Annotated in this window: 34 protein-coding genes, 2 tRNA genes, 2 rRNA genes and 2 pseudogenes (2 of these 40 only partly in view); 17 read left to right on the top strand and 23 right to left on the bottom strand. The window is 39.1% G+C overall.

Annotated elements, in window-relative coordinates; translation table 11 throughout:
* From skp to bamD, 9 genes are all read right to left on the bottom strand, one after another.
* Positions 1-81, bottom strand: the start of a protein-coding gene (gene skp, locus GFK82_RS03250) for a molecular chaperone Skp (RefSeq protein WP_226810595.1). 417 nt of this gene lie to the left of the window's left edge; only the first 81 of its 498 coding nucleotides appear in the window; it begins with the start codon at positions 79-81; its stop codon lies off the left edge, out of view.
* Positions 82-192: 111 nt separating this feature from the next.
* The gene (gene bamA, locus GFK82_RS03245; protein ID WP_226810592.1) at positions 193-2619 is read right to left on the bottom strand and encodes an outer membrane protein assembly factor BamA; all 2427 of its coding nucleotides are present in this window, start codon (positions 2617-2619) and stop codon (positions 193-195) included.
* 37 nt (positions 2620-2656) lie between these two features.
* Positions 2657-4006 (bottom strand): sigma E protease regulator RseP, encoded by a 1350-nt coding sequence (gene rseP, locus GFK82_RS03240; protein ID WP_226810590.1) that lies wholly within the window; start codon positions 4004-4006, stop codon positions 2657-2659.
* 19 nt (positions 4007-4025) lie between these two features.
* Positions 4026-4907 carry a phosphatidate cytidylyltransferase gene (cdsA, locus tag GFK82_RS03235; protein ID WP_226811299.1) on the bottom strand — a complete coding sequence of 294 codons (882 nt, stop codon included), beginning with the start codon at positions 4905-4907 and terminating at the stop codon, positions 4026-4028.
* Entirely contained in the window at positions 4891-5583 is a 693-nt protein-coding gene (uppS, locus tag GFK82_RS03230; protein ID WP_239025645.1) for a polyprenyl diphosphate synthase, read from the bottom strand. The genes cdsA and uppS overlap by 17 nt, the downstream gene beginning before the upstream one ends.
* Positions 5584-5833: 250 nt before the next feature.
* Positions 5834-7030, bottom strand: a complete 1197-nt coding sequence (gene ispC, locus GFK82_RS03225; protein WP_226810588.1) for a 1-deoxy-D-xylulose-5-phosphate reductoisomerase — start codon at positions 7028-7030, stop codon at positions 5834-5836.
* Positions 7031-7917: 887 nt separating this feature from the next.
* Positions 7918-9324 carry an NADP-dependent phosphogluconate dehydrogenase gene (gndA, locus tag GFK82_RS03220; protein ID WP_226810583.1) on the bottom strand — a complete coding sequence of 469 codons (1407 nt, stop codon included), beginning with the start codon at positions 9322-9324 and terminating at the stop codon, positions 7918-7920.
* Positions 9325-10047: 723 nt separating this feature from the next.
* Positions 10048-11214 carry a bifunctional chorismate mutase/prephenate dehydratase gene (pheA, locus tag GFK82_RS03215; RefSeq protein WP_226810581.1) on the bottom strand — a complete coding sequence of 389 codons (1167 nt, stop codon included), beginning with the start codon at positions 11212-11214 and terminating at the stop codon, positions 10048-10050.
* Between the two features lie 139 nt (positions 11215-11353).
* Positions 11354-12085, bottom strand: a complete 732-nt coding sequence (gene bamD, locus GFK82_RS03210) for an outer membrane protein assembly factor BamD (RefSeq protein ID WP_226810575.1) — start codon at positions 12083-12085, stop codon at positions 11354-11356.
* Positions 12086-12215: 130 nt separating this feature from the next.
* Between bamD and rluD the strand changes: the two genes are divergently transcribed.
* The 7 genes and pseudogenes from rluD to fumC all read left to right on the top strand — a co-directional run bounded on the left by rluD (position 12216) and on the right by fumC (position 21076).
* Positions 12216-13196, top strand: a complete 981-nt coding sequence (gene rluD / locus GFK82_RS03205; protein WP_226811297.1) for a 23S rRNA pseudouridine(1911/1915/1917) synthase RluD — start codon at positions 12216-12218, stop codon at positions 13194-13196.
* Positions 13193-13345 carry a hypothetical protein gene (locus tag GFK82_RS03200; protein WP_226810573.1) on the top strand — a complete coding sequence of 51 codons (153 nt, stop codon included), beginning with the start codon at positions 13193-13195 and terminating at the stop codon, positions 13343-13345. The genes rluD and GFK82_RS03200 overlap by 4 nt, the downstream gene beginning before the upstream one ends.
* Positions 13346-13372: 27 nt before the next feature.
* Positions 13373-13687 carry a hypothetical protein gene (locus tag GFK82_RS03195; protein ID WP_226810571.1) on the top strand — a complete coding sequence of 105 codons (315 nt, stop codon included), beginning with the start codon at positions 13373-13375 and terminating at the stop codon, positions 13685-13687.
* 433 nt (positions 13688-14120) lie between these two features.
* Positions 14121-16308, top strand: a pseudogene (locus GFK82_RS03190) (AAA family ATPase).
* A 1469-nt stretch (positions 16309-17777) separates the two neighbouring features.
* Positions 17778-19319 (top strand): 16S ribosomal RNA (locus GFK82_RS03185).
* A 54-nt stretch (positions 19320-19373) separates the two neighbouring features.
* Positions 19374-19449: transfer RNA gene (locus tag GFK82_RS03180), tRNA-Glu, on the top strand.
* A gap of 238 nt (positions 19450-19687) precedes the next feature.
* Positions 19688-21076 (top strand): class II fumarate hydratase, encoded by a 1389-nt coding sequence (gene fumC / locus GFK82_RS03175; protein ID WP_226810570.1) that lies wholly within the window; start codon positions 19688-19690, stop codon positions 21074-21076.
* A gap of 42 nt (positions 21077-21118) precedes the next feature.
* Here fumC and folD read toward each other — a convergent pair whose 3' ends face one another.
* Positions 21119-21976 (bottom strand): bifunctional methylenetetrahydrofolate dehydrogenase/methenyltetrahydrofolate cyclohydrolase FolD, encoded by an 858-nt coding sequence (folD, locus tag GFK82_RS03170; RefSeq protein WP_226810567.1) that lies wholly within the window; start codon positions 21974-21976, stop codon positions 21119-21121.
* Between the two features lie 197 nt (positions 21977-22173).
* On the opposite strand from folD, the gene GFK82_RS03165 reads away from it, so the two are divergent.
* Positions 22174-22250: transfer RNA gene (locus GFK82_RS03165), tRNA-Arg, on the top strand.
* Between the two features lie 317 nt (positions 22251-22567).
* Here GFK82_RS03165 and yfbR read toward each other — a convergent pair.
* Positions 22568-23152, bottom strand: coding sequence for a 5'-deoxynucleotidase (gene yfbR / locus GFK82_RS03160; RefSeq protein WP_226810566.1), 585 nt, complete (start codon positions 23150-23152; stop codon positions 22568-22570).
* Between the two features lie 1463 nt (positions 23153-24615).
* Here yfbR and GFK82_RS03155 point away from each other — a divergent pair.
* Both GFK82_RS03155 and GFK82_RS03150 read left to right on the top strand, forming a co-directional pair.
* On the top strand, positions 24616-25512 hold the full coding sequence (locus GFK82_RS03155; RefSeq protein ID WP_226810564.1) for a sugar glycosyltransferase: 897 nt from the start codon (positions 24616-24618) through the stop codon (positions 25510-25512).
* Positions 25496-26698 carry an O-antigen ligase family protein gene (locus GFK82_RS03150; protein WP_226811296.1) on the top strand — a complete coding sequence of 401 codons (1203 nt, stop codon included), beginning with the start codon at positions 25496-25498 and terminating at the stop codon, positions 26696-26698. The genes GFK82_RS03155 and GFK82_RS03150 overlap by 17 nt, the downstream gene beginning before the upstream one ends.
* Here GFK82_RS03150 and GFK82_RS03145 read toward each other — a convergent pair.
* Positions 26652-27614 carry a polysaccharide deacetylase family protein gene (locus tag GFK82_RS03145; RefSeq protein WP_226810563.1) on the bottom strand — a complete coding sequence of 321 codons (963 nt, stop codon included), beginning with the start codon at positions 27612-27614 and terminating at the stop codon, positions 26652-26654. The genes GFK82_RS03150 and GFK82_RS03145 overlap by 47 nt on opposite strands.
* An 834-nt stretch (positions 27615-28448) precedes the next feature.
* Between GFK82_RS03145 and GFK82_RS03140 the strand changes: the two genes are divergently transcribed.
* Positions 28449-29552, top strand: coding sequence for a glycosyltransferase (locus GFK82_RS03140; protein WP_226810561.1), 1104 nt, complete (start codon positions 28449-28451; stop codon positions 29550-29552).
* Between the two features lie 649 nt (positions 29553-30201).
* Here GFK82_RS03140 and ilvD read toward each other — a convergent pair.
* The 7 genes from ilvD to murB all read right to left on the bottom strand — a co-directional run bounded on the left by ilvD (position 30202) and on the right by murB (position 38161).
* Positions 30202-32052: a dihydroxy-acid dehydratase gene (gene ilvD, locus GFK82_RS03135; RefSeq protein WP_226810560.1), complete on the bottom strand. Its 1851-nt coding sequence runs from the start codon at positions 32050-32052 to the stop codon at positions 30202-30204.
* Between the two features lie 57 nt (positions 32053-32109).
* Positions 32110-33042 carry a branched-chain amino acid transaminase gene (locus GFK82_RS03130; RefSeq protein WP_226810555.1) on the bottom strand — a complete coding sequence of 311 codons (933 nt, stop codon included), beginning with the start codon at positions 33040-33042 and terminating at the stop codon, positions 32110-32112.
* 45 nt (positions 33043-33087) lie between these two features.
* Positions 33088-33321, bottom strand: coding sequence for an acetolactate synthase 2 small subunit (gene ilvM, locus GFK82_RS03125; RefSeq protein ID WP_226811295.1), 234 nt, complete (start codon positions 33319-33321; stop codon positions 33088-33090).
* Positions 33318-34964 carry an acetolactate synthase 2 catalytic subunit gene (ilvG, locus tag GFK82_RS03120; RefSeq protein WP_226811294.1) on the bottom strand — a complete coding sequence of 549 codons (1647 nt, stop codon included), beginning with the start codon at positions 34962-34964 and terminating at the stop codon, positions 33318-33320. Before ilvG ends, ilvM begins: the two co-directional genes overlap by 4 nt.
* Positions 34965-35104: 140 nt before the next feature.
* Positions 35105-35206 carry an IlvGEDA operon leader peptide gene (locus GFK82_RS03115; RefSeq protein ID WP_226810553.1) on the bottom strand — a complete coding sequence of 34 codons (102 nt, stop codon included), beginning with the start codon at positions 35204-35206 and terminating at the stop codon, positions 35105-35107.
* A gap of 958 nt (positions 35207-36164) precedes the next feature.
* Positions 36165-37124, bottom strand: coding sequence for a bifunctional biotin--[acetyl-CoA-carboxylase] ligase/biotin operon repressor BirA (birA, locus tag GFK82_RS03110; protein ID WP_226810552.1), 960 nt, complete (start codon positions 37122-37124; stop codon positions 36165-36167).
* The gene (gene murB / locus GFK82_RS03105) at positions 37121-38161 is read right to left on the bottom strand and encodes a UDP-N-acetylmuramate dehydrogenase (protein WP_226810550.1); all 1041 of its coding nucleotides are present in this window, start codon (positions 38159-38161) and stop codon (positions 37121-37123) included. Before murB ends, birA begins: the two co-directional genes overlap by 4 nt.
* A gap of 588 nt (positions 38162-38749) precedes the next feature.
* On the opposite strand from murB, the gene tadA reads away from it, so the two are divergent.
* Positions 38750-39229: a tRNA adenosine(34) deaminase TadA gene (tadA, locus tag GFK82_RS03100; RefSeq protein WP_226810539.1), complete on the top strand. Its 480-nt coding sequence runs from the start codon at positions 38750-38752 to the stop codon at positions 39227-39229.
* A 693-nt stretch (positions 39230-39922) separates the two neighbouring features.
* Here the strand turns inward: tadA and pyrB are convergent.
* A complete protein-coding gene (gene pyrB, locus GFK82_RS03095; protein ID WP_226810537.1) occupies positions 39923-40867 on the bottom strand; it encodes an aspartate carbamoyltransferase in 945 nt (314 codons plus the stop codon).
* A 1250-nt stretch (positions 40868-42117) separates the two neighbouring features.
* Positions 42118-43482: a lysine-sensitive aspartokinase 3 gene (gene lysC / locus GFK82_RS03090; protein ID WP_226810535.1), complete on the bottom strand. Its 1365-nt coding sequence runs from the start codon at positions 43480-43482 to the stop codon at positions 42118-42120.
* On the opposite strand from lysC, the gene GFK82_RS04135 reads away from it, so the two are divergent.
* From GFK82_RS04135 to GFK82_RS03070, 4 genes and pseudogenes are all read left to right on the top strand, one after another.
* Positions 43481-43666, top strand: coding sequence for a hypothetical protein (locus GFK82_RS04135; RefSeq protein ID WP_226810528.1), 186 nt, complete (start codon positions 43481-43483; stop codon positions 43664-43666). The genes lysC and GFK82_RS04135 overlap by 2 nt on opposite strands.
* A gap of 108 nt (positions 43667-43774) precedes the next feature.
* Positions 43775-43912, top strand: a complete 138-nt coding sequence (locus GFK82_RS03080; protein WP_226810527.1) for a hypothetical protein — start codon at positions 43775-43777, stop codon at positions 43910-43912.
* A gap of 168 nt (positions 43913-44080) precedes the next feature.
* Positions 44081-45730: a glucose-6-phosphate isomerase gene (gene pgi, locus GFK82_RS03075; protein WP_226810526.1), complete on the top strand. Its 1650-nt coding sequence runs from the start codon at positions 44081-44083 to the stop codon at positions 45728-45730.
* 3164 nt (positions 45731-48894) lie between these two features.
* Positions 48895-50542, top strand: a pseudogene (locus tag GFK82_RS03070) (AarF/UbiB family protein).
* Positions 50543-52812: 2270 nt separating this feature from the next.
* On the opposite strand, the gene trkH reads toward GFK82_RS03070, so the two are convergent.
* Both trkH and fre read right to left on the bottom strand, forming a co-directional pair.
* Positions 52813-54264 (bottom strand): Trk system potassium transporter TrkH, encoded by a 1452-nt coding sequence (gene trkH, locus GFK82_RS03065; protein ID WP_226810524.1) that lies wholly within the window; start codon positions 54262-54264, stop codon positions 52813-52815.
* 1326 nt (positions 54265-55590) lie between these two features.
* Positions 55591-56292 carry an NAD(P)H-flavin reductase gene (fre, locus tag GFK82_RS03060; protein ID WP_226810522.1) on the bottom strand — a complete coding sequence of 234 codons (702 nt, stop codon included), beginning with the start codon at positions 56290-56292 and terminating at the stop codon, positions 55591-55593.
* A 950-nt stretch (positions 56293-57242) separates the two neighbouring features.
* Between fre and GFK82_RS03055 the strand changes: the two genes are divergently transcribed.
* A 23S ribosomal RNA gene (locus tag GFK82_RS03055) occupies positions 57243-57671 on the top strand (it continues 2480 nt past the right edge of the window).

Genomic DNA, 57671 nt, shown 5'->3' with positions numbered 1-57671 from the left:
AGCGATTTTATCGCTAGCCTGCGAGGTAGCAGAGATGGTGAGTGATAAACCCAGGCCAGCGGCATACAACCAGTTGTTCACTATAAACTCCTTAACCACTATTAATATTTTATTAGAAAGAAAAACAACAGTAAAACGTTTTTAACGTATCTATCTCCCTGCTCCTTTCTTTGCACATCATCCCGTGTGATACTACCATGTTTTACCGATATTAAACTGGAACTGCTCAGACTTATCTCGTTTGTATTTCTTGAAGGGGTGTGCATAGGAAAATACCAAAGGCCCCATTGGCGACATCCATTGCAAAGCGATTCCACTGGAAACACGAAAATGTGCTAGATCATTATAGTTTGAGATATTTTTTGGGATGTTCATGCTGGGATACGGTCGGTTATGGTCCCATACGGTACCGGCATCTATAAAAAAGGAAGTACGCACTGAGTTTACATACTGCTCGTTCAGAAATGGCATTGGTATAATAAGCTCTGCGCTCGCAGTGGCCATCATATTTCCTCCAACAGCATCGCTGGATTGTTCCACTAAACAATCACTATAGCTAGTATTACTGTTATTACATTTATAATACGCAGCTTTTGGACCAATTGTATTAGCACGGAAACCACGCACGGTGTTAACTCCGCCGGCATAGAAGTTATCATAGAACGGGACCTCTTTACCTCCTAAACCAACGCCGTATCCAGTGCGCGTATGTGTCATAAGGACCCATTGTCCGGTCTTGCTGAGCGGAATGTAGTGAATAGCATCGAAGGTGATTTTATAATATTCGTTATCGGAACCAAGCATCGTTATCTTACCGGTTAAACCGACTCGTGAACCAGCAGTAGGAAAGTAACCGCGATCTAGGTTATTATAGCTCCATCCCATTGAGAAGAAGCAGTCATCGGCGCTAAAATCAGCATCGACATTTGCTTTGGTAGTGGTGACAACCTTGGGATTAATACCAATGCTCTTCAAATAGCGCCACATCGCCACCTGTGGTTCCATATTACTAAGATCGCCATGGACATAGTCCAGGCTAAAATTTAGTGAATGGTTTTCAGCAATCGGGAATCCTAGCGTGGTGCCCATACCATAGCTTCGCAGATTAAAATCTGAAAGGTCTGCATTATCGGCGTTAAAATCGTTATAGAAGATCTTGCCGCCTAAACTCACTCCATCTATCCCAAAGTATGGATCGGTTATCGATAGTTCGGTGTAGTTTTGGTAGTGGTTCTTAGTGCCGACTAAGTTGACAGAATTACCGGTTCCTAGCCAGTTATCCTGCTGGATACGAAATTGAAAGTTAATACCGCTCTCCGTTCCGAGGCCAACGCCGAGATTAATACTACCAGTATTTCGCTCTTTTACATTGTATACTACATCAACTTCATCTGATGAGTCGGGTACTGTCTGTATTTTAGTATCTACAGTTTCAAAGTATCCGAGACGGTTAAGGTGCTCTTTACCTTGTTCAACAAGATCACTACTAAGCGAGGTACCTTCTATTTGTCGCATTTCACGTCGTAGGACGGAATCCTTAGTGATATTATTTCCATCAAAGCGCAGGTGGCGAACATAGAATCGATTTCCTGCGTCTACGTTTATGTGAAGCGTGATCGTTTTATTTGTATCATTAATTTCTGCTTGAGTTTCGATACGTCGATAGGGATAACCATAACGATCTAACAATTTCTTAATATCATTTTCTATCTTGGTGATTTGAGCACCATTGTAAAGTTCTCCTAATCGCAGCTTGGACAGCTGCTCTATTTCGTTGGAGTGGCCTGCCATATTCCCGTTAATGACTATGTTGGATAGTGTATATTGATCACCTTCAGTGATGTTGAGGGTGATATAGATGTTGTTTTTATCAGGGGTCAGGTTAATTTGTGTAGAATTAATATGGAAACAGGCATATCCGTGATTAAGGTAAAAATTACGTAGGGTTTCTAGATCTTGAATAAGCTTTGTTTTTTGATACATGCGATTGGTGATCCGGTTCCACCACGACATCGAATCACGTAGCTGAAAGTGTGAAATCAGTTCATCGGTAGTAAAGAAATTGTTTCCGATAATATTGATTTTTTGAATCTTAGCGGAGATACCTTCGGTAAAGATTAACTTTAAAGAAACGCGGTGACCTGGGAGAGGTGTAATTACGCTTTTAACTATAGCACCGTATTTACCTATATTATAGTAGAAGTTCTGCAGTTCCTGTACGAGATTAGAAATTATCGCACGGTCGAGTGCCTCTCCGATCTGGATACCTTGACTCTCTAAGTTTTTCTTGAGTAGCTCCGTTTTTATTGATTTATTGCCGAAGAAGGTGATACTAGCAATAGTCGGGCGTTCTTTAACTTGGATGAGAAGTGAATCTCCGTCACGAAGTATTCGGACATTTTCAAAGTTATGGGTGGCAAAGAGTTTTCGGATAGTATTGCTAATGTCTTTATCAGTTGCTATGTTGCCGATATGGATAGGGACGCTGAGTAGCGCTGTATTGACAGCGATCCGTTGTAGTCCTTTAAAATGAATATCCTTCACTAGGAACCCGTTTGCACCGTATACGGTGGCGCTACTAAGCAGTAGCGACGATATAAGTAATGTTTTTATCGCCATCGTTGTGATTCGTTCTTCCTAACATAATAAAAGGCCTTTATAGCCTACAGAAATCGTTGAAAAGAGCCATACCCATTAGTAATACCAGTAAAATCGAGCCGATACGGTAACTAAAATCTTCTACTCGTTGGGATACCGGAGTTCCTTTAAGCTTTTCTATGGATAGAAAGAGTAAATGGCCACCATCTAGTACGGGTAGGGGAAACAGATTTATAATCCCTAAATTGATGCTGATAAGCGCTAAAAACATCAGATAATAAATCAGACCGTATTCTGCTGATAGTCCTGCACCTTGGGCAATTGAAAGCGGCCCACTTAAATTATTTAGTTTCACCTCTCCGGTCAGTAATTTCCCTAACATCCTGACTGTTAGGTGCATTATCTGCCAGGTTTTTTCGCTAGCCTGGATTGGAAGCAGACCGTATCGCCGCATAATTTTATACTTTTCGGGTAGCGGGATGATTTTCGGCATAACTCCAGCGAATCCTTCTCTTTCTCCGTTTCCCAATACTTTGCTATCAGGCTGTAGAGTAATATCTATCGCGATACCTCTTCGTTCAATATTGACACAGATTGCCTGCCCGGGATTGTCGCGTATCTGGGTAACAAATAACCGCCATTCGGTGACTGGCTGGCCATTAACTGTAAGGATTTTATCACCGGCTTGTAAACCGGCTCTCATTGCAGCAGAACCCAGTTGCACTTTGCTAAGTACCGGCTCGATACGTGGACCGAGGGGAATTATACCTAGTGAGATGATAGCATCGTCCTTATTTGGCTCGAACTTCCAATGACGCAAATCAAGAGTTTTTTTTGTACTCTTGACGGTGCCGAAGGGTGTCAAAGTTACTGTTGTATGACCATGTCCAATCTTATCGAGGAGCTGCAAGCGCACTGAATCCCAATCAGGTGTGTCAATGCCATCCACTAACTTCACTTCCATTCCGGGAGAAATTTCAGCCTTTGCGGCAATGGAATTAGGGGCTACTTCGCCGATAATTGGTCGATAGCTTGGCACGCCAATTAGAAATACTAACCAGTAGGCAAAAATAGCGAATAGGAAGTTAAATATTGGCCCAGCAACAATAATTACCGTACGTATCCAGATACTCTTACGATTAAAAGCTTCATTTCGACGATGGGGTTCGACAGTATCTACTCGATCATCCAGCATTTTGACATAGCCGCCTAGGGGAATGGTAGCGATAATATATTCAGTACCTCGCTTATCACATCGTCGCCACAATGTTCGACCGAAACCGATTGAAAAACGTTCTACTCTTACACCACAGCATCGCGCGATCCAAAAATGACCAAATTCGTGCACTGTGATTAAAATTCCCAGCGCAACAATAAACGCAGTAAGATTCCATAAAAAGTGTAGCATAAGTTCTTCCAGTTACGACTCAGATGGCATGAAAGGTTAAAAACATTAGACAGATGAACACCGGCACTGCCGCGGTTAGACTATCGATACGATCTAAGATGCCGCCATGGCCAGGGATGACATACCCGCTATCTTTAATACCTGCCTCCCGTTTAAACATACTTTCAGTTAAATCACCCAGCATTCCTGCTATTATTGAGATAATAGAGGAAAGAAATAATGCATGTAGTTCGGCATGAATAGGAGAATATTTTTTGAAAAAACAAGTGATTACAACAGAAGTAATCAATCCACCTATCACGCCTTCCCAGGTTTTTCTGGGGGAGATTGTTTGTGCTAACTTGTGACGGCCAAACATGCGTCCAAATATATAGGCGCCGGAATCAGCACTCCATACTAGTACCATGACATACAATACCCACCAGGCACCACTGAAATGGTTAATGTCATAATGATATTGGCGTAGTGCCAGCATGCCCCAGAAAAAAGGCAGAATAGTTAAGAGACCAAATATTAGGCGCAGTAGGCGCGATTTTCTCCAGAATCTAGCAGAGCAGGGATAGCATAATAGCAGTATTAGTGCCGATATCCACCAGCCAAGTGCTGTCCATAGGGTGTATTTAGCCTGCCAGAGACTCAAGAATGGCCGGGATGGCGATATCCTGAGGCTTATAAAAGCAAGAAAAAAACCGAAAATAATGGCAAGCCATATGCGCTGACTTAGAGAGGTGAGTCCCGCTAACCGACCCCATTCCCAGGCGCTTAACATACATACCAAGAGGATGAGACAGACAAATCCCATGAGTGGTAATAAAAACAGTGCGGCGGTCACTATGGGTATAAGGATAACGGCAGTAATCAGGCGATACTTTAGTAACCTGTGTTTAAGATGTATTCGCATCATGAGGTGTAATTCTACCAAATCGCCGCTCACGTTGAGCAAAAGCATTTAGCGCAGTTTCAAAAACAGCGTCATTAAAATCTGGCCATAACACGTCAGTAAAAAATAACTCGGCATAGGCAATCTGCCACAGCAAAAAGTTACTGATGCGATATTCCCCTCCCGTGCGGATGACCAAATCTACAGGGGCCAGTTCACTCATACAAACTACCTGGCATAAATCGTCTTCATTTATTTCTTCGGGATGTAGTCTCCCCTCTTTTACTCGGGTAGCAAGTTTCCTGACTCCCTGAATTATATCCCAACGTCCACTATAATTTGCAGCAATATTTAGAGTTAATCCTTTATTCTTAGAGGTTAGGGACTCGGAGCGACGAATAAGTTCTTGCAGACGTATCCCGAATCGAGAAGTATCACCGATAATCCGTAGTCGAATCTTATGGTGGTGCAAGCTTTTAATTTCGTTGTCTAGAGATCGCACAAACAGCTCCATCAGTGCAGATACTTCCTGGTTGGAACGGTTCCAGTTTTCGCTGCTGAAAGCGTACAGTGTTAGTGCCTTAAAACGATGGATAACAGCAAAACTTACAGCGCTTCGGACTGCTTTAACGCCGGCTTGGTGACCGAAAATACGTAACTTTTGTTGGTTTTTTGCCCATCGACCGTTTCCGTCCATAATAATAGCTACATGGTGTGGTTGTGACGTTTGTTGACTTTTAGATGATATCACGCTTAGGTATTACCTCACTAAGAATACCGTCGTATGACGGGAATGGCGTGAAGCGAACTTGTAAGAAACTGTTTTTGTACCACACTTATGACTAATTTTATCCGAAAAGCTAATTATTACTGGGATAAGTAGCGCTGACTATATCATTTTTCTGGTCGTTAAACAAATTACCTGTTAAGGAATTGTATACGACGGGTTACCATCTATAATAATTGATGTTATGGTGAGCAATTTTTCTCGCTTGGCTATCGATATACAATACTTCTTCTACGCTATCTGGTTCGGGCAAGTCACCGTGATCTAGCACTCGTCGGTTAATAGAAGCAATATCAGTGAAACGGATATCCCCGCGCAAAAATGCTGTCACTGCAATTTCATTGGCGGCATTAAGTGTAATAGTTGCCGATTGCCCCCGTTGACTGGCATCGATAGCTAGCTGGAGACAGGGATAACGATTTATATCCGGTTGCTCGAAGCTTAACGCGCTAAGACTTAAGAAATCTAGAGGCGGTACACCTGATGGGATCCGTTCAGGATAGGATAGGGCATGAGCGATCGATGTGCGCATATCTGGTGAGCCTAATTGTGCTAGGATACTACCGTCAGTATAGCGTACCATTGAGTGGATGATGGATTGAGGATGCAGCAGTACTTCTATTTGCTCAGCGGCAGCATTAAACAACCAGCGTGCCTCGATATATTCCAGTCCTTTATTCATCATGGTGGCGGAATCTACTGAGACTTTAGGCCCCATTGACCAATTTGGATGCGCACAAGCTTGTTTAGGAGTCATCATAGCTAGGTCAGTTAGCGATGTTTGGCGGAATGGGCCGCCTGAACCGGTTAAAATGAGGCGCCACACGCCATATTCAGATAAAGAAGCGTAACCTAATCTTTTCTGTAGTGGTTCTGGTAAACTCTGAAAAATTGCGTTGTGTTCACTGTCTACTGGCAGTAATATGGCCTGATGACGATGTGCTTCTTTCATAAGAAGTTGCCCGCAGATAACGAGGGATTCTTTATTAGCTAGTAATACTCGTTTACCACTACGTAATGCCGCTAGTGTTGTTTCTAATCCGGCTGCTCCGGCAATACCAGCCATTACAGTATCTACCTCATCTAGCGCCGCTAGCTCGCATGCAGCCTGAGATCCGGACAATACTGTAGTCGCGGATCTGGCCGCGGTCAAGTTGTTCTTCAGTGTTTGCGCTGAAGCCGCGTCCGTCATACAGGCGTAGCTGGGTCGGAAAGCTAAGCATTGTTCAGTCATGAGGGTGTCGCTATTTCTGGCCACAAGGGCGCATACTCTGAATTTTTCTGGATTGCACTTAACCACCGATAATGTATTAATCCCAATAGAACCAGTACTTCCGAGAATTGTCAAATTTTTCATGAATTTACTTTGCATCTTGTGCTAGGATATAAAAAGGAGGTTTAATCTGAGTCGTTGTTGCCATTTTGTTTATGTTGGCTCAGATTTTTACTCAAATTTATGGATTGGATATATTGTACATTTTTAAAAACACACTGATAGATAATATTAATGTTATCTGTCAGTGTTTTGGCGATACAGATAGGATAAATATGATAAGTATATAATCTCAAAAAGTTAGTGGTTTTATATAAAACAAATAGAAAAGTAATCTTATTTCTTCTACATACTTAACGTGGTTCACTATATATCAAACCATTATTCACATGATAATAAGTAATTTAAAGTACAAAAAAGAATGCTCTGTCAGCCTTAAAATTAGGTGTGATGTTGTTCTCTCCTTGAGAAAGATTATAGTAAAGTATATGGTTCACTCCTTGAACCCCCTTCTATCTTCTGAAGATAGAAGAAAAATAGCCTTGATTATGCCGTTCGCATTGTGTTCCATTCGACATGGAATCATAGTTCATCGCACAGACTTATTTAAAATAAAGTATATTACGTGCTAGGTTTAATGCGATCTCATTAAACCCCCCTATTCTTTTTGATATGAAAGAGATATCAGCGGCGCACATGAGATTGTAGCGGGTGTCGGAAGATGTGCGCCTCAATCTTATTTAGATTGCATCCTAATTATAAAATTCCTGTAGTTTTGATTACTTTAAGCTACAGTAGTAAAACTAAAATACTATGGTTTTATCTTGATGCTTCTTTAAAAGAAGCATTTTACGCACAGAAAAAATCGGGCGATATTTTTTGTCTAAGTGTTCAGGGGATCAATCAGTATTATTTATATCCTAAATTTTTCCAATTAGGTATTGACCATGCCCTAGCGTTTCCAGGTATATTTATTCCTGCCATTCTGTATGAAAAACTCCTTCTTTATCAATGCGTTTATAAGTATGAGCGCCAAAATAGTCACGTTGGGCCTGAATTAAGTTGGCTGGTAAAACAGCAGATCGATAGCTGTCGTAGTAAGCTATAGCCGCGGAAAAGGTTGGTGTTGGGATACCGTTTTTTACTGCATATATCACTATATCTCGCAGGGCGTTCTGATAGAGAAAGCTGATCTCTTTAAAATACGGTGCAAGCAATAGGTTGGTGAGTTCTGGTTCCTGAGTATAGGCATCGGTGATTTTTTGAAGAAACTGGGCTCGGATAATGCAGCCTGCACGAAAGATTTTCGCAATTTCGCTGTAATTTAGATCCCAATGGTTTTCTTCTGAGGCGGCTCTTAGCTGCGAGAACCCTTGCGTATAGGAAATAATTTTACCTAAATAAAGTGCGCGTCGTACTTTTTCGATAAAACTCTTCTTATCGCCGTTGAAGACTTTCGGCTTGGGGCCGGTGAGCACTTTTGATGCCGCTATTCGCTGTTGTTTCAGGGACGACAGGTAACGGGAAAACACTGCTTCAGTGATAAGACTCAGTGGTTCACCTAAGTCTAAAGCGCTCTGGCTAGTCCATTTACCAGTTCCCTTATTAACCGCTTCATCGAGGATGAGATCCACTAGAAAATGGCCTTTCTCATCTTGCTTGGTGAGTATAAATTTAGTAATGTCAATTAAGTAACTATTTAGTTCACCTTGATTCCATATGCGAAAAATGCTAGCTAGTTGCTCATTATTTAAGTTTAATGTGTTTTTTAGTAACGCATAAGCTTCAGCAATGAGCTGCATATCGCCATATTCAATACCGTTATGAACCATCTTAACGTAATGTCCCGCGCCATTGGGCCCGATATATGTCACACAGGCTTCGCCATTGGCACGTGCGGCAATTTTTTCTAGAATCGGAGCGGCAAGCTCGTAAGCTCTTTTCTGTCCACCAGGCATAATCGATGGTCCTTTCAGTGCCCCCTCTTCCCCACCGGATATACCGGTACCTATAAAGTTGATCCCTGTTTTTGACAATTCATGGTTACGGCGAATGGTGTCTTTATAATAAGTATTACCGCCGTCAATGAGGATGTCGTCTTTCTCTAAAAAAGGTTTCATTGATTCAATGATATGATCAGTGGCTTTTCCGGCCTTAACCATTAACAGAATTTGACGAGGTTTCTTGAGTGAATTGACAAATTCCTGCATGGTATAATGGGGTGTTAAATTTTTTTCTGGATTTTCAGCGATTACTAAATCTGTTTTTTCACGGGACCGGTTAAAAATAGATACGCTATAACCGTGGCTTTCAATGTTAAGTGCCAGGTTTCGTCCCATTACCGCCATACCGACAACGCCTATCTCTTGTTTTGACATAAAGTTACTCCGAATTGTAAAAACAGTTTCCCTCCACTACCGTGAGGTGCGTGGATTGAGATATAGATTATATCTCAACCTATACCGGTGTCTATGTGGTAGTGATGGGTGCGATAGAAATGTTAAGTTTTCTTCTTAACTCTATTTTCACTGAAAAAAAGAAACCCTTTTAAGAGGCTGGACTGTATCAAGCGACTTTAACAACATCGAATTCATATCTCTTACTAGACCTCTTGTTGGGGGAAGGGAAAGAGGCTATATAAATGTCTTGTATGAGTAATGGTCTATTAATTTTTTAGAGTTCATCTATTAATGTTTTAAAATATACATTTATAAAACTATTAGACAATGAAACTTTATTCAAGCTTTTTCCCTATAAAATAAATAGCAATTCTTTTCTCGAGATAAGAAGTTTTGACTTGTTTTATTTAAGATAAGAAGAATTAAAAAATTTTTAAAAAAGTTGTGTACAGTGTAAAAATTTTCTGACGTGATCAATAGAAAATTACTTTATGATATTTTGCTGTATTCGATTAATCATGTGGTAAATAAGAAAGAGAGCCGGTAAATAAAACCATTTGATTTCAATCCATTACATGTTGTTTTTACCACAGACTTTTTAAAAGAATAAAAAAATGCCCGATGAGATAATCGATACTATATAGATATCTGTAATTTTATGCAATCTAACATTATTTAATGTTACCCCCCGTAAGTAAAACGTTAAAATACTGGGGGCACTAGATCTATCGGTTTCGCATTCTCGATCGGGTAACAACCTAATACTTTTAGAGAACTTGTAATTGCCTGTAGTTCAAGAAGCGCTTTTTGCATTTTTACACTACGTAAATTAGCTTGTACATCGATATAAAACATTTCTTCATGCGTATTACCATGTATCGGTCTAGATTCGAGTCGTATCATCACAATACCATGAGTCCGCAGTATTAAAAGTGTTTCGAGCAGGATGCCAGACTGTTGACTGGTTATCATAAGCAGTGTGGTTTTTGCTGGAATTTGCTCAAGTACATTAATGGCTTTACGTGCTAGCACGATAAAACGTGTTTGATTATGCTGTTGATTAGCTAGATTATTTTCGAGCACTAATAGATTATATAAGGTTGCACCTTGACTACTACCTAATGCGGCGACGTTAGGGCGATTTAATTGTGCTACTTTTTCCATGGCGTCTGCAGTGCTTTCGCAGTATTCAAATTTCCAATGTTGAAAACGATCTAGAAACTGGCTACATTGCTGAAAAGGTTGTTGATGACTGTAGATGATTTCGATATGATCGAGGGTTGTATTGCCGCTGACGAGTATGCAGTGATCAATGGGGATTGTGATTTCGCCAACTAAAGATAACTGGGTATACTGCAGCAGATCATGCACTTCATTAATCGAGCCCGAACTGCTATTTGTAATGGGGAGAATACCATATTCTGCTTTACCAGTTTCTACTGATTTTATGATATCGGAGAAGTTTCGACAATCATATTCTACCACCTGTTTAAAATGGCGCGCACTATATTGTAGTGTCGCCAGGTGAGAATAAGAATATTTCGGTCCAAGAAAAGCGATTTTTACTGAACGCGGTTGCTGATTGAGAGTGGACTGCAGCAAAGCCTGCTGTATTAATACCGAATCTTCAATAATAATTTGAAAGAGTTGGGTAATGTAGAATCTGTCTAGATCAAGTTTGTCACCTTCTATGAATAAGCGTTTTAGCAATTCGCGTTCTCGCTCTATATCGCGGATAGGCTGCTGAGTGGTTATTTTGCTGCGTGCGATGTCTAGTGTTAGACCACGTCTTTCCTTTAGTAATAATAGTAATTGAAGATCTAGTGCGTTAATCTGATCGCGCAACGTGAATAACGTATTATTATACATAATGTAAGTTACCTCTTATTCGATATAATCGCTTTTTATTTTAGTAGGTTACTCTGTTTTTCTGTGACCGTCTCTTATCGAGAAACGCCAACCCTCAACTAAAAGAAGCGAGTAATGAAGCCTCATCATTTGCAGCCGATTAAATTGGATTCACTGCAATAATTTTTGTAACTTTATCTTTTTGAATATTAAGCTGCAATTCCTGGTAGGCATGTTCCATGTAAGGTAGTGCTAGGCGTGTTTCCTGTGTATCAGGAAAATCACGTAGCATTTCCTCAACGCGCTTATTGACTGCGAAATAGGCGCCACGTTTGAAGTAGTACTCTACTATAGCCAGTTTATGTCTGGCTAGCCGGTGTTTGAGATAAACCAGACGTTTAATGGCATCGGGGGCATACTGGCTCTTTGGATACCCACGAATTAACTGGATAAAATCACGAAATGCAAGGCGGGCATACTCCGGGTTGCGATCGGCACGGTTTACACCAAAGAATTCTTGCAATGGGTTTTCATCTAGTGCCATATGAGTTAAGCCTTGCATGTAGAGTACATAGTCAATATTGGGGTGGATAGGATTCAGCCGAAGAAAACGATCGATAGACGATTGCATGAGTAGTAGATTACTGGATTTATAGCTGGCATAAATCAAGTCAAGTTGAACCTGTTGTGTGTAGGGACCGAACGGATAGCAATTATTCAGCACCTCAAGCTCCTTGATGGCGGCATTATAATTACCGTCATGTAGTTTTTGCTGAGCAGATGCATACATCTGGAATGCTGAAAGATCAGGAACAGTATTTTTTTTATTAGAGCAACCCGCCAATAGTAGGCTGAGTGTGATGGCTGACAAAAGATATTTCATCTGCAACATGACGTTGTGATTATCCTTAAAGTATCTCTCCTAGAGATTATTTATTTGATTCCCGGATGGGACGGCTATGGTAAAATACTATTTTAAACGGAATTGTCGTGAAAACCTAATATTACCGAACATATATTATATGGAAAAGTATCAACATTTCACCGGAACGGTGAATACACTACGAGTTAGACAACGATTAGATCAAGTGTTAGTGCAATTATTGCATGATTGTTCACGAACGCAGATTAAAGCCTGGATACTTGACGGTTTAGTAAAGGTGAATGGACGGATTATAACATTACCAAAAGAAAAAATATTTGGTGGTGAAACCGTTGAGGTATGTGTAATTGTCAAAAAAGTACTACGGTGGGAACCACAAGCCATCCGATTAAATATTATTTATGAAGACGATCATATTCTTGTGATCAATAAAGCAAGTGATTTTGTAGTACATCCCGGTGCAGGTCACGAGAATGGTACTGTATTAAACGCTTTGCTGGATTATTTCCCTCCCATTGCGGAGGTTCCTCGGGTAGGGATCGTGCATCGTCTAGATAAAGACACAACAGGTTTAATGGTAGTAGCCAAAACAGTGCTAGCTCAAAATCGCCTCAGTAGATCACTACAAGCGCGGGAAATTACCCGAGAATATGAAGCGGTTGCTATTGGCCACATGATTTCTGGGGGCACTGTGGATAAGCCGATCGCTCGTCACCCCATTCAGCGAACTCACATGATGATACATCCGACAGGTAAGCCGTCAGTAACGCATTATCGCGTTATGGAGCACTTTCGCGCTCATACTCGCCTACGCCTTCGACTTCAAAGTGGCCGAACCCATCAGATTCGCGTGCATATGGCGCATATTAATCACCCACTAGTGGGTGATCCAATTTATAAAAAGCGTCCAAGACTGATTAAGGGGGCTTCTGCATCTTTTAACGAAGCGCTGTATCATTTCAATCGTCAGGCATTACATGCCACTCTCTTAAAACTTTGCCATCCTATTACGACAATTAATATGGAATGGCGTGTCCCTCTTCCACAAGATATGGTGGCACTAATCGCTGCATTGAAAGCGGATACAGAAATGTTGAAAATTCACATGAATTGCCTATGAGTCGGCTTATTCAGCCCAATTGGCATGCGCCAGCCCTGGTTCGTGCTTGTTGCAGTACGAGTTGTATGGGTGGTATAAGCAAGCAGGCAGCGCCTGGGGCTTCACGTAATCTGAGCAACCATGTTAAAGACGCTCCTTGTACCGATTAAGAAAATTGTTTATAATTAAAGGTAAAAGTGAATTTCCCTATGTATCCTGACTCGATAAGTCAGGTGCATCGTACTGATGTGGTGGTGTTAAATAGCGCATCTCTTCCCTCACCTCTCGGAGGTGCGCTCCATACCCCAACATGCAGTCAGATCTACGCTGTCCTGACTACAGATGGTTACCGGTGCTGTTTTATAAGCATAGAAGGCGAGAAGTTGCGGCAGCGCATGCTGGATAATGAGCGTTATGCGCTGGCGTATTATATCTACATTCAATACCTTTCAGGCATTGAATGTAGATATTGTATTCTGACTAGAATTTGGTATTGGATAAAAGGTATTTGAAGTGGACCGTAAAGTGAAAGACGTGTGTACTCGCCATGATGTTAAATCCATAAGTACATTTTTCTCCAGGATGGGGAAAATCTAGCGAATCTTTATCCACGGTATATTTTCGGCTAAGACTAGCTAGAATCCGCAGTATATATAATGGGAAATATTGTACTATACAGGAAAGTAACTCTTGTTGCTCCTCTAGTTGAGAGGGCATTACCGAACGTATGGTGATTTTAGTCTGGCTAGCAGCATGGGTCTTTGTAAGATTCATTAAAATAAATAGGAATGTTTTTCTAGTTTATTGAAGATAATATCTTTACAGTATCAAAATACGATCTTGTTTGCTCATCCAGAGTGATAATTTCCATTAAGAATTGGAAGAATGATGTGTTTAGACCGTCTTATCAACACATTCCAGGTTGCTCTCGCTGATGTTTAGTCCATGGCTCTTCGATTCAATCATCAATTTGTTGAACCAGTACATGTGATGAGAGCCCTACTTAACCAAGCGAGTGGGACTGTGCGTCCGCTACTGCAATCCGGCAAAGTTAATATAACGCTGATTACCCAGGCAGTTCAGGAAACCTGCAAGCAGATGACGAAAGTAGAAGATAGCAAAAAAAATATGTATAGCGTTCTCAAGATTTTCTGTGTGTTTTAAATTTATGTGACAAATTACCACAAAAAAGTGCTACGACAGCGACGATTAAGTAGGTCATTAAGAAAATGCGCGCGAATGAAAAATTTAAGCATGTTGGAGAAGACAATCAACGCCAAGTCCTGAAAAAGTTCACTATTGATCTAACTACCCTCGTTAAACAGGGTACACTCAGTCTTGTTATTGGTCGCGATAAAGAGATTCGCCGTACTATTCAAATTCTTTAGCGCTGCACTAAAAATAATCCAGTCCTCGTTCGTGAACCCGGGGACTGGGGGGGGAACGTTTTTTAAGGGGTTAGCGTACGTATTGTTCCCAGAAAAGTTCCCAAAAGCTTAAAAATAAGCGGGTATTATCGCTAGATATGGGATTAATGGTAGCGGGTGCGACATATCGTGGTGAATTCGAAGAGAGACTGAAAAGTGTATTAACTGATATTTTGCAGCAGCATAGGAATGCGATTTTATTTATCGATGAATTGCATACCAGTATAGGCTCTGAAAAGGCCAATGGTAATATACTTTAACCTGCTTTTTCGCATGGTTAACTAGACTGTGTAGGCGCACACTTAATAAGTATCGTGGATTTATTGAGCAAGATTGGGTATTGGAACGGCGTTGTTACAAGGTCTTGGTCGCCGAACCAAATGTAGAGGATATAATTACTATTCTGGACGGATTAAAAGAACGTTATGAGTTGCATTACTATGTACGGATTTTAAATTTAGCCATCGTTATATTCCTGGTCGGCAATTGCTAGACTAGGCGATCGATCTTATCGATAAAGTTGCGTCTAGTATTCGTATGGAAACAATTCCAAGCCAGAAGAGGTCAATCGGTTAGAACGCCGAATAATGCAGTTGAAGCTGGAAGAATGGGCGATAAAGAAAGAAACGGATGATGCGAGTATTACAAGATTCATTACATTTCATGAGGAAGTCAGACAAAAAGGGTGTGATTGTGCGAAACTTGAAAAGGAATATAAATCAGAGAAATCCGCGTTATTAAGAAACCGGAATTGGGAAAACGGCGTGCGGCAACTCAATCTGAAGGAACAATCCTACGTCTACTGTGTAATCGCGTAACTGATATTAAGATTGAGGAAGTGCTAGCTCATTGGACTGGGATCCCTATTGCGCGGTGTTTGAAAACGAGCAAGTAAAATTAATGCGTATAGAGCCAGATTTACATAAGCAAGTGATGGGGGAGAACGAGGCGTTAGAAGTGGTTTCTAATGCTATGCGAAGTAGTCGTGCCGGTGTCTTTCAGATCTTAATTGCCTAATCGGTTTCTTTATCTTTCTGAAGCCGACTGGGGTAGGGAAAACAGAGTAATGCAAAGCGCTAGGCACGTTCTTGTTTGATAGGCGATAATGCTATGATCGTATCGATATATTAGAATTTATGGAAACATATTCGATATCACAGTTGATAGGTGCTCCTTCTTGGTATGTTGGTTATGAAGAAGAGGGTATTTAACAGAGGCGATACGCCGTCGTCCTTATTCTGTATGTATTTAATCTTTTATAATAAATATTAGATGACGGTTGTCTCGCAGACGGTCAGGGACATACGGTGAATTTTCGTCATACCGTAATAATAATCATCATAACCTAAAATTCTGCCTCAGACCTTATCCAGCAGCGCTTTGATCCAATAAACGAAGAAATAAAGGATATAGTGCTGGATGTGGTAAGATATCATCTTCAATTAGAGTTGATTAATCGTGTAGATGAAGTTATAGATTTTTTATTTGCTGAACTATAAACATCTCGTTGAGATTATGCAGATTCAGTTAAAGAGTCTATACCGCGTTTTTCCGATCAAGGTGATAGTATCACGCTCAGTAACTCAGTGCTACTTGGGCTAAGTAAAGTTAGCTTTGATGCTGACTATGGCGCTCGTCCATTGAAACGTTCAATTCAGCAAAAGATCACAAATCCGTTATCGCAGTAGATCTTATCCGAAGAGTGATTACCAGATAGGTCTATCAGACTGGATGTACGAGACGATCATATTGTGTGGTTGGTCAGTAAATTTTCTACGCCTGAATCGAGAAGGGGTAATATGGTTGCGCGCTCTGAGCGAGATAGGTTTGACTTCGTATCAAGTCTTCATAGGCTAAAATAGCGATTTAGTGTATAGTATTCGCCATTGGACTACTTAATCTTCATTAGGGAAGATGGTATGTTTTCATCACCTCGTGATCTCTATCAGTTGATGGAAGCACGGATTTTTAGAAGAGATAGAAAATTTAATAAGGCATCATGAATCCTGGATATCTTTAATAAGATATTATTAAGATCAGTTTTACACTACATGAGAGATGTATGACCACATGAGTACCTTATTAGAAGGTTACTGGTAAGCTATAAGAAAGTAATTATCTGTATATCAGTCTTGTTAAAATATCTGAGATTGTTTTCCTTGTTTTTAATAACTCAACGAAAAGGTTAAGATATTAAGTAAATATAATTTGCTACTATTATGGATATGATGACAGACGGGAAAAGGCGAATAGAGTCATGAGTCTTCCTCCTGCAGTAAAAGGTTTGTAAGAACTGGAATTCCAATTCAATCATTAAGATGCACTGCGCTACATTTTTAGGATATGTATAGAAACCACATACAGTCGTTTTTTCTCGCATGTATTTCTGAAAAACGAAGGTAAATCACAATCAAATAAGCAAAGAGCGCGATCAACATAAAATGTTGTTGCGTAATGTAAATCAAGTGCTCCTCCATGCTGATCCCAAAAAATACTGCTCTAGTCTAAGGAATTACAATATCTAAAAAACGGGATGCGTAGTTTTAAGAGTTAATGATTTTGTAAAATTCATCTGGTAAAACTATTCTTTTATATGTTGATGAAACGTTGGAGGTTAAACCACTGTAAGGATGCCTTTAATCAAGATTAACTACTATACTACTAGTAGTTGACTACTAGTAGTATAGTAATTGACTCTTTTTTAGAGTCATTAGGATTTATACAAGAATCACGGGGGAGGAAAGTTGCTGCAAAAATCAATATGTGATTATCCATTAGTATTTTTTAGGATTGCCATTGTGTGTTTTATTGCGGTTGCTTTATATTTAGATGGTTAGAATTTTTATATGTAGGTCTCTTGCTACCTGAAGAAAAAATCCATATACTATGAAACCAGTACTTTTTGTACTGATTCACTCGATTAAATCAGTTAAGTAATGAAATGAGAGTTGATGTGATTAAATAAAAGCTTGACTTGTATACCAGGAAGATTTAAACTTATATAAAGTTTGGGAGTGTGAAAGACAACATTTTCAATCTTGCTCTTTAAAAATTTATCAGACAATCTGTGTGGGCACTCACGAAATAGTATCAATAAGTAACACTTAAAGTCTTGAAGAATACTAAATCGGTATATGTACACATACCGATTTTATCTCTTTGAGCATCAAGCTTTCAATTGAAGAGTTTGATCATGGCTCAGATTGAACGCTGGCGGCAGGCCTAACACATGCAAGTCGGGCGGCATCGGAAAGGAGTTTACTTCTTTGCCGGCGAGCGGCGAACGGGTGAGTAATATCTGGGGATCTACCCAATGGAGGGGGATAACTACTGGAAACGGTAGCTAATACCACATAATATCGAAAGATCAAAGTGGGGGACTTTCGGGCCTCATGCCATCGGATGAACCCAGATGGGATTAGCTTGTAGGTGAGGTAATTGCTCACCTAGGCGACGATCCCTAGCTGGTCTGAGAGGATGGCCAGCCACACTGGAACTGAGACACGGTCCAGACTCCTACGGGAGGCAGCAGTGGGGAATATTGCACAATGGGGGAAACCCTGATGCAGCCATGCCGCGTGTGTGAAGAAGGCCTTCGGGTTGTAAAGCACTTTCAGTGGGGAAGAAGGCGATAGTCTTAATAAGACTGTCGATTGACGTTACCCGCAAAAGAAGCACCGGCTAACTCCGTGCCAGCAGCCGCGGTAATACGGAGGGTGCTAGCGTTAATCGGAATTACTGGGCGTAAAGCGTACGCAGGTGGTTTGTTAAGTCAGATGTGAAATCCCCGGGCTTAACCTGGGAACTGCATTTGAAACTGGCAGGCTAGAGTCTCGTAGAGGGGAGTAGAATTCCAGGTGTAGCGGTGAAATGCGTAGAGATCTGGAGGAATACCAGTGGCGAAGGCGGCTCCCTGGACGAAGACTGACACTCAGGTACGAAAGCATGGGGAGCAAACAGGATTAGATACCCTGGTAGTCCATGCTGTAAACGATGTCGATTTAAAGGTTGTGGCCTTGAGCCATGGCTTTTGAAGCTAACGCGTTAAATCGACCGCCTGGGGAGTACGACCGCAAGGTTAAAACTCAAATGAATTGACGGGGGTCCGCACAAGCGGTGGAGCATGTGGTTTAATTCGATGCAACGCGAAGAACCTTACCTACTCTTGACATCCAGAGAACTTAGCAGAAATGCTTTGGTACCTTAGGGGACTCTGTGACAGGTGCTGCATGGCTGTCGTCAGCTCGTGTTGTGAAATGTTGGGTTAAGTCCCGCAACGAGCGCAACCCTTATCCTTTGTTGCCAGCGATAAAGTCGGGAACTCAAAGGAGACTGCCGGTGATAAACCGGAGGAAGGTGGGGATGACGTCAAGTCATCATGGCCCTTACGAGTAGGGCTACACACGTGCTACAATGGTGCATACAAAGAGAAGCGATCTCGTGAGAGTCAGCGGACCTCATAAAGTGCATCGTAGTTCGGATTGGAGTCTGCAACTCGACTCCATGAAGTCGGAATCGCTAGTAATCGTGGATCAGAATGCCACGGTGAATACGTTCCCGGGCCTTGTACACACCGCCCGTCACACCATGGGAGTGGGTTGCAAAAGAAGTACGTAGCTTAACCTTCGGGAGGGCGCTTACCACTTTGTGGTTCATAACTGGGGTGAAGTCGTAACAAGGTAACCGTAGGGGAACCTGCGGTTGGATCACCTCCTTAACCTAAGTGATACGTTAAGTGATGTGTCCACACAAATTGTCTGATGCCTTTAGTGTCCCCTTCGTCTAGTGGTCTAGGACACTGCCCTTTCACGGCAGTAACAGGGGTTCGAACCCCCTAGGGGACACCATATCTATCCAGTCAAGTTTCAATACAAATTAAAATCCTAAGCCATGATAATAACTTCAACGCCATCTCAATCGCTTCTTATGAAGAGCTTGAGATGGCGTTGTCATATAGTTAAAAAATGAAGATTTGATACATATCTAATAGATGTTGTATTTGAGGTATGTGGAAAATAGCGCAGCAGAATTTCATTCTGTAATGGATATGCTTATTAAGCAGAAAATAAATATTAAGAGGTGATAATGGAAATCACTCGTGTTGAAAAAGATTCAATGGGGATAATTAGTGTCTCAGAAGATCATCTTTGGGGTGCCCAAACACAGCGCTCTCTCAAGCATTTTCGGATTTCCAGCGAAAAGATGCCTCCTGAATTTATTAGGGCCCTGGCACAAATTAAGCGTGTCGCAGCAGCAGTTAATCAGGATCTGGGTCTGCTTGACGCTAGGTATGCTCAAGCTATTATCTGTGCTGCGGATGAAGTTCTCAGTGGTAAATATCAGAGTGAATTTCCATTGTCTATTTGGCAGACCGGATCAGGCACTCAAACAAATATGAACATGAACGAAGTGTTAGCCAACCGCGCCAACGCGCTGTTAGGTGGGAATGGGCGCTTGGTACATCCTAATGATGATGTAAATAAAAGCCAAAGTTCTAACGATGTTTTTCCAACGGCTATGCATATTGCTTCAGTTATTGCTTTGCAGGAACATTTGCTACCAAATATAGCACTATTAAAGAATACCTTAACCATTAAAGCTAAAGACTTTTGTGATATCATAAAAATTGGTCGAACCCATCTTCAGGATGCTACGCCTCTAACACTGGGTCAGGAAATATCGGGTTGGGTGGCAATGCTTGAACACAGCGAGTGCCATATTAAGCAAACTATTCCGCATTTGTGCGAGTTAGCTCTGGGTGGCACTGCGGTAGGAACTGGTCTTAATACTCATCCAGAGTATGCGGTTCGCGTAGCAAACGCATTAGCAGAACTAATTGGACAGCCATTTATCAGCGCGCCAAACAAATTTGAATCTCTAGCGACCTGCGATGCCTTGGTGTACGGGCATGGAACATTGAAAGGACTAGCAGCATCGATGATGAAAATAGCCAACGATATTCGTTGGCTTGCTTCCGGGCCACGTTGTGGTATAGGTGAGATAAGGATTCCAGAAAACGAACCAGGTAGTTCTATCATGCCAGGTAAAGTGAATCCGACCCAGTGTGAAGCGATAACGATGCTCTGTTGTCAGGTTATGGGTAATGATACGGCGGTGAATATCGGGGGGGCGTCCGGTAATTTTCAGTTAAATGTTTACCGCCCCATGATCATCTATAATTTTTTACAATCAGTACGCCTCTTAGCAGATGGTATCAATAGTTTTAATCATTACTGCGCGATAGGGATTGAACCAAATCGTGACCGTATAGATTATTTACTGCATGAATCACTTATGCTAGTAACGGCGTTAAATGCTAAGATTGGTTATGATAAAGCCGCTGAAATTGCAAAAAAATCTCATAAAGAGGGGCTGACATTAAAGGTAGCAGCTCTACAGTTAGGTTATGTAACAGAAGAAGAGTTTAATGAATGGGTCAGGCCAGAAGAGATGCTGGGAAGCATGAAAAGGTAATCTCTTCCAAGGTTAGCTTTCAGAAAAATATTTTGATGAATATCATATATCGTGATAATTCTCACAAGCTTGTAGGGTATTGTGAAGCAGCATGGCTACCGTCATCGGACCTACACCGCCGGGTACTGGAGTGATATAAGCAGCGCGATCGGAGGCACTTTCATAGTCTATGTCACCGACAACTTTACCGTTTTTTAGACGATTGATGCCTATATCAATAACCACTGCGCCGGGTTTAATCCATTCTCCAGGAATAAATCCCGCTTTACCTACCGCTACTGCGAGTAGATCGGCATTTTCGATATGGCGCCGCAAGTCTCGGGTAAAACGGTGGGTAATAGTTACAGTACAGCCTGCCAACAATAGTTCAAGACTCATGGGACGACCAACGATATTAGAGGCACCAACTACAACAGCGTTTAAACCGATTATATCGATTCGATAATATTCGAGCAGCGTTAGGATACCCCGTGGGGTGCAGGGACGAAGAAGCGGTGCACGCTGACACAGTCGACCGACATTATAAGGATGAAAACCATCGACATCTTTATCCGGTACAATACGCTCCAGTATGCTAAGATTATCAATTCCTGCTGGTAAGGGAAGTTGCACTAAAATACCATCTATGCGATGGTCGGCGTTTAAACGGTCAATGAGCGCCAGTAATTCCGTTTGCGTAACCATACTGGAAAGATCATAGGAAAGCGAGAAGAAAGAGAGCTCCGAACAGGCTTTTCGCTTGCTGGAAACATAAATTTTTGAGGCGGGATCGCTTCCGACAAGCACTACTGCTAATCCCGGTGCGCGCTTACCTAATTTTAAACGTTCTTGAATGCGCTTGGCTATTTCATTGTTAATCTGTTGAGCAATGGTTTTACCATCAATTATTTTTGCTACCATCTGAATTGAAAATCCGTCAATGTAATTTAAATTTTATTAAGCTGAGGGCGATATTTTGGCAGAAGAATACCTGGCTGTCAGGTATAGAATGCATTCTAATACTGCACTAAATATCCATGAAAAGAAAAGTTATTGACTGAATCGTTTGCCTCCGTATAATCCACACTTCATTAACGAACGTAAATGAAAATGTTATTGCGTCCTTAGCTCAGTTGGATAGAGCAACGGCCTTCTAAGCCGTAGGTTACTGGTTCGAGTCCAGTAGGACGCACCATTACACTTCATGCATTGATCCATAAGATCCGATACTAATTTTATGTTATCAGTTAAGTTAAAATGTCATCTTGTTTAATAATTTTTAAAGAAAATTTGAATGACACTATCTTTTCGTTTCTTTCGATAGACTGAAATTTTTTATATTTCCCTAAAAATAACCTTGTATTGCATTTGTAAACTTGCTTGTCTGCTCTGTACCGATTGTTTTTATGCTTATCTATTAAGCATGAAAGAATAATAAGAAATTTGTAGTTTATCTTCGATCTGAAAAAGTGTTCCATGTAAGAAGATTGTAACATAAATCACTATCTAATTTTAGCTCATGTCATCTAGCGAAAGACTAAAGCTTAGAATAAACACATTCCTAAAATAGTCCATTGCTGGGGTACGTCGTTCTTTTAAGGTCTGTTTAAGACGTGATATCGCCGGGGTGAATTCAGTATTACCGGCGGAAATCTCTTCCAGACACTTCAGGTATGCACATAAGGCGTCAGCCTGCTTAATGATAGATTTTTCTTCCGGTAGATAATATCGATCATCGATAAGAAAGCGGAAATCTTCTCGTAGAACTTCAGGCATCATATCGATTAGTTTTTGTTGCGCGATTTTCTCAATATTTTTATATACATGAGTAATTTGGGTATTATAATATTTAATAGGTGTCGGCATATCCCCAGTGAACACTTCACTAGCGTCATGATACATCCCTAGTATCGCGATGCGCTCAGCATTCAGGTTCCCACCGAACAAACGATTGTTAATCAGCGCTAAAACATGTGCTACAAATGCTACCTGAAGACTATGCTCCGAGACATTTTCGATATGTATATTACGCATTAGCGGCCAGCGGTTAATAAGTTTTAATCGTGACAGATGGGCAAAAAAATGGCTTTGGGTCATAAGCGTTTCCAGAAAGACACAAAAATGAAAATACCATTTTGCGTACCCAGCGATGGTTATGCAAATTTCCTTTAGTCCTAAGAGATTAAAGTCGGAGTATAGGAGTGTGTTGCAATAAACGTTAAGTGATGTTGATTTAGTATCGCATCATATGCGAAGTATATTCTATAGGTTCAGTACAGAATCTTATGATTACAACAGATATCTTTTTTTTATTTTCGACTTATGTCTATTACTGCGTAAGTTTAATCCATGAGTCATAGGCGACTTTGCTAGGTACTTAGAATCAATGTTATGAGATTTTTTATCATGTTTCTGTCGTTGTTAGGGAGATAGTCCAGAATCGTTTATCTTCTATAAATTGTAGTTATAAAAAATCAATATGCTATACAGTTAACCATCATTTTATCCATCTTCATTGTTCAGCCTGATGTATGACTTATAGTGATAAAGGAAAATCCCTGAGAATGAACTATGATTATGAGCTATCTATAGAGAGAAGCACAGTTCTCTGCTGTAATTCATATAAAAGTAATGTGTTATTTATAAAAATTAATAAGTTTGATTTATTTGCATGGATACAATCAAATAATGTGATATTAAAGATGATATCCATAGTATATTTTATTTATAGACACTATTCTTACCGATTCGACATAATCGTGATTATTGCCTGGCATACAATACTTTTCACTCTCTAAATGATTTTCTAGAAGTTATATACGGTTTTCATATTCTTTAAATATAAAAGCACTATATATTGCTTTTGTGTTGTCGTGAAACAAGCGTTTAAAACATTAAATATAACCTTACAATGTTGCCTTTTCATCCACATGAATCACGTAACCTGATGATTTTTTTGTTTCTTTCTGTAAAATCCACCTTTAGCCAAATTCACTATATTTCTTTTGCGATCTAAATTAAGTATTTCTCATCACTATCTATTTTTTATCGAGAAGTGACTGAATAGGGGAAATTATTATTCATAATTCATTTTGGAGTTTATGAAAACTTTATGAAAAAAGAAAGCATAAATTCGATCTCTTGTATTCGGAGTTCAGTATGTCATTAATAAATATTAATGCGAATATAATTGTATGAAAATTGTTAGATGTAGTGATTTGATCAGTGTATCAAGATGCTTTATAAGATGACTACTTATTGATGAATAGTATGCGAAGATTAAATATTACTAATATTTTAAAATATACAATCAAGCATGGTCTCGATCAAGATTTATTAGTAATGGGATTACTTATCCTATAATATATTTATACACCATTATTCTTTATTGAATCTAAAGAAGTATTTTTTGATAAAATTGGTTGAAATTTATAATTTCATGGAGAGAGGTAACTCTGTTGAGAGAATAACGAACCGTCAAGTAATGTGAGGGGGGGGTCCATTTTCTGGATCTCTTACTGCCTTGGAAAGGTTAAATTCTATGGCATGGATACTGAAAAATGAGTGCGTTTTTTAAGCAAATTTATCGCTATACGCGACCGCGTACCTATCGGCATAATGAGAATCTTTGGCCATTTTGCCAAATTACTCGTGCTTCAAAAGGTGAGATTATTCAACTATGCTATAAGGGGAAGTTGGTTCCATTACTTAATTGGAATAATCATTTTAGTGGCGATGTACTTGTTACCGCAACTGGTCCCTCAATTAAGTCCATGGATTTTACTGCTATGCCTGCGATGACTGTGTTGGGAGTTAATGGGGCCTATACGCTGAAAGAGCGCCTAAATTTTCAACTATATATTATCGTAGATATGAGTTTTATGGATAAACGTGCTGATATTTTAAAAGAAATTATCGCTGATTCAGAATTGATTTTATTTACGACTTTGCATGGTATTGTTCGGATTATCGACCGTTTTACACTGGAAGCAGTACGCTGTCAGTTAGCGTTAATTGAAGACGCCTGTTATCGCATTTATCAACCTAGAGTATCTCTGAATGATATTAGATATCTCTTTTCCAAAGAGCCACACATCTACTTAAGTTCAGAAAACCCCAATATTGCTTTCACCACTGATATACGTAGTGGTGTATTTGATGCAGGCACGGTGGTGTTCTGGGCATTACAGATTTTACTGTTTTTAGGATTCACACGTTTTTATCTTGCTGGCCTGGATATGACAAATTTTCATCAGCCACGTTTTTATGAAAGCGATTCCAATAAGATGCCGTCATCTCTGGAAAAAAAATTTAAATCACTCATCGTTCCCGCTTTTACGCTGGCTGGAGAAGTATTAAAAGAGAAAGGGATAAGGGTAAAAAACCTTTCATTATATAGTGCATTAAGTAATGATATTTTTGAAAAGGTGAGTATTCGTGATGCTTTTCAGGATTAGCTACTATGCTACTAAAGGATTCCAGGTTTCCTTTCTTTTTTTTATTTTTTTCAACGCTATTTTTTGTGGTTTTACACGTGTTAATAATCTATTTCATTTTTCTTCTCTGTGCTTGCTAATCATGCTAGTGGCAAATCCAGTCCTGCGAAGTCGACTTTTTGAGGACTGGCGGTTTAATAGAGGGCTATCAATAATTGCTTTGATGTTAGGCTACTTTTCCCTTACTACGCTATATCCCTTCAATTTTCAGTTATTCCTTTCTGAAATCATTCATGCTCTCTATTTACTATTGTTTATACTTATGTTTCGGATAATGACCCTTTATGGCCGTCGATTGAGTGTACTATGGGCCATGGCTTCAGGGATGCTGACGTTAGTGGGATTAACTTTTTTTTCAATCAATTTAAATACAATACTAAGTAATCGTATGCAGGATGGTTTCTTCGGCGCTCCATCTAATGTTATTGATTTGGCAGGTTATTTCTCTTTAGGTATTTTTGTTTTTTTGATAATTATACGTGAGACTGGCATCAGATGGCTCTATTTTCCTATCTCTCTGCTATTGTTAGCACTCCTTCTGACGCAAAGTCGGGGTCCCTTACTCGCTTTTGTCGCTTCTATGGTTGTTCTGGTGTTCTTACAATTAATAAAGCGAGAGTTTCATCTCTTAAAATTTACTTTACTGGGAGGTGGGGTGGTGATGTTGTTCTATATAACCCGTTGGGGTGATATAGTTTTTCAACGTATTGCAAACAGCTATCAGCAAAGTTTTATTCGTTTTGGAATCTGGCGCTATACGCTAGAGATGACGTCGCAAAAACCTTTTTTTGGTTGGGGTCTAGAGAAACAGCTTTCGTTTACCAATCTAATTGGCGATAAGATCACTACTACTCATAGTCTATATTTTTCAGCCTTGTTAAAAGGTGGTTTATTCGGTCTGCTTCTGCTTATGCTAGTAATGATATATGGATTTTTTATGGTTAGAAAGCACATTTCTTTTAACCAGGAGCTAGAAGGAGCGATATTTCTTTTTACGACAGGTTTTTACATTACCCAGGGCATGTTTATTATCAGCAATCCCGGTGTTTCCTGGAATATATTTTGGTTTCCGGTATCAGTATTACTAACGTTGCCGTCGATTACATCAACTGATGTAATCGCTGCTGATAATATTGCGCTAGAGTGATACCAATTGCCCGTTGTTGAACCCAATCGAATAGGTGTTCTAGATCACGATACAATTTTTCAATGTCGGCAGTATTTTTTGCAACCGGACTGCCGCCTGGCATCAATTCAAATGAATGTAACATAAATTCAATATAATCACTCCCAGAGGCTAGGCTTTTTTCTGCAATTTGGCACATTTTTATAGCATTATCACCAGTAGGCCTGAGCCATTGAACCGAGGGGCCTCGTTTTTTTCCACGTAGGCGATCGTAACTTTGACTGATTGCATTCATCCATGGGGAATGTTTGTCACGGGTAGTCATCGGAACTTCTAGAAGTTTTGAATTTCCTGGACGTACAATATTGTTAAGATCGATAAAATAGGCATGATCTGGGAAATGACGATAATTACTTCCACCTGACCCTGTAGGTGAGCCGGGAGAGTGACGCCAATCTACTCGAGGGGTAACGGAACAATCTACTTGATAGCCTAACGCAAGTAGCATATGAGCATAGCATTCGTTAAATGCCCATCGGCCAGCGCGATGACTCAGCATTTTTTTCTGAAAAGTGTCTTCTAGATGTTTCGTCATAAATAAAATTTTTTCTTGCATAATGGCTTGAGGATATTCAATTAGGTACGGTTTATATCGTCCATCGTTTCCAGTAAGATCATAACTTGGAGGGCTATTCCAAGCATGAAGATGCATTCCGATTTCTGCGCTATCGCGCGCTATAAGATCTCGAGCAAAATCGATAAATGCATCATCTATTGTCATTTCGTAATTAGTGAGATAAACCGGCTTGAAGCAATACTTTTCACATAAACGCTGGAAGCGTGGAAGAAAACGAGCATTCTTAGTGGTGATATGATGGTTTTGAAAGAGGGTATCTCCTTCTGTATCTATAGTAATAATAAAAGCAGGAGTGGTCATATCGAAGTTAGTTTCAAGAGAGAATAATCTCTATGTTACTCACTCACTATTAACCGCACAAACTGAATTTTTCGCGATCAGTCACTTATTCCGTACTTTTTATAAAATAGTGGTAATGAGGGAGATACTGGATGATAAAAAATCATGAGGTTCTATCTCAATACTTTAATTGAGAATAATACCCAAGATCAAGATATCTTGGTGTTTAAACATAGATATCCTTCTTGTTTTTATGAGCGCTACTATGTCTGTTCAAAAAGAGATTAAGGCATCTTTATGAGTTATATTATGCATCTTATTAGATAATCGGGCGTATTAATAAGCGTATTTTTATATGTTATAGTATCTCAGTTAGATTTGGATTTTTTACGTATGCATGAAGTGAAGATAGCAAAAAGGTTTTATATTAGATGTAGATCTGCAGTCTCGTGCAGAAATTCTAACGAAGACTTTACAAGTTTATTTTTATTGATATGTAACCTGTGACCATATTAATTTTGATGTACTCTTGAAATTAAGTGTGTTATCGATACCGTGCTGTTTTCTAATCTGAGATGATATTTTCTGTGACTTGATTATGTATCAAGGACTGATGTCAAATGATAAGGTAATTGGTAGAGCGTTTTTAACATTTTAAACGTATTTATATAAAGATACATGAATTCAACTCCCTCTTTATAGAGGGTAAACTCATGTTATTATCGATTTATTTATATCAATAATAAGGAAATATTTTCATCTATGGAAAGAGTTTAGAAAACTGTCATAGAGATATGAGGTAGGGGAAACGAAAGAATAAACAATACCCTATATTAATATATAGTGAAAAATTTTATGCGTATATTAATGATTATTGATGGTTTGCCCGGTGGTGGAGCAGAAAAAGTATTGCTAACCCTTGCGCAGGGATTAGCACAGCAAGGGCATCAGGTATCAATATTTTCACTGAGAGCTGTGTGTGATTATGTATTACCAGCAGGTATTGAATATCAAATTATTCCTCATGATCCTCATAGCACCTGGAAAAAATTGAGGGAGCTCTCGTATCGAGCGCGGGCGTTAGATATGGCAATACTGACCGCGCAACAGAGTAACGGTGTGTTTGACGTGGTTTTTTCTCATCTGCATAAAACTGATCGTATTGTATTGCGAAGTCGTGTTATTTCACCAGAGCGTATCTGGGTGTGTCTGCATACAATATTTTCCTCAGGTTATTTAAGCCATCGAAAGGGTTTTTTTCATTGGCTGAAGCGAAAGAAAATTCATGCGCTCTATCAAAACCGAAATATCATTGCTGTTTCGCATGGGGTTTTAGATGATATGCTCCATACTTTTAAAGTAAAACCGCGTCATGCCGAGGTAATTTATAATCCCTTTGATTTTTCTGCTATCCGCCGGTTATCTGAAGCTCCCTGTGAATTAGATGGTCAAGATTATTTGATTCATGTTGGTCGTCTGCATAAAAATAAGCGCCAGGATCGACTATTGCGAGCTTACGCTGATAGCGACATTCAGGCACCGTTAGTGATTCTTGGAAAAGGTAGCGATATTATAAGGGGGTGTCTGCAATCTTTAGCGAAGGCTCTGAAAATTTCAGAGCGGGTGATATTTAAAGGATTTGATCCTAATCCATATCCTTATATTCGTCATGCCCGTATGTTGATTTTAAGCTCCGATAGTGAGGGATTCGGTAATGTTCTGGTAGAATCTCTGATTTGTCATACGCCGGTAGTCAGTACTCGCTGTCTCGGTGGTCCTGTGGAAATTTTGCATGGTGATTTGTCTGCTGGGCTAGCAAATTTAACTAGTGATTCTCTTGCGAAAACCATGCGGATAATATATAACAATCCACCGTTAATTGTATCTTCCCATCTCCAACTCTATGAAATCGAAACGATTTGTCAACAATATATCGCTCTAGCGAAAATCAGCACCTGATGTAACTTTGTATTAGAGACTTTTATTAAATCATAAACTTATATGGTTATATTATAATGTAAAACGCAACCTGATGTAATTATGGATTCTTTAAAGTTTGCTATATGATAGATTTGTATATTTTGTATATGGTGACAAACGCCGCTTTTATCTATTTTTTCTCCTTTTAGGAGAAGGATGGTGTATGTAGATATGTAGATTTAAAAGATATCACCCTATTTATTAACTGTATCGAAGATACTAAATTCTAATCAAATGGTTAACCACATCTCACTAATTCTTTTCTAGATACTTGATATATCTCTCGATTTAAAAACATTAATCGTAATTAATTGGATATCAGAGTATATATTAAGAATATACTTTTAAGTGTTGAGCGTTAGATTTTTAAGTAATGTTGAAAGCATTCTATCGAATTTTCTTCGGCATTATACGCCTCTACCTATAAATAAACAAAATATATATTCAAAAGAATTTTTTCTGTCTATTTTGCATTTATGCTTATTGCATAAGAAGCAGAGCTTGGTTTATATGTTTTGATAAAAACTTACAATTATATCAGTAATTCTAAATCATGTTAAATATTGAAAGTAACTTTGCACGTGGATGATGAACAGATTCTTATCGCTAAAGCGATAAGGGAAGAGAATTATTCTCTTAGTTTTTCTTTATCCCGCACCGCGCCTTTATCCGCGCTAGTGGCTAAACTGGCATACGCCTTCAGGGCGAAGGATACCTGACGTTTGCGTGAGATTGGTGTCCAAGCCGCATTACCACGCGCTAATTCACTCTCCTGTCTCGCCGCTAGTTCTTTATCAGTAATCGCGAGCCTGATACTGCGCTCGACAATATTGATATGGATAATATCCCCATTTTGCACTAGCCCAATTAAGCCGCCGCTAGCAGCTTCTGGTGATACGTGCCCGATGGATAATCCCGACGTTCCACCGGAAAAGCGGCCGTCGGTAATAAGAGCGCAGCTTTTACCTAATCCCATAGATTTAAGGTAGGTAGTAGGATATAGCATTTCCTGCATGCCTGGCCCGCCTTTCGGACCTTCATATCGGATAACTACGATATCACCGGCAACTACTTGCCCTCCCAGTATCCCTTGAGAAGCGGCCTCCTGACTTTCATATACTTTAGCGCATCCACAAAAAACTAGGCTGCCTTTATCGACACCGGCAGTTTTCACGATACACCCATCTTTTGCAATGTTACCATATAACACAGCCAGCCCTCCATCCTGGCTATAGGCGAATTTATGAGCGCGGATACATCCGTTCTGACGGTCCTTATCAAGTGATGGCCAGCGAGAGTTTTGGGAAAACGCTTGAGTGGTGCGAAGACCCGCCGCTCCTGCGCTATACATGTTTTTTACTGCTTCATCTGCGGTGACCATAATATCGTAGCGCGTTAATGTTTCTGGTAGAGACAGTCCAAGCACATTATGTACATTTTGATGCAATAGATGGCTGCGATCTAGTTCGCCTAAAATACCCATTACACCGCCAGCGCGGTGAACGTCTTCCATATGATATTTTTGAGTGCTAGGGGCGACTTTACATAAATGGGGAACTTGACGTGATAGACGATCGATATCGGCCATCGTAAAGTCTACTTCGCCTTCCTGTGCTGCAGCTAAAAGATGGAGTACAGTGTTAGTAGAACCACCCATAGCAATATCTAGGGTCATAGCGTTTTCAAAAGCCGCTTTATTAGCAATGCTGCGAGGAAGAGTGTCAGGATTATCCTGATGATAATAGCCTTGAGCTAATTCTACAATACGTGAACCTGCATTTAAAAACAGTTGCTTACGATCAGCATGTGTTGCAAGTAGTGAACCGTTTCCTGGTTGAGAAAGACCTAGCGCCTCAGTTAAACAGTTCATCGAGTTGGCAGTAAACATTCCAGAGCACGATCCACAGGTTGGACAGGCAGAGCGTTCTGTCTGATTACTCTCTTGATCGGAAACGTAAGGATTAGCACCCTGAATGATAGCATCTATTAAATCCAGCTTGATAATATCCGTTGATAGCTGACTTTTACCCGCTTCCATCGGACCACCGGAGATAAAAATAACCGGTATGTTTAGGCGCATTGCTGCCATTAGCATCCCGGGTGTGATTTTATCGCAGTTAGAAATACATACCATGGCATCGGCGCAGTGGGCATTAATCATGTATTCGACTGAATCAGCAATAAGATCACGTGATGGCAATGAGTACAACATGCCGCCGTGTCCCATTGCAATTCCATCATCTACTGCGATAGTATTAAACTCTTTACCTACTCCCCCGGAAGCTTCGATTTGTTTAGCAACCAATTTTCCTAGATTTCGAAGATGCACGTGCCCCGGTACAAATTGCGTGAAGGAATTGACGACGGCGATAATTGGTTTAGTGAAATCATCATCATTCATTCCAGTAGCGCGCCACAGAGCTCGAGCGCCAGCCATGTTACGGCCTTGTGTGGTGGTGGCAGAACGGTACTTTGGCATGTTTATCACTCCAGTGATTCAGATAACCAGGGCAGTCACGAAGCCCTGAAAAAGTTTTTATAACTGCATGACCGAATCTAGCCAGCCCCATTGATCTTTAGTGTTTCCGGTAAAGAGCCCAAAGAATGCCTGCTGTAGCTGTTTAGTGATTGGCCCGCATTTTCCAATACCAATCTTAATGCCGTCAACACTACGCACTGGAGTTATCTCGGCGGCGGTACCGGACATAAAGATCTCGTCAGCTAGGTAGAGGGATTCTCGGGATAAAATTTGTTCTCGGACTTTTAGTCCAGCTGCGATGGCTAATTTGATAATAGCGTCTCGTGTAATACCCGGTAGCGCGGAAGAAGTGAATGGGGGCGTGAGCAAAATGCCATCTTTTACCTCAAAGAGGTTCTCTCCCGCCCCTTCGGAAACATAACCATGTACATCGAGCGCAATCCCTTCCTGATAACCATGGCGCCGGGCTTCACTACCCACTAGCATAGAGGAGAGGTAATTTCCACCAGCTTTAGCTGCGGTGGGAATAGTATTGGCCGCAGCGCGATTCCATGAAGAGACCATTGTATCGATCCCGTGTTCTAAGGCTGCTTCGCCTAGATAAGCCCCCCAAGGAAATGCAGCAATCATCACATCAGTGCTATAGTTTGTCGGTGGATTGACACCCATCCCAACATCTCCAATAAATACCAGAGGCCGGATATAGGCACTAACTAGTTTGTTTTTAAGTATTACCTCATGAGTAGCAAGCATTAACTCATCGACTGTTTGCTTAATTGGCATGCGATAGATTTTAGCCGAATTATGTAGTCGCTCCATGTGTTCACGATGACGAAATACTACTGGGCCTTTAATCGAATCGTAGCAACGTATACCTTCAAAGACTGATGATCCGTAATGGAGCGCATGCGACATTACATGGACTTTGGCTTCTTCCCACGGAACCATTTCACCGTTAAACCAAATAAAATCAGCTTTTTTCATCGTCATTTCGTCTTTCCTTACTCGGTTTTAGGCACGTATTCTTTGTAATGTTCATTGCTGGATCTCGACATAGGAAATATCTATGAGCTTGCTTAATTGTGCAGACAGTAAGTTTACTGAGCGCTTGCTGGAAACGGTTAAATGAATATGTATATTTTCATTATTTTGACACTGTGTCATGTTTAATGCATAGAGCTCAAAACCGCGGTGGCGGACAACCCGTAAAATACGTTCAATGACTTCCGGGCGAAAGCGTGCTTGAATGGAAAGGGAATGTTGCATTATGATGATTTCTCCAGCATGGTTTCATTACCGGCACCGGGTGGTACTAGCGGCCAGACATTATCTAGCGCATCAATAGAGACATGTAGCAGGAATGGTCCTGGTTGGGTAAATAGGGTTTTAAGCGCCTGTGCAATTTGCGCTTTCCGGGTAATATGTAGACCAGGAATATCAAAGGCACTAGCCAGTATGATGAAATCAGGGTTATCAGTTAAGGTGGTTTCGCTATAACGTCTATCAAAAAATAGTTGTTGCCATTGACGGACCATACCTAGGCGTTGATTGTCTAGTAGAACGATTTTAAGTGGTAACTGTTTTCGTTTAATCGTGGTTAGTTCCTGCACATTCATCATGAAGGAACCATCACCGGAAATGCAGATGATCGTATCTTCTGGCCGGGCAATTTGTGCGCCGATTGCGGCAGGAATACCAAACCCCATTGTTCCTAGTCCGCTAGAAGTAATGAAGTTCTCCGGTCTACTAAAGCGCATATGCTGAGCTGTCCACATTTGATGTTGCCCTACATCAGTGGTCACAACAGCATTATCAGGCGCACAATCGCTGATTGCGCGCAGTAACGCCGGAGCATAAATGTCTTCACTCGGATAATCATAGCGATAGCAATACTGTGCCTTCATCGCCTGGGTTTCAAGACGCCAGCTGTCGATCGATAACGGTTGCATTAGAGCTGGTAACAGAGTATTCAGATTTCCCAGTAGTTTGATATCCGCATGACGCAGTTTGCTTAATTCTGCAGGATCAATATCTAGATGGAGAACTTTTGCATGGGGGGCGAAAGTTTTCAGGTGGCCGGTCACACGATCATCGAAACGTGCACCGATTGCAATCAATAAATCACAGGCCTGTACTGCTAGATTGGCAGCTTGATTACCGTGCATGCCTAGCATCCCTAAATAGCACGTATCGTCGAGGTTTGGCGCGCCAAGGCCTTTCAGCGTTACTACGCTAGGGATGCCGGTTTTACTTATCAACTCCCGCAATGCTGGTACCGCACCAGCCATACCAACACCTCCGCCGATATACAGAATTGGGCGGCGTGCTTGGTGTATGCTCTGACGAGCGCCTTCCAGATCACCCTGTATACTGCTCTCTTTTTCATGAAAACTTGCAACATGCGGCGATAGATTACTACCAGTTAGTTGAATATCTTTAGGAATATCAATAAGAACTGGACCTGGACGTCCATTAGTGGCGATATTAAAGGCATCGCTAATAATATTTGGCAATGAGTCTAAAGACTCGACAAGAAAACTGTGTTTAGTACAGGCCAGTGAGAGCCCTAGAACATCTATTTCTTGAAAGGCATCGGTGCCAATAAACGCTAATCCAACCTGTCCGGTGATTGCCACGATCGGCACTGAATCTAACAAAGCATCTGCTAAGCCAGTGATAAGATTTGTGGCGCCAGGACCAGAGGTGGCAATGCATACTCCCACTTTACCGGTAGCCCGTGCGTAGCCGATGGCTGCGATGGCTGCGCCTTGTTCATGACGGCATAGTAGGTGTTTAACTCCGCCATCGAAGAGCGCATCGTATACTGGCATGATGGCACCGCCAGGATAGCCGAAAACCATCCCAACACCCTGTGCCCGCAGCGCCTGCACTAGCCATTGAGCTCCGTTCATGATTAGTGCCCCGCCTTCATGCCGCAAGGACAGAACAATATGTTAATCTTCATTTTATGTTCTCCTGTCGCATTGATTCATGCCCAAAAAAAAACCCCGACCAGTTGGTGTGGGGGTTTTCTCTTGAGATTCCAACTTGTTTAGCAAGCTTTTCTTTGTCCAAGTGCAGCCCCGCATAGTGAGATAATCATCACCAATACGCTAATCAGGACTAAGTTAATCACTTGAATGAGGATTTTCATACATAAGTTTTATTATGTTTGATATTGAATGAATAGCTATGAACCTATCACAGTGAGTGTAATCTTGACAACTTTTTTCGTCATATCTGATATTATCCTCCTGAATCATTTTCTTTTTATCCACGAATCGATATTGGGTTATATGTAACAAAATATTTATATTGATAAATAATGATGTTATGATTTTAGTGGTTTGGTGATGAGGTACCAGTAATCCTACTGATAATAAATGTCTTATGAAGCTGTGTGATCATAATCAAACTATCCAGACTAAGAACAGAGCATGTTTATCATTGTAATGATGGTCTATTTTTTGATATCATATAAATTTATAGTTACATAAACCAGGATCAAGAAAAGATTGAGATACATTGCGCATAAGAGTGTTCTTGATCAATTGGAAAAGGTAATAAAAAACGTTTTTAACGTGTGGAACAATGGTATTCAAGTTAAATAACTTGCCTATAATGAGGCAAGTGTTTAAGTCATTATCTGAATACGCATGAAATATTCTCTCATGCGCGGAAAAATAACTTAAATTCGCTAAATTTCTCTTAGAACAATATCAGGAAAAAAGCTCTTTGGGTGTCATGTTAAATCGAAAATTAATAGGTACTGTATTCAGTATTAGCAACATAAACCAAAATTCAAGATGGATGTCTGTAAGATAGATATTGAAATACTGAGATTTCGGTTTCCCGTTGAGAAAATCATTTTTGAACCCGCCCCATTGATCTCTATCAATGTAAATATTACATACTGACTATCGGTTTGCCAAAACCATGGACTTTTAAAAGATTGGAGAATTGCGAATAAGATTATAAGACTAGATACAACTAGTCATTTTTATTGAAAAATCCTACTTATCATATCACTTAGTGCTTAAAGGTATCCTTTTAATACTATTTTTCTATAAAAAGACTACCCGATAAAGATCGATCTGATTAAAACTAAATAACTAGATGTTACGCAACGATATTTCTCCGCCAAAATAGGTATAGCGTTTTCCGTCTTGCTCTAATAATAAGGCGCCTTGAGCGTTAATGCCACGTGCAATTCCGCTGATGCTTTTATTACCAATAAATAATCTCACCGGTCGATTTAGAAAATTATCTAAATGATACCATCGAGCGATAAAAGGTAGGAACCCCTCATGCTCAAATTGGTCTAGTGCCTGCCGTAATGCATCAATTAATTTGGCAGCTAATACATTGCGATCAATATCGATCCCCGATTCTTGTAGATTAATCCAGTTTTGGTTGATTATCCCTGCTGCAGATTCGTGCATAGCTAAGTTAATACCGGCGCCAATCACAACATGGGCAACATCGTCAGGCTTAGCGGAAATTTCCACTAGGATTCCGGTCAGTTTACGATCGTTTAGATAGAGATCGTTAGGCCATTTTACTTTTACCTCTTCAGCACCGAGACGGTGTAGCACTTCTGCCATTACAATACAAACCATCAAACTAAGGCCATCGACTGCCGATAAGCCTTGATTAAGACGCCAATAAAGCGATAAACAAAGATTATTACCAAACGGAGCTATCCACTGTCGACCACGTCGACCGCGCCCCTGCATCTGATATTCTGCAACACAGGCGTCGCCTGACTGGATAGTGCCGATACGCTCAATTAGATACTGATTAGTTGAGTCAATAAGTGGTAGGACTGTTAGTCGACCAGTGGGTAATCGTGTGTGGATTATAGTTTCATCTAATAGCTGAAGTGGTGCCTTTAGATGATAGCCTTTACCAGGTATCGAAAAGACATCTACACCCCAATTGCGAATGGTTTTTATGTGGTTACTGATAGATGAACACTTTATGCCCAAGGTATCGCTAAATTGTTTAGTTAAATGGTACTTACCATCAACCAGTAAATTTATTAGTTTAAGTGGAATGTTTATATCTTTCATATCATCGCTCTTATCCCATCTACTTCACCATTAGCACCGATGATGCGGACTTCAGGCTCTAGCCAGACAGAAAAACGTTCTGCAACCCGGTGATGGATATGGCGCGCTAGCGCAATGATATCTTCTCCAGTAGCGTTATTTGCATTTACTAAAACCAGCGCTTGTTTATGATGTACTATCGCACCTCCCTGCCGATAGCCTTTTAATCCGCAGGTATCGATAAGACAACCTGCTGCAAGTTTGACCCCGCCTCCTAGCTGAGGATAATGAGGTATGTCAGGATAGCGATTCAGCAGCGGTTTGGCTGTTGACTCATGGATAATTGGATTTTTAAAGAAACTACCGGCATTGCCATGCAGTGCTAGATCAGGCAACGTAGTACGACGCATCTTACAAACTGCATGATAAATTTGCCACGGAGTTACCTTGCATGCATTAAGACTACGTAAATCGCCATAGTTTAATACGGGCTTCCAGGCTTTAGGGAGCCTTAGACCCACTGCAACAATAACGTGACCTTCGCGAAGATCATGTTTGAAAATACTGTCGCGATAACCGAATTGACATTCAACTGAGCTTAACCATCGTCTCTCACCTGTTGCTAACTGTAGAACTTCTACATATTCGCAGAATTTTTGTAGATCGACACCATATGCACCAATATTTTGAATCGGTGCGGATCCAACAGAGCCGGGAATTAAAGCTAGATTTTCTAGACCTGGCATACGTTTTTCAAGACACATATGAACTAAATGATGCCATTCTTCTCCGGCACCAACGTGAAGGTGCCAGGCGTCATTATTTTCTTTAACTATTATTCCTGTAATTCGATTTAGCAGGATGTTGCCGGTATAGTTTTCTAAAAACAGCACATTACTACCGCCACCCAGTACCAGCAGTGGTTCTATATTTTCTACAGCCTGCTGCGCAAACATTAACAAATCGGTAACTGTATGCGCGGCGATAACACGCCGTGCATGTACGTCAACGCCAAAGCTGTTTAAGGATTTAAGTGGTGCACTACTATTATTTGGCATAATTATTTAACCGCTCCTGCTTCTGTTAAGCAGGAAGATTTTTATTGGAATGTTCTAGATGTAAGAGTGTACGAGTCTTCTATAGGTTGTAATAAGCATGTTATGCCGCAATACTTATTGACTTAATACCCAACTATACAGGTCAATATGTTATCACAGTACGATTTTTTACCACTCTTATCAGCATGGTAATAAGAGCTTTTTAGTATATTGTTATTCAATTTCTCGATTCTACCATTTTTTATAAGAGTGACGGTGGTTTAGAACGGATATTCTATATCCTCTCTTTCTACAAAAGCAGTTATATCTATTTTCTTCGATTATGGTGGTTTGTCTGTGAGGTTGAAGACGGCTTATAAATTCTTGCCTGTTTTTCATTACTACCTAATATACAATGCAGTGAGGTATTTAATTAACATCATGCAAGAAGCTTCGTGCGTTTCCTGTAGTTTTATACAAAAGAACTTTGTTCTAATTCTACTTTATTTCAATGTATAAGATCTCATAAAAATTAAGTGATGTCGCTATTTTTCTGTAAAGAAGCGTAAGATAGAAACTGTGTAACTTGTCAGGTAGAGGGGATTGCTTATGAGCCAGCATTACAATGATGAATTATGGATGCATCATGCGCTCATGTTGGCGGGGCGTGCTGAGGCTCAGGGTGAAGTCCCGGTTGGTGCAGTATTGGTTTTGAACAATGATATAATTGGGGAAGGATGGAACTCTGTCATCAGCCATCATGATCCTACAGCTCATGCTGAAATCATGGCGCTACGCCGTGGGGGGGCGCTAATAGGTAATTATCGATTACTGAATGCAGTGATGTACGTCACGCTGGAGCCATGTTTGATGTGTTGGGGCGCGATGGTTCATGCTCGGATTGTTCATCTTGTGTTCGCCGCTAGAGAAAAAAAAACTGGTGATACAAGATCGCTGTTTGATGTTTTTAGTCATCTGGATATGAATCATCGGATTATGATCACTGGTGGGGTGCTGGCCCAGGTATGCTCAGATCAGTTGAGGGATTTCTTTCGTCGGCGTCGGGATCAGAAAAGGCAGATCGCTTGATTCCGAAGATACGCTTGCTGAATATACCCTTGTTATACAGAGTAGCATCCGCAGTGGACGTTCTTAAATACTATCATATTTCTTTTGTTTCTTATACGTGTCGAGAAACACAATGTGTTTACCAAGCTATATTCGGTAGTTTCTTTTAACTGAACTGAAGTGATAAATGGATGCCTATTAATATTAATTAGATGCTTAAATGACGTATTTGTTTAATTTTCAAAATTGCCTGATTATCACATGATATACCATGTGATTGTTTTTAACAATGCCAGATTGTTTAACAAGTTATCATTGGATTTCGATCTCTAAAACATCCTTAATTTAGATAAGCGTCATATTTAAATCTGAAAGGAAGCAAGTGAACTAAAGCAAGAAGAGATTGGATAATCTTTCCGGTGGGGGAGAAAAATGATTGACATGACTAAATTAACAACAGGAATTATTACCCGGATGAGTAAAGAGAGGAAATGATTAGTCTAAAACTTACTGTAAGTCTCATTCTGGCTATGAGCGCAGTACTTTACAGAGATAGTATATGTACTCTTACTATGTTATCTGGATGTATGGGGTCATTACCTTTCCGAGAAGTATCATCCTCATTTCAGGTAAGAAGCCTGTCTTCCGAAATCTTTTTTGATTCATGTAATTACAGAAGTTACATTATGCTTTTCCTCCTCAGGTTACAAAATATTATGATGTTAATGGGTTCGGAGTGTGGCTGAGTACGACAGCCAGGAGGGCTTGGCGTGCATAAATTCCGTTACCGGCCTGCTGGAAATAATATGCATACGGAGTATGATCTACCTCTATAGTGATTTCATCTACCCGTGGTAGAGGATGAAGCACTTTTAGATTGGCTCGAGCTTGCTGTAAATCACTCACATGTAGCACGAATTTTGCCTTCATATTAGCGTACTCCGATGGATCTAGACGCTCTTTTTGCACTCGAGTTATATAGAGAATATCAAGTTCAGAGATCACTTCTTCAATATTAGTATGGATACTATAGGTGATCGCTTTTTCTTCTAGCATATGTAGAATATGAGATGGCATTGTTAGCACTTGCGGTGCAATGAAATAAAAACGATTACCGTTAAATTTTGCTAGTGCTTGGGTTAGTGAATGCACTGTCCGGCCATATTTTAAATCACCTACCATAGCGATGCTGAGATGATTCAAGCGACCTTGAGTTTCCTGAATAGTAAACAAATCCAAGAGGGTTTGGGTAGGATGCTGATTGGCGCCATCGCCCGCATTAAGAATTGGAACCCGTACGGAAAATTCAGTGGCAAGCCGAGCCGCACCTTCCTGGGGATGACGGATAACAATAGCGTCAACATACGTACTAATCACTGAGATGGTGTCAGCCAGTGACTCACCTTTTTTTCCTAACGATGTATTATTTGCCTCGGAAAAACCAACAACTGAAGCACCTAGACGGTGCATTGCAGTTTCAAACGATAATCGTGTCCGGGTCGACGCTTCAAAAAAACAGCTGGCGATCACCTTGTGTTGTAGTAATGTCGGCTGCGGTAATGTCTTAAGCGATGCTGCAGTAATCAATACCATTTCTAGCTCCTCTCGGTTAAGGTCATTAATAGAAATGATATGCCTTTGATACAAGGGATTCACCATCTTTGTTTTCTCCTTATGTTGCCGATGGTGCCAATAGGTGATGTAAGATATGCTAATTGCTTTTCCGAATTCCCCTTATCACAGCGAAATGATAACAGAATATTATGAAAATAACTGAGGTATTTGACTGTCAGAGTAAAACAAATGCTAACTAAAGAGTTAGCGAACGTACTGATTTTTTTCATGGCCTTGTCTCGAAAAAAAAATCACTATTTAACAGTGTTGATTTTTAATATAAATTCACATAAATTCCGGTATAAGCAAGGTAAATTTTATTAGGGAGGTGAAAATTACTAAAAGATTTTTTTATTACTTAGATTGCTTGATTAGATAGATGGATTATTATATATAATAATCTGTAATTCTAGAGATTAATTGTTTGTTTAGATGCTGTCTTAGACAGCAATATAGTTCATATTGAAACATTTGCATCTAATGGCATGCTTTTTTATGAGAGACAATAATTTTGTATTACTTGAATATTGATTTAGGGAATATTAAAACTCTATTTTAGAGTTAAGTATACGCATATAGTGCGATGTTATCTTATTTACTAAAGTGTAATTGGTAGCTTTTAAATTCATAGAGAACACTAGGTATTGCTTAAATTTAGTTACAATTTAACATTATCTCCTTTATTCAATGTTGTACATTAGTACTCTGATTTATTTTATTCTCTAGACGGTGCATTGCCAAGTCTATAAAACGGTTTGTAAATCGCTTGAAATCATCTATCGGTATCCGCGATAGATGAGTTATAAGATAGCCTATAAAAAATGCGTTCCAAGCATTGTGTGTTGTGTTTGATTTTAGTGCTGTACAAGTACAGACAAACATATTATTGATTTTTTTATCGCGATGTTTAAGAGACTTAACTCTTAATCAAGTCGGAGATCGAATGATAGAGCGTAAAGCATATTTTCAACAATCCATATTGTATTGTTGAAAATATTATATATATTCTGTTAATAAATATATCTGAGGGTTGTAGAATACAGTTTTATTCTATCAAGAATAATTTAAATTATTTAAATATTTTAAAGAATTCTTAAAGCGAAATTTCTATTTTGTTTCGTGGGGGCTGCATATACCAAAGTGATAGGGAAGCCCTATAACGGCTAGGGTTTCAATCCTGAAAATGGGTGGTGACGGGGATACAATCATTGATTAAGCAGGCCATGACAAGGTGTTAAGAGACGCGATGCTTGCCTGACCCCCTCCTGCTAGGGAGGGGGATGTGGTATTAATTTTTAGAATAGTGCCTCGTGAAGAGTTCGAACGACTTGCTCAGCGTCAGCACCTGGCACTAGAAGACAGAGATTATGACTACTGGCCCCATAGCAGATAAGTCGGATATTAAAAGCATCTAAAACGCTGAAGACTTCTTTTCCTACCCCGCAAGCCTGTGACAATTTATTACCAATTAATGCAACTAACGCTAGATTTTTTTCTACCTCTACGCGGCATAAAGCGGAGAGTTCCGCTAGCAATTCTGTTGTTAATAGAGTGGCACCGGTAGTCGTAGAACCGGTGGTATCCATCGTAAGTGCCACACTCACTTCAGAGGTAGTTATGAGATCTACTGAAATCGCGTGTCGTGCCAGAATATTAAAGACCTCTGCTAGAAAACCCCGGGCATGCAGCATATTGAGACTATGTAGTATTAATAGCGTCTGCCGTCGGCGCAAGGCTAGGGCTCTAAATAGTGGAGGATTTTCGGTGTGGTTATAAACGAGAGTATTACCGGCCTCAGGATCTTTGCTTGAACCCACGAATACTAGAATTCCGCTGCGTACCGCCGGTAGTAATGTTGCTGGATGCAGAATTTTAGCTCCAAATGTAGCCATTTCAGCTGCTTCTTCAAAGCTGATTTCGTCGATCCGCTTAGCCTGTGGCACGACGCGCGGATCAGTGGTATAAATACCCGGTACGTCAGTCCAAATATCAATGCGTCCTGCCTCTAACGCTTCTCCTAGTAACGCTGCAGTATAGTCGCTGCCACCACGACCGAGGGTAGTAGTGCGCCCCGCAGCCTCGCTGCCGATAAAACCTTGAGTAATGATGAGTTCTTTTTTTAGACGAGGTAGCAGCAGGGTGCATGCTTGCGTTTTAAGTATTTGGCTATCCGGTTCAGCGCGTCCGAATTGATCATTAGTTCGCATAACTTTACGTACGTCAAACCATGTGGCCTCTACACCGCGCTGATGTAGAACTTCCACAAAAAGAAGAGTTGACATTAATTCGCCGTGGCTGACTAATTCATCGGTCAATGCAAGGGACCTTGCGAGACCCGCAGCTTCAGCAAGCATGCCGATATTATCAATCATCCGTTCAATCTCTTCGTGAATCGATACCTGTTCTGGCAGACAATTAATAATGCCATATTGAATGCGTCGAATTTCCTCTAGATAGTAAGCACGACGCTCTGATTCTTGACCTTCTGAGAGCGCGACTAACACATTCGTGACGCCAGCTGAGGCAGAAAGCACTACTAGACGTACCGTAGGATTGGCTAAGATAATATCTGCACTGCGGGTCATTGCATCGAAATCAGCTACACTGGTGCCGCCGAATTTAGCCACCCGCAGCAGGGGAGTGGCGGAGTTGTTTGACATGCCTAAAAATGCCTCGTGTCAGATGTCATGGTTGATGACATCAATGATAACAGACCAGGCACGAGTCAAGCGCGGGAAACAGGGAGCAGGCGTAGAAGTTGTCTACGGTACACCCAAGAAGCGCTTTACCGTGCCGAATCGCCTGGTGGCGAACAATTCTGGTGACGACACAGGGGGATTTTAGCCCCTTTTTAATCGATAGCGGGATAGCCCGTATATCGGCTATCGTCTCGACATCGTCCCCCTGAAGTATAATCACGGGAATATACAGAATAACAGTTCATTTTACACTTTGCCTGAGCGACGCGCCTCTTCTGGTGAAGGCATTATATGCGTCAATAGGCCATTAGAAATAACGGGTAATAACGGTGATGTCAATGTGATAGTTGATGATTGTATCATCGCTGATCTGATTTTTAATATCCGGTAATTTGAAGAAAGAAAGTTAGGGAGAGTGAGTTTGCTAGTATAGCAGTACATTACTTCCAGGGCTGATATCGCTTTTACATAAAGCGGATTCATTCTTGAAACTTAAGCGCTGATAAGCGATATAATTTTAAAATATAAGATGATTCATTATCCAAACAGGAGTTTCATTATGAAAAACATTAATCCAACCCACACTTTGGCCTGGAAGGTGTTGCAACAACATTTCGATGTAATGAAAGATGTGAAGATCAGTGATTTATTTAGGCAAGATTCAGAACGATTTTTATCTTTTTCAGCAACCTTTCATGATTATATGCTGGTGGACTACTCCAAAAATCGCATTACTGCTGAGACCATGATGCGATTATTGGCGCTGGCGAAGGAGTGTGGCCTGAAGGATGCTATTGCTAGCATGTTTCAGGGTGAGAAAATCAATTTCACGGAGGATCGAGCAGTACTACATATCGCATTGCGGAATCGTAGCAATACCCCAATCAATGTAGATGGTAAAAATGTAATGTTAGATGTTAATACAGTATTGGGGAAAATGAAAATATTTTGCAAGCGTGTAATTAATGGTGAATGGAAAGGTTATACAGGCCGTACTATCACTGATATTGTTAATATAGGTATCGGTGGTTCAGATCTTGGCCCCTATATGGTTACTGAGGCACTGCGTCCTTATAAAAACCACCTTAACGTGCATTACGTATCTAATATCGATGGGACACATCTTGCTGAAACGATAAAAGACCTGGATCCAGCGACTACATTGTTTTTAGTGGCATCTAAAACTTTTACTACTCAGGAAACTATGACTAACGCACAGAGTGCACGGGATTGGTTTTTAAAAAGTGCCTTCGATAAGAAACGTATCGCTTGTCATTTTATTGCATTATCTAGTAATGCAAAAGCAGTAACAGAATTTGGAATTGATACTCAAAATATGTTTGAGGTCTGGGACTGGGTAGGCGGTCGTTACTCCCTCTGGTCTGCTATTGGTTTATCAATTGCACTTTCGCTTGGATTTGAGAATTTTGAAAAACTACTTAGCGGTGCACACACTATGGATCAGCATTTTTCCTCCACACCTTTAGATAAGAATTTACCGGTGCTTTTGGCACTCATTAGTATTTGGTATAATAATTTTTTCAATATGGAAACAGAAGCAATTTTGCCTTATGATCAATATATGCATCGTTTAGCAGCTTATTTCCAGCAAGGCAATATGGAATCAAATGGAAAATGTGTCGATCGTAAAGGATATGTTGTTAATTATCAAACCGGACCTATTATCTGGGGTGAGCCGGGCACTAATGGACAGCATGCGTTTTATCAACTTATACATCAGGGTACTAAAATTGTGCCCTGTGACTTTATCGCTGCTGCAATTAGCCATAATCCTCTTGCTGATCACCAGGACAAGCTGTTGTCTAATTTTTTTGCGCAGACCGAAGCCTTGGCTTTTGGTAAATCACGTGCAGTCGTGGAGAAGGAATGCAGCGCTGTTGGTAAACTAACTGAAGAGGTTCAGGCTATCTTGCCCTTTAAAGTTTTTGAAGGCAATCGTCCTAGTAATTCTATTTTGCTACGTGAAATGACTCCCCATAGCCTCGGGGCACTAATTGCCCTATATGAGCATAAAATTTTTACTCAGGGAGTGATATTTAATATATATAGCTTTGATCAGTGGGGTGTGGAGTTAGGTAAGCAGCTTGCTAATCGTATTTTGTCGGAATTAGTAAGTCATGAGCTCATTGATACTCATGACAGTTCCACGAATGCTTTAATTAATCGTTATAAATCTTGGCGTTACTAATATATGATTTTATAATCAAGGTGCTTTTTTATCTGCTAGACTTTTATAGTGAAACTCATAAAAAATTACAAGATAGTGTTCACATCTATTTTAAATTATTTTAGATTATGAATTATATATCTTAATTTTACACTTTTGACAAAATGGTTGGTATATTTTTTGAGAGATATATTTTATCGGGTAATGATTTTTTATAGTCTGCGCTGGTGTATTAATGCTCAATACCAAAGTGAGCATTTTCTGATTATAAAGAAAGGCATATTAATAACGTGGTAGTGAATATTCTTCATCGGCATGAAAATATTGTTTTTAAATATATTTAATCTTTGTCTACAAAAGTAGACGTGAATACTATAAATAATGCACGAATAGAATGAGTGACTAATATGGACAGGCAATATCTAACTTCAGAGTAAAAGTACTTGAAGACATCTTTTGCCATTGCAGTGATATTAAAAGACTCGATTTCTCTATTAAAAGATGTATAAGGTATGGATTGGAGTGTTAGGCATATTAAGACAGATATAAAATCGTACCATGAGCATATTTCTTCTAAAATATGGTTTTAAAACTTTCGACATCATCGTTGAACACATAAGAAAATAAAGTTAAGTAATTTGATGTGACGTGATTTTAATGACACAAAGAATATTAGCGATATATTTTTTTGTAATTTTATTTGGTATAGATTTGCATTATTTCCTTTGAAATCGATTAAATCGAGTGAAAAAATCATGGTATGCTAATAGAAAAGATCGATTAATATAAGTTATCAAAAGATATTTAAGGATCCCTAAGACTCTGTAGAAAAATAAACCCGAGTGATACTCCGTCTTGGTCTAATACCATTGAGTATTAGACCAATAGATATGGATGACAACGTTGTCTCTTCTTAGGTAATGTACAATTGCATCTCTGCATTATCTGGAACCCATATAATTATAATAGAAAATCTCTTCTATAAAAGACAAAGTGTTTTAGAGAGGGAAGGGTATTAATTAGCTTGGCATAGTGAGTGATGCCAGAAAGAGAAAAAAGCAAAAAAATGTTTATGTATACGGACACTTTAGTGTTTATTTATTTAAATGTCGATGTGATCCTGATCTAGTTACTGTTTAGGAGAAGTATTTCTATATGTCTTACAGACTAGTAGCATCTTATTTAGGGAAAATCTCATGGTTTCTTAAAAAAAAGATATGACTATACATTGTCATCAGATTTCTTTTATTTGAGCTAGCACTTTAATTTCAGGAGCGTATATTTTTTGATTGTAAGGAAATCACCTTTATCCTTTCAATAGGTATCTGTATAAAAAAATACAGTTCAAGAATCGAGGATTGATGTTTTAATCTAATAAAAAATAGTTTTCCAAATTGGAAAAAGTAGTTTTTTGTGAAAATATTAGGATATGAGATCTTGGTTTAAATTTTATGGGATTTATTTAAAAGATATACGTAATTAGTCGTACGATAGTATGGTTATTACCTACTACTCCTAGGGTAGTAGATGGATAGCTATATTATACTGATAAAAAGAAATATTTGTTACCTATTTGATATTTATTTATATAATATTTTTTTAAAATGTAGAGTCGCCATTAAAACGTAAAATTCTATTGTGTTAATCTGTCATAGTACAAAATATAATTTGTATACAATCCTTTTAGAGAGTTGGGTAGTAAGTAAAATATATTGAGTCCATGAGGTTTTATAGCTTAGATTAATACACTGTTGTCAAGCCTCTTGTTCCTGATGCTATCAAAATTTTAAAATACAGAAAATTTTGAAAAATAAGATTATTAGAGAGTATCTCATCATCTTTTTTAAAAATAAAAAAGATGTAGACGAGAACAGTAAAAAAAATACAGATTTGATTTTAGCCTCCGACAATTTGTTTCTATATTGGAAAGATATATTGAAGTGTTTGTGTTTCATAAGTAATATACTTGATACTGTCGAATTTTTTTTACTCCGTTGCAATACAATATGTTCTGATAAATTATCGGATCTCTTTTAGTCCTCACTGAATGTAGAAACTCTTTATTATCTAAAGAGATAGTGTAGACTATAGTTAAAAGGTTTTGAATCTGGAAGCTATGATTCGTGACTTTCCTGTTAAATTTCTATTCTGAGTAAATAAAGGTTAGGAACGTAGTGCGTGTTGATATCCATAATTCTATATTCATGGGATTCTTTAATCAGCTATAATACCTACGGTATACTATATAATATAGGTGGCGTTGAGGTTAATGTGGAATTGTTGATGGTCTTAGAATGGTTGTTTTTTATACAACTCAACTGGAAAAGATTAGGTGATTGGGTTGATATATCAGGTCTTGCGAGCTAGAAGATTACTAGACTTGAGGTGGCTTCCTCCCCTCAGGGGGTAGGCTCTTAAATAAAGCTTATAGCTTCTTCCACTTCTTTTACCTCCTTCCTACTGCGTATTATGCAATAGGCAGCTAGTAATAATTTTCTTCTATTAATGTCGCATACTGGTTTCAAAACTATTAAATATTTTATTATGATTAGTTTTATCGGTGTTTTTTACCATACTTATAAATCCTAATCGAGATATGAAATGTTGTTTAATGTTTTTTAATAAAAGAATAATAAAAGCCGTGTTTAAAAGCCTTCTTTATCAAGAGATAGCAGTAGCATTTCTGTTTTAAAGAGGGATTACAATGTAAGGTTTGGATCTAGAATTATCTATATGGAAGAGATCAGTGATTTCATTATTTAGGAATCGTTAGGTTAGCATGTTGCATGTATAGAACGACTCTGTCGATTGCATAATATCAGTATCCCATTCTTTCTCAATGTAGAAGGTGATGTCCAGTATGTAAATCGGTTTTCAAACCGATGAGTAATAAGACTAAAATGCAATATTATAGAATAACCAGTGACGTGGATCAGAGGCATCATAACTGTAATTTTATTCATGTAGTGTCATCACACAATTACAAAAGCCGATGTGGTTTTTAAAGATTGGCTAGATAAAGATGATAATAAAAGAATGGTGAGGTATATCTGCAGTTTGGAATTAGCGTGGTTTTTCCGGGAACTAAACATCCTTATGAAATTGACAAAAAAAATTATCACCCCAACTGGAAAAATAGAGGCTAAAAGGTGATATTCGGTGAGATTTTACCCCTCTATCTGATCATGAATGTCATGCTTAGCTTTAGTCTCGATGAGTTGATTTCTGAAACGCGGTTAACTTTACCTCTGCGGGTGGGCCGAAATTTGTTGTTCTGGATACCGAACAATCATGTGCATCGTATGATTGGTGAGCGTTTTCGCCTGGCATTTCAAGAAGTAGGACCACTATGGATTAAGTTTGGTCAAATGCTTTCAACTCGCCCCGATATTTGCTCCACGGCCATTGCGGCTCAGTTGGCACTGCTTCAAGATAAAGTAACGCCCTTTGATGGAGCTTGCGTTCACTCATATATTTAACGGTCGATGGGGAAACCGATTGAAATTTGGTTTGATGATTTTCAGTAGAAACCGCTGGCTTCTACTTCTATTGCCCAGATGTATAGTGCTTAGCTAAAAATGGCAAAGAGGTAGTAATTAAAGTAATTCGACCGGATATTTTTCTGATGATTCAAGCCGATATGCGGTTGATATGTCGACGCGTTAGTTGGATTCCGCATTTACTATTGGATGGGTGACGTTTTCAGCCAGTAGAAGTAGGCATGGAGAACAAAAAAACCGCTCGATAAGCTCAATCTCTCGGTTAATCAGCCAATTCCATTCAGCTTCGGCGAAATTTTGACGGTACTTTATTGTTGTATATTACTGAAATTTATCCGGATTATTGCAGTAAAACAATGATGCGCATGGAGCGTGTCTATGGTGTATCGCTTAACGATATAATCTTGCTTGAGAAGTAGGGTACGAATATAAAGCTACTAGCGGAGCGAGGGGTGCAGGTTTTTTTAGTTAAGTTTTTCGTGATGGTTTTTTCCATAGAGATATGCATCCTGGTAATGTTTTTGTTAGTTTTAAATATCCTGAAAATCCCTATTGTATTACTATAGACTGTAGGATTGTTGGATCGCTAAAGAAAGAAGATAAGCGCTATCTAGCCGAAAATTTTATCGCCTTTTTAATGGGGATTATCGAAGTGTAGCATAGCTCCATGTTGACTCTGTCTGAGTACCGATAGATACTAATATTGAAGATTTTGAGTTTGATATCCGTACCGTTTGTGAGACTATGTTTACAAGACCTTTAACCGAGATTTCATTTGGTTACATATTGCTAAACTCATTTAATACTGCTCGTCAATTTAATATGAAAGTACAGCCGCAGCTTGTTTTATTACAGAAAACACTATTTATATGTTAAGGGTGTAGGAAAGGAGATTTATCCCCCGGTTGATTTATGGAAAACAGTGAAGCCATTTTTAGAAGATTGCATCAAAGAAAACAGGTAGGTTGTGTGGCAATACTACGCGCACTGAAGGAAATGGCGCCCTTATTGGACAGCAAAATTACCTGCCCTCATCTACGGTGGGCTTGAACCGCATCCTACATTGCAAAAAAGTATCGAGCGTTTATCGATGGAAATTCGAATCCATCACATCCGATACAGGTAATCTTATATTCTATTTGGTATAGGTTCTATATTATGGCTAAGTGGAATATTTTAAATGATGTACGGAGTTATGGAAAGGTTCTGGCTTTTCTGGATTATGGTGGCTGCTATCCTCAGTTGGATTATTGCTTGGAGACGCACCAGACTCCTGTCGGTTCAACCTGAATCTGGATTATACCTTTTGATACAATTGATAAGGTTTTATTAAGTGTTTATAAAACTAAATAAGAATTCAGTTTCTTAATATTAGTAAAGAAAACTTCTTTTTTTTAGTATTAAGTATATTAATACTTTGCATATTGACGTTCTATGCGGGAATAGACACTCTGTTGTTTCAGCAATCATCTATGCGCTGACTATAGATGATTAACCATCTCTCTCCTCTAGGGATATAATAACATATTATTTTATATGAATGTTTTCGTGTCCGTGGTTGTTTTCGTTCTTTTAGTGGTGTCTCTATAATACAGTCTTTGTTAATTCCTATCTACTTAATATCCAATAGATAATTATGGGGGATATTTCAAAGGTAGAACAACACTTTTATGTATTGCCTTTTATTTTGGTTAAACCAAGATAGATATATGCTGTATAGCAAGGTGCTGTATAAGGTTTTCCTGTGTACTTCTTTAGGATACTGCATATCCGGTTGAATATAACCCAGGCATGTTAATTTTGAATTTTTGATGTTATGTTTTAATGATTTTAGCGATTGTTTTATTAAGTTTCTATAGATTTCATATTGAGTATTCTTTTTTTAAAAATGATTCGATTTTAATCGAGACGTATATGAAACATAGAGTATGAGCACAATACTAATGTATGATCGTGTTGTTTTGTTATTGATATGAGTATTTAGGTTATGAGAACCGCGCATGCTTAGCTGAATTGTATAGAAGTTCACTTTTACTTAAATTAAGAATCCTATTCTTGGAAATGGTGATTGTTAATAAAATGAATTTTATATAGCTAAAATGAACCGAGAGTATGGAAGAATATTGTCTTCTGTTTTTTGTAAAACCTGATGGTGCAGAATTTTAAAATTTCATTAGTAGTCGTTAGATATTCTAACCATGAAGAATTAAGTGGTTTAGATACCCGAATACTTTACGTATTCTAAATATAATGCTGAGATGCGTTTAATGAAATAAAAACCTATTCCTGCATAACATGCATTATTAATAATGCAATGTGTATTAAATTTGTTCCCCTAATAATGAATTCGTATCCTCAGATATAGAGTTTATACAGTGCAATAAATCTTTTAGATAAAACTACTTCATTTAAACTTGTTCACCTATCTTCAAACAGTATTATATTTTATTTTTGGGGAAAGTATAAACATTATACTACTATAAATGTGCTTTGTGTTATCTAACAAACACGTATTAAAAATATATTTTTAAAAGTGTGGTGAAGATTTCTTTTCAGTGAGCCGAGAAGCTAAGGGAAGGTCAATACTGACAGAGATACTGATTTAAATATGAATAATTTTTAATTAATATATATAGTGATTCATATTTCCACGAAAATATGATAGAGAAGCTGACCCAAACATTCTCTAAAATCATTTTACGCTGCAGACTGCATGTCATTTTCTAAATGACACAGTGTGCAAAAAAAACTTATATCGGATATATCTAAAATAGATGTCGATAAGTAGTGTCTACTATCTATTTAATTACTTGAGTTTGATTAAATAGCAATAGGATATGTATACACGTAATAAAAGGTCTCTTGATATGATCCATATTGAGAAATTGTATTTATAGACTATAGGTCTGAATGAAAATGAAATCGATAAAAAATAAAAAAACAAAAAATAAAAGACAAACAAAATCAAAAAAAAATCATACAGTGTGTACTGAACGAACGGGCAGTAATTTATACCCTATAAAGATATTTTTCTCATCTGACACAGTAAAATAAAACATAAAATATAAATCATAAAACATAAGGCATACGTCTAAAAGATCGAGTGTGCTGTACCTTAATTAGAATAATGTAAGTGATAAAGCGCTAAAAGAATTTGATTTGGGATATAGTTATCGTTGTATTAAGTCGATTATAGAACTGATATCGATCGCGATGAAGAGAATGAAATTGATACAAAGGCAAGAATTTTTTCTGAAGTATTAACAGCAATCTTGCTGGTTATGTTCCCGATTATCCCCTATTTAACATGGAGAGAATACGGATAATACAAGACTCAAATAAATTGGAATTGTTTTTATGAGAATTAACTGTTGTTAAGCTTTCTGCAAAAATAGGAAAGAAATATTTTTCATCCAAAAACATCGGTATCTGAATGAGAATCTTCCTAATACCACTTAAGTATTGAAATCTTTCAAAAGATACAGATTTTCTGAATGATATTTGTGGAAATTAATACGGTTAGTTGTAATGAGATAAGAAACTTTATATATTAGATTGTCAGAGTATAGTAGAGACTTAAAGTTTTTCAGATTTCACCTAGCATTATTCACGCCAAAAAGTAGGCGTGAATAGCACCAATAAAGTAAATACTTCCAAACGTCCGCAGAGCATAGTTAGGATAAGAATCCATTTTGCTACTGCATTCATGGAGGCAAAGTTATCAGCTACCACACCCAAACCGGGTCCAAGGTTATTCAGCGTTGCTACCACCGCTGAAAATGCAGAATATTCATCAATACCAGTGGCTATAACCGCTAGAATACTGACAATAAACACAAGCGCATACGCAGAGAAAAAACCCCATACCGCCTCTAGAATCCGATCAGGCAGTGCTCGATTACCTAACTTAATAGTGTAAACCGCGTTGGGGTGAACTAAGCGTTTTAGTTCTCGTGAACCCTGTAAGTAAAGCAATAGAATGCGAATTACCTTTAATCCGCCGCCAGTAGAACCGGCGCAACCACCGATAAATGCTGAGCAGAGGAGTAATATTGGTAAACATAATGGCCAATTAGCAATACTATCGGTGCTAAATCCAGCGGTAGTCGCCATAGATACCACTTGAAAAAACGCCTGATTTAGAGTAGTCAGGCTAGTAGCGTATACATTATGCCACCAGAGAATTAAAATGCAAAAAACAACCAGTGTTAACTGTATGGAAATAAACATAAAAAATTCAGGATCTCGCCTATAGACGCTGAGATTATAGTTACTAAGAGCAGAAAAATGGAGACCATAGTTACAACCAGATATTAGTAAAAATATAGCAATAATTGTATTAATGAGTGGGCTATGGTAGTATTTAATACTGGCGTCGTGGGTGGAAAAACCACCGATAGCAATCGTAGAAAAGCTATGACTGATTGCATCGAATACTGACATACCCGCAGCCCAAAGCGCGATCGCACAGGTAACCGTTAAGGCTACATAGATTAACCATAAAGTCTTGGCGGTATCGGCGATGCGAGGACGCATTTTATTGTCTTTTAGTGGACCAGGTATTTCTGCTCGGTACAATTGCATCCCGCCAACGCCTAGAATCGGTAGGATAGCTACAGCTAAAACAATGATGCCCATACCACCAAACCACTGCAACATTTGTCGATAAAATAAAATAGCGTGAGGTAAGGCATCCAGCCCGATTAACGCAGTAGCACCGGTAGTCGTCAGGCCTGAAAACGATTCAAAAAATGCATCAGTAATCGATAGACTAGGACATTCGACAAATAAAAATGGTAAAGCACCAACGCTTCCTAAAACGGTCCAAAATAGCACTACAATGAGAAATCCCTCACGAGATTTTAACTCATTTTTTTGTCGACGATTGGGTAACCACAGGAAGAGTCCAATTGTTTGTGCACAAAAAAATGTTTGTGTAAAAGCACGGCCCGCTCCATCTCTATAGAGTAAGGCTACGAGACCAGGAATAATCATTGTTATAGAAAACAAGATAACGAGGAGACCCACTATGCGAGTTATGGTGCGAAAATGCATGTCTGCGCTATCCTTAACAATGATACTAATTTAGGCGGAAGAAATGATTTTCAAACAGGCAGTAAGTATCATGCAGCAAGATTGAAAGCGCCTCATACATCAGACAGTAGTATTGTTTCTTTTTAAATAATTTAGACTTTAACTGTGCATGAATCCTCTCTTTATTGCAATAAAGTTTTATCACTTCATGCGCTGTTTATAAAACCTTGGATAGTAAATTTTAATATTTCAATATGGTTTTCTTTAAGGCTTTTATAAAACAATGATGACTATTTCGTAGAAACGCTTCACACACCAATTCAATTGATTGAACATATCATTTCTTGCCATATATAGTGTGGAAAAATTTCTTTTTCCTATCGATTAAACAGTATCAAAGACTGCTTACTTTAACTCCTGGGATTTTTACGAGCGCTGTTTTGACAGTGCCTAAAAGGCAGTCTACGAATTCTTTGTGATTATTACTTAAGATTGGATCGATACATATACAATAGTTAGTTAAGATAGTATAAGAGTTTTTATATGCTGGCGTATTTTAGCTTTTCTAAAGTTAGAAAAGCCTGTTGAATCACGTACGCTACATGTATAAAAAGCGTATTGTATAAATGGGTAAGTGTTTATTTAATTCATGAATCTACATACAGATTTTGAATTCATATAGAACGATGTTTTTTTGATTCTCAAGATGCTTTAGTTTTTATTTTTTCTATCTAGATATGGCGGGGAATCTCTAAAAGATGATTATATGTTTCATATTTGTCTTTGAATTGGTTCGAAGTATATTTTAATAAATTGAAAAAATCGCCATTTTGCAAAAAAATGAGCATAAGAAAACCGTCTGTCAAGGATCGGTGTCGAGTTTAGTAATGTTATATATTGTTGCTACAACTAGAGCTAGTTTTCTATTGATTTACGTGTAATAGCTTAGATCACAAACCATACCGCTGTAATATCTCAACTTCGAGAAGCGAGAACTCATATTCACTTCCTTATTAGCTAAGGATATGAACACAGCTCAGGGGGGGAAGGTCTACATCATAAATAGTATGGATATAAGATCATAGTTATGCTTTTCAAAGCATTAATGCACTAGTCTGTCAAGACCAGACCTCTTATGTATCCTGGTCACGCGCATTGCTATATATCTCTGATATTATCAAATGCTCCCAAGATGATTTATGAAGATTTCATCTTCAGGTATTGTTTTGAAATAACGGTATGTGATAGCAGCATAATGCACCGCTAAAAACAGCATCTAGCTGGCCGAGGATATTAGTCCCCCAATGAGACAAAAAAAATCATTGGTTTTCATATAACTAGAACGGGTTAATTAAATGTGAAAGCGTCACCAAAAATACGTTCAACCACAGCTTGGCGTTCAGTACAGAAACGTTCACGAGCTATGTGTGCTATGTCAAATCGACCAGCGATATAGATATCGTAAGGTTTTAAAGAGGTATAGTCATGCATCATTGCTTTTAGGAGTGTTCCAGAACGTCCTTTCCAGTGTGCATCCGGCTGTTCGACTACCCCCACTACTGACAATTGTCGGTGCTTCAGCATAAGCAGTTGTAATTCAACTAAATCATAAAGATGTTCCCGTTTTCTCCCCCCCCAATATATAGCCACTTTTCGCTCAGGTTGGCGCGTCAGTACCGTCAATAAAATTGAGCGAGCGTAAGAAAAACCGGTACCGCTAGCCATTAATACAATGGCCCGGTTGCTGTCGTCACGCAACCACGCTTCACCTTGAGGGATTTCGACCGTAATCAATTGTTTCTTTAGAATCGGCTGCATAATATCCATCGCTTTTAAATTGAATTTAGATGCTTGGATATGCAGTTCGATAAACCTAGTTTCCATGGGTGTCGACGCCAGAGAAAAAGGTCGTTTATCGAATTTATCTATAATTATCATAAGATACTGACCAGCCCGAAAATGGAAATCGGATTCCGGTATTAGTCGTACACGGTAAACAGTATCAGTTATGGCATCCACAGAAGAGATTTTACAGGTCAGTGTTGTCATGCAATCCCTCTAGTTAGACTATTCAGCGATGCGATAAAACTAAATGATAAATAATCATGTATGACTATTTTAGAATAACTAGTTCTTCTAAATAGTGTGAATGTATCTGGATACGATCTAATGGTTTTCAATAGAAAAACTTCATTATTTTATAGGAGAATAGTTCCTGGCTATCTTGTTGATCATATCTCTGCCCGTTTTCGATTCTAGCCCAGAAATCAGCAAGGTGAAATGCAGATAATTTATAGATGTATATTTTATTAAAATCATATTGCTAGCATGATTTTATGAGAGTTATTACAGACAATGTCACATCTATGCAATCATTTTAAGGAATATCTGTCTAGCGACAGATAAAATCATTTCGTGATATTCGGGAACTGTTAATTAATAGGGAAAAGAATGTTTCATGACGTAATGCCGTAATCATCGCTAGTTTATTGGGAAGATATCCTGTATACATAAAGTCATATTCCGGTTCTCTTTGTTAGGTAATGTAAAGAATCAGTCAAAGAAAATAAAATCACTTACAAGTTAAGTGATTTTATTTTCTTTGACACATTAAGTTAGCTTTGTGCATGTCATATCTTGACATCTTTAAAATTGAATGGCTAGGTTAATAATATGAAATTTTCATCTTCATCCTTGACATTAAGTAAAAGGATGTATATGATTCAGTGGTTGAGTTTGATGACAACATGATTTGAAGGTTTTGAGTGTCTCTGGCTATACAAGCCAAAGACAAAAAACACATATGTAAATTTATTTCTCAGCATGATTCTGCGTTCTCTCATGCTGAGAAAAATTGCTCTTTAAAAATCTGGAACAAGCTGAAAATTTAAAATGCATGGTTGGAGTAGAACACAACATGCAGTTTTTCATAAACAAAACAAGCAAACCTGAAAATCTGGAGTTAATCTGAATTAAAAATAAACAGCTCAGGGTTGTGAGGTTAAGTGACTAAGCGTACACGGTGGATGCCTAGGCAGTCAGAGGCGATGAAGGACGTGCTAATCTGCGAAAAGCGCCGATCAGCTGATATGAGGCGTTATTAGTCGGCGATATCCGAATGGGGAAACCCGGTGTAAATTTTACATCATCATTAGGTGAATCCATAGTCTAATGAAGCAAACCAGGGGAATTGAAACATCTCAGTACCCTGAGGAAAAGAAATCAACCGAGATTCCCTTAGTAGCGGCGAGCGAACGGGGAACAGCCCAGAGCCATCATCATCTTTCATATCAGGAGAACGGTCTGGAAAGTCCGGCAATAAAGAGTGATAGCCTCGTATCTGAAGGTGTGTTAGTTGTGAGCTCGATGAGTAGGACGGGACACGTGATATCCTGTCTGAATATAGGGGGACCATCCTCTAAGGCTAA

It is taken from the genome of Candidatus Steffania adelgidicola, assembly GCF_020541225.1.
In the GTDB taxonomy this organism is placed as follows: domain Bacteria; phylum Pseudomonadota; class Gammaproteobacteria; order Enterobacterales; family Enterobacteriaceae; genus Steffania; species Steffania adelgidicola.
The sequence above is the reverse complement of the archived record's forward strand: the minus strand, read 5'-3'. Positions and strand labels throughout refer to the sequence as shown.

Excerpts from the sequence above, each read along its gene's own strand:
- bamA (WP_226810592.1), bottom strand. The coding sequence starts at position 2,619 with ATGGCGATAAAAACATTACTTATATCGTCGCTACTGCTTAGTAGCGCC.
- rseP (WP_226810590.1), bottom strand. The coding sequence starts at position 4,006 with ATGCTACACTTTTTATGGAATCTTACTGCGTTTATTGTTGCGCTGGGA.
- cdsA (WP_226811299.1), bottom strand. The coding sequence starts at position 4,907 with ATGCGAATACATCTTAAACACAGGTTACTAAAGTATCGCCTGATTACT.
- uppS (WP_239025645.1), bottom strand. The coding sequence starts at position 5,583 with ATGGACGGAAACGGTCGATGGGCAAAAAACCAACAAAAGTTACGTATT.
- ispC (WP_226810588.1), bottom strand. The coding sequence starts at position 7,030 with ATGAAAAATTTGACAATTCTCGGAAGTACTGGTTCTATTGGGATTAAT.
- gndA (WP_226810583.1), bottom strand. The coding sequence starts at position 9,324 with ATGTCAAAACAAGAGATAGGCGTTGTCGGTATGGCGGTAATGGGACGA.
- pheA (WP_226810581.1), bottom strand. The coding sequence starts at position 11,214 with ATGTATAATAATACGTTATTCACGTTGCGCGATCAGATTAACGCACTA.
- bamD (WP_226810575.1), bottom strand. The coding sequence starts at position 12,085 with ATGTTGCAGATGAAATATCTTTTGTCAGCCATCACACTCAGCCTACTA.
- rluD (WP_226811297.1), top strand. The coding sequence starts at position 12,216 with ATGGAAAAGTATCAACATTTCACCGGAACGGTGAATACACTACGAGTT.
- GFK82_RS03200 (WP_226810573.1), top strand. The coding sequence starts at position 13,193 with ATGAGTCGGCTTATTCAGCCCAATTGGCATGCGCCAGCCCTGGTTCGT.
- fumC (WP_226810570.1), top strand. The coding sequence starts at position 19,688 with ATGGAAATCACTCGTGTTGAAAAAGATTCAATGGGGATAATTAGTGTC.
- folD (WP_226810567.1), bottom strand. The coding sequence starts at position 21,976 with ATGGTAGCAAAAATAATTGATGGTAAAACCATTGCTCAACAGATTAAC.
- yfbR (WP_226810566.1), bottom strand. The coding sequence starts at position 23,152 with ATGACCCAAAGCCATTTTTTTGCCCATCTGTCACGATTAAAACTTATT.
- GFK82_RS03155 (WP_226810564.1), top strand. The coding sequence starts at position 24,616 with ATGAGTGCGTTTTTTAAGCAAATTTATCGCTATACGCGACCGCGTACC.
- GFK82_RS03150 (WP_226811296.1), top strand. The coding sequence starts at position 25,496 with ATGCTTTTCAGGATTAGCTACTATGCTACTAAAGGATTCCAGGTTTCC.
- GFK82_RS03145 (WP_226810563.1), bottom strand. The coding sequence starts at position 27,614 with ATGACCACTCCTGCTTTTATTATTACTATAGATACAGAAGGAGATACC.
- GFK82_RS03140 (WP_226810561.1), top strand. The coding sequence starts at position 28,449 with ATGCGTATATTAATGATTATTGATGGTTTGCCCGGTGGTGGAGCAGAA.
- ilvD (WP_226810560.1), bottom strand. The coding sequence starts at position 32,052 with ATGCCAAAGTACCGTTCTGCCACCACCACACAAGGCCGTAACATGGCT.
- GFK82_RS03130 (WP_226810555.1), bottom strand. The coding sequence starts at position 33,042 with ATGACGATGAAAAAAGCTGATTTTATTTGGTTTAACGGTGAAATGGTT.
- ilvG (WP_226811294.1), bottom strand. The coding sequence starts at position 34,964 with ATGAACGGAGCTCAATGGCTAGTGCAGGCGCTGCGGGCACAGGGTGTT.
- GFK82_RS03115 (WP_226810553.1), bottom strand. The coding sequence starts at position 35,206 with ATGAAAATCCTCATTCAAGTGATTAACTTAGTCCTGATTAGCGTATTG.
- birA (WP_226810552.1), bottom strand. The coding sequence starts at position 37,124 with ATGAAAGATATAAACATTCCACTTAAACTAATAAATTTACTGGTTGAT.
- murB (WP_226810550.1), bottom strand. The coding sequence starts at position 38,161 with ATGCCAAATAATAGTAGTGCACCACTTAAATCCTTAAACAGCTTTGGC.
- tadA (WP_226810539.1), top strand. The coding sequence starts at position 38,750 with ATGAGCCAGCATTACAATGATGAATTATGGATGCATCATGCGCTCATG.
- pyrB (WP_226810537.1), bottom strand. The coding sequence starts at position 40,867 with ATGGTGAATCCCTTGTATCAAAGGCATATCATTTCTATTAATGACCTT.
- GFK82_RS04135 (WP_226810528.1), top strand. The coding sequence starts at position 43,481 with ATGCCTAAAAATGCCTCGTGTCAGATGTCATGGTTGATGACATCAATG.
- lysC (WP_226810535.1), bottom strand. The coding sequence starts at position 43,482 with ATGTCAAACAACTCCGCCACTCCCCTGCTGCGGGTGGCTAAATTCGGC.
- pgi (WP_226810526.1), top strand. The coding sequence starts at position 44,081 with ATGAAAAACATTAATCCAACCCACACTTTGGCCTGGAAGGTGTTGCAA.
- trkH (WP_226810524.1), bottom strand. The coding sequence starts at position 54,264 with ATGCATTTTCGCACCATAACTCGCATAGTGGGTCTCCTCGTTATCTTG.
- fre (WP_226810522.1), bottom strand. The coding sequence starts at position 56,292 with ATGACAACACTGACCTGTAAAATCTCTTCTGTGGATGCCATAACTGAT.